The 56,198-nt window shown below is 72.9% G+C and carries 53 protein-coding genes and 1 pseudogene (2 of these 54 only partly in view); 30 read left to right on the forward strand and 24 right to left on the reverse strand.

Annotation, left to right across the window (positions count from 1 at the left end; genetic code table 11):
* Positions 1-804, reverse strand: partial view of an aldo/keto reductase gene (locus ACQEVC_RS29415; protein WP_432883857.1) — the 5' portion only. Its footprint begins 234 nt before the window's first position; only the first 804 of its 1,038 coding nucleotides appear in the window; it begins with the start codon at positions 802-804; its stop codon lies off the left edge, out of view.
* 209 nt (positions 805-1,013) lie between these two features.
* Here ACQEVC_RS29415 and ACQEVC_RS29420 point away from each other — a divergent pair, with 209 nt between their 5' ends.
* Positions 1,014-1,646, forward strand: coding sequence for a TetR/AcrR family transcriptional regulator (locus ACQEVC_RS29420; protein ID WP_432883860.1), 633 nt, complete (start codon positions 1,014-1,016; stop codon positions 1,644-1,646).
* Between the two features lie 112 nt (positions 1,647-1,758).
* On the opposite strand, the gene ACQEVC_RS29425 is transcribed toward ACQEVC_RS29420, so the two are convergent.
* The 7 genes from ACQEVC_RS29425 to soxR form a co-directional block, all read right to left on the reverse strand.
* Entirely contained in the window at positions 1,759-3,237 is a 1,479-nt protein-coding gene (locus ACQEVC_RS29425; protein ID WP_432883863.1) for a carbamoyltransferase C-terminal domain-containing protein, read from the reverse strand.
* A 30-nt stretch (positions 3,238-3,267) separates the two neighbouring features.
* The gene (locus tag ACQEVC_RS29430) at positions 3,268-5,166 is read right to left on the reverse strand and encodes an ATP-binding cassette domain-containing protein (protein WP_432883865.1); all 1,899 of its coding nucleotides are present in this window, start codon (positions 5,164-5,166) and stop codon (positions 3,268-3,270) included.
* Positions 5,163-7,058: an ABC transporter ATP-binding protein gene (locus ACQEVC_RS29435; protein WP_432883868.1), complete on the reverse strand. Its 1,896-nt coding sequence runs from the start codon at positions 7,056-7,058 to the stop codon at positions 5,163-5,165. Before ACQEVC_RS29435 ends, ACQEVC_RS29430 begins: the two co-directional genes overlap by 4 nt.
* A 77-nt stretch (positions 7,059-7,135) precedes the next feature.
* Positions 7,136-7,267 (reverse strand): SapB/AmfS family lanthipeptide, encoded by a 132-nt coding sequence (locus ACQEVC_RS29440; protein ID WP_331208675.1) that lies wholly within the window; start codon positions 7,265-7,267, stop codon positions 7,136-7,138.
* A gap of 16 nt (positions 7,268-7,283) precedes the next feature.
* Positions 7,284-10,115, reverse strand: a complete 2,832-nt coding sequence (lanKC, locus tag ACQEVC_RS29445) for a class III lanthionine synthetase LanKC (protein WP_432883871.1) — start codon at positions 10,113-10,115, stop codon at positions 7,284-7,286.
* A gap of 794 nt (positions 10,116-10,909) precedes the next feature.
* Complete coding sequence (locus tag ACQEVC_RS29450) at positions 10,910-11,116, reverse strand: hypothetical protein (RefSeq protein ID WP_318394000.1); 207 nt, start codon at positions 11,114-11,116, stop codon at positions 10,910-10,912.
* A gap of 249 nt (positions 11,117-11,365) precedes the next feature.
* Complete coding sequence (gene soxR, locus ACQEVC_RS29455; RefSeq protein ID WP_432883874.1) at positions 11,366-11,815, reverse strand: redox-sensitive transcriptional activator SoxR; 450 nt, start codon at positions 11,813-11,815, stop codon at positions 11,366-11,368.
* A 117-nt stretch (positions 11,816-11,932) separates the two neighbouring features.
* Here soxR and ACQEVC_RS29460 point away from each other — a divergent pair.
* From ACQEVC_RS29460 to ACQEVC_RS29470, 3 genes and pseudogenes are all read left to right on the forward strand, one after another.
* A pseudogene (locus tag ACQEVC_RS29460) lies at positions 11,933-12,778 on the forward strand (NmrA family NAD(P)-binding protein); the annotation flags it as partial.
* 12 nt (positions 12,779-12,790) lie between these two features.
* Positions 12,791-13,165: a nuclear transport factor 2 family protein gene (locus tag ACQEVC_RS29465; protein ID WP_432891749.1), complete on the forward strand. Its 375-nt coding sequence runs from the start codon at positions 12,791-12,793 to the stop codon at positions 13,163-13,165.
* A 70-nt stretch (positions 13,166-13,235) separates the two neighbouring features.
* Positions 13,236-13,694, forward strand: coding sequence for a nitroreductase family deazaflavin-dependent oxidoreductase (locus ACQEVC_RS29470; protein ID WP_432883876.1), 459 nt, complete (start codon positions 13,236-13,238; stop codon positions 13,692-13,694).
* A gap of 53 nt (positions 13,695-13,747) precedes the next feature.
* Here ACQEVC_RS29470 and ACQEVC_RS29475 read toward each other — a convergent pair whose 3' ends face one another.
* Positions 13,748-14,851, reverse strand: coding sequence for an amidohydrolase family protein (locus tag ACQEVC_RS29475; protein ID WP_432883879.1), 1,104 nt, complete (start codon positions 14,849-14,851; stop codon positions 13,748-13,750).
* Positions 14,852-14,991: 140 nt separating this feature from the next.
* Here ACQEVC_RS29475 and ACQEVC_RS29480 point away from each other — a divergent pair, with 140 nt between their 5' ends.
* Positions 14,992-15,576: a DUF664 domain-containing protein gene (locus ACQEVC_RS29480; protein WP_432883881.1), complete on the forward strand. Its 585-nt coding sequence runs from the start codon at positions 14,992-14,994 to the stop codon at positions 15,574-15,576.
* 212 nt (positions 15,577-15,788) lie between these two features.
* A complete protein-coding gene (locus ACQEVC_RS29485) occupies positions 15,789-16,979 on the forward strand; it encodes a glycosyltransferase (RefSeq protein ID WP_432883883.1) in 1,191 nt (396 codons plus the stop codon).
* A 200-nt stretch (positions 16,980-17,179) separates the two neighbouring features.
* Here the strand turns inward: ACQEVC_RS29485 and ACQEVC_RS29490 are convergent, their stop codons facing one another.
* The 8 genes from ACQEVC_RS29490 to ACQEVC_RS29525 form a co-directional block, all read right to left on the reverse strand.
* Positions 17,180-18,442: a nucleotide sugar dehydrogenase gene (locus ACQEVC_RS29490; RefSeq protein ID WP_432883885.1), complete on the reverse strand. Its 1,263-nt coding sequence runs from the start codon at positions 18,440-18,442 to the stop codon at positions 17,180-17,182.
* Positions 18,443-18,609: 167 nt separating this feature from the next.
* A complete protein-coding gene (locus tag ACQEVC_RS29495; RefSeq protein WP_432883888.1) occupies positions 18,610-20,025 on the reverse strand; it encodes a serine/threonine-protein kinase in 1,416 nt (471 codons plus the stop codon).
* Between the two features lie 137 nt (positions 20,026-20,162).
* Positions 20,163-21,254 carry an ABC transporter ATP-binding protein gene (locus tag ACQEVC_RS29500; protein ID WP_432883891.1) on the reverse strand — a complete coding sequence of 364 codons (1,092 nt, stop codon included), beginning with the start codon at positions 21,252-21,254 and terminating at the stop codon, positions 20,163-20,165.
* Between the two features lie 12 nt (positions 21,255-21,266).
* Positions 21,267-22,088 carry a carbohydrate ABC transporter permease gene (locus tag ACQEVC_RS29505; RefSeq protein WP_432883893.1) on the reverse strand — a complete coding sequence of 274 codons (822 nt, stop codon included), beginning with the start codon at positions 22,086-22,088 and terminating at the stop codon, positions 21,267-21,269.
* A complete protein-coding gene (locus ACQEVC_RS29510) occupies positions 22,085-23,008 on the reverse strand; it encodes a carbohydrate ABC transporter permease (protein WP_432883896.1) in 924 nt (307 codons plus the stop codon). The genes ACQEVC_RS29505 and ACQEVC_RS29510 overlap by 4 nt, the downstream gene beginning before the upstream one ends.
* Positions 23,005-24,357: an ABC transporter substrate-binding protein gene (locus ACQEVC_RS29515; RefSeq protein WP_432883898.1), complete on the reverse strand. Its 1,353-nt coding sequence runs from the start codon at positions 24,355-24,357 to the stop codon at positions 23,005-23,007. The genes ACQEVC_RS29510 and ACQEVC_RS29515 overlap by 4 nt, the downstream gene beginning before the upstream one ends.
* Before the next feature lie 192 nt (positions 24,358-24,549).
* Positions 24,550-25,443 carry an SRPBCC family protein gene (locus ACQEVC_RS29520; RefSeq protein ID WP_432883900.1) on the reverse strand — a complete coding sequence of 298 codons (894 nt, stop codon included), beginning with the start codon at positions 25,441-25,443 and terminating at the stop codon, positions 24,550-24,552.
* A complete protein-coding gene (locus ACQEVC_RS29525; protein ID WP_432883902.1) occupies positions 25,440-25,862 on the reverse strand; it encodes an ArsR/SmtB family transcription factor in 423 nt (140 codons plus the stop codon). Before ACQEVC_RS29525 ends, ACQEVC_RS29520 begins: the two co-directional genes overlap by 4 nt.
* A 132-nt stretch (positions 25,863-25,994) precedes the next feature.
* Between ACQEVC_RS29525 and egtA the strand changes: the two genes are divergently transcribed.
* The 10 genes from egtA (at position 25,995) to ACQEVC_RS29575 (ending at position 37,356) form a co-directional block, all read left to right on the forward strand.
* A complete protein-coding gene (gene egtA, locus ACQEVC_RS29530; protein WP_432883904.1) occupies positions 25,995-27,224 on the forward strand; it encodes an ergothioneine biosynthesis glutamate--cysteine ligase EgtA in 1,230 nt (409 codons plus the stop codon).
* The gene (gene egtB, locus ACQEVC_RS29535; protein WP_432883906.1) at positions 27,221-28,555 is read left to right on the forward strand and encodes an ergothioneine biosynthesis protein EgtB; all 1,335 of its coding nucleotides are present in this window, start codon (positions 27,221-27,223) and stop codon (positions 28,553-28,555) included. The genes egtA and egtB overlap by 4 nt, the downstream gene beginning before the upstream one ends.
* A gap of 43 nt (positions 28,556-28,598) precedes the next feature.
* Positions 28,599-29,435 carry an ergothioneine biosynthesis protein EgtC gene (egtC, locus tag ACQEVC_RS29540; protein ID WP_432883909.1) on the forward strand — a complete coding sequence of 279 codons (837 nt, stop codon included), beginning with the start codon at positions 28,599-28,601 and terminating at the stop codon, positions 29,433-29,435.
* A gap of 67 nt (positions 29,436-29,502) precedes the next feature.
* The gene (egtD, locus tag ACQEVC_RS29545; RefSeq protein ID WP_432883912.1) at positions 29,503-30,468 is read left to right on the forward strand and encodes an L-histidine N(alpha)-methyltransferase; all 966 of its coding nucleotides are present in this window, start codon (positions 29,503-29,505) and stop codon (positions 30,466-30,468) included.
* 252 nt (positions 30,469-30,720) lie between these two features.
* The gene (locus ACQEVC_RS29550) at positions 30,721-31,308 is read left to right on the forward strand and encodes a TMEM165/GDT1 family protein (protein ID WP_318394017.1); all 588 of its coding nucleotides are present in this window, start codon (positions 30,721-30,723) and stop codon (positions 31,306-31,308) included.
* Positions 31,309-31,406: 98 nt separating this feature from the next.
* On the forward strand, positions 31,407-31,622 hold the full coding sequence (locus tag ACQEVC_RS29555) for a hypothetical protein (RefSeq protein WP_432883914.1): 216 nt from the start codon (positions 31,407-31,409) through the stop codon (positions 31,620-31,622).
* 296 nt (positions 31,623-31,918) lie between these two features.
* Positions 31,919-33,397: a polysaccharide biosynthesis tyrosine autokinase gene (locus ACQEVC_RS29560; RefSeq protein WP_432883917.1), complete on the forward strand. Its 1,479-nt coding sequence runs from the start codon at positions 31,919-31,921 to the stop codon at positions 33,395-33,397.
* A 40-nt stretch (positions 33,398-33,437) separates the two neighbouring features.
* A complete protein-coding gene (locus tag ACQEVC_RS29565) occupies positions 33,438-34,685 on the forward strand; it encodes a glycosyltransferase family 4 protein (RefSeq protein ID WP_432883919.1) in 1,248 nt (415 codons plus the stop codon).
* A 229-nt stretch (positions 34,686-34,914) separates the two neighbouring features.
* Complete coding sequence (locus tag ACQEVC_RS29570; RefSeq protein ID WP_432883921.1) at positions 34,915-36,657, forward strand: DUF4012 domain-containing protein; 1,743 nt, start codon at positions 34,915-34,917, stop codon at positions 36,655-36,657.
* A 69-nt stretch (positions 36,658-36,726) separates the two neighbouring features.
* A complete protein-coding gene (locus ACQEVC_RS29575; protein ID WP_432883923.1) occupies positions 36,727-37,356 on the forward strand; it encodes a hypothetical protein in 630 nt (209 codons plus the stop codon).
* A gap of 143 nt (positions 37,357-37,499) precedes the next feature.
* On the opposite strand, the gene ACQEVC_RS29580 is transcribed toward ACQEVC_RS29575, so the two are convergent.
* A complete protein-coding gene (locus tag ACQEVC_RS29580; RefSeq protein WP_432883925.1) occupies positions 37,500-37,928 on the reverse strand; it encodes a MerR family transcriptional regulator in 429 nt (142 codons plus the stop codon).
* A gap of 28 nt (positions 37,929-37,956) precedes the next feature.
* Between ACQEVC_RS29580 and ACQEVC_RS29585 the strand changes: the two genes are divergently transcribed.
* Positions 37,957-38,511, forward strand: a complete 555-nt coding sequence (locus ACQEVC_RS29585; RefSeq protein ID WP_432883928.1) for a class I SAM-dependent methyltransferase — start codon at positions 37,957-37,959, stop codon at positions 38,509-38,511.
* A gap of 17 nt (positions 38,512-38,528) precedes the next feature.
* Here the strand turns inward: ACQEVC_RS29585 and ACQEVC_RS29590 are convergent, their stop codons facing one another.
* Positions 38,529-38,921 (reverse strand): zinc-binding dehydrogenase, encoded by a 393-nt coding sequence (locus ACQEVC_RS29590; protein ID WP_432883931.1) that lies wholly within the window; start codon positions 38,919-38,921, stop codon positions 38,529-38,531.
* A gap of 176 nt (positions 38,922-39,097) precedes the next feature.
* Between ACQEVC_RS29590 and ACQEVC_RS29595 the strand changes: the two genes are divergently transcribed.
* A complete protein-coding gene (locus ACQEVC_RS29595; RefSeq protein ID WP_432883934.1) occupies positions 39,098-40,081 on the forward strand; it encodes a pirin family protein in 984 nt (327 codons plus the stop codon).
* Between the two features lie 110 nt (positions 40,082-40,191).
* Positions 40,192-40,857, forward strand: coding sequence for a hypothetical protein (locus ACQEVC_RS29600; protein ID WP_432883937.1), 666 nt, complete (start codon positions 40,192-40,194; stop codon positions 40,855-40,857).
* Between the two features lie 249 nt (positions 40,858-41,106).
* Here the strand turns inward: ACQEVC_RS29600 and ACQEVC_RS29605 are convergent, their stop codons facing one another.
* The gene (locus ACQEVC_RS29605) at positions 41,107-41,757 is read right to left on the reverse strand and encodes a DUF1345 domain-containing protein (protein ID WP_432883940.1); all 651 of its coding nucleotides are present in this window, start codon (positions 41,755-41,757) and stop codon (positions 41,107-41,109) included.
* Positions 41,758-41,773: 16 nt separating this feature from the next.
* Positions 41,774-42,046, reverse strand: a complete 273-nt coding sequence (locus ACQEVC_RS29610; RefSeq protein ID WP_318394029.1) for a DUF2795 domain-containing protein — start codon at positions 42,044-42,046, stop codon at positions 41,774-41,776.
* 110 nt (positions 42,047-42,156) lie between these two features.
* Here ACQEVC_RS29610 and ACQEVC_RS29615 point away from each other — a divergent pair, with 110 nt between their 5' ends.
* Positions 42,157-43,062, forward strand: coding sequence for a sulfotransferase domain-containing protein (locus ACQEVC_RS29615; RefSeq protein ID WP_432883942.1), 906 nt, complete (start codon positions 42,157-42,159; stop codon positions 43,060-43,062).
* 24 nt (positions 43,063-43,086) lie between these two features.
* Here ACQEVC_RS29615 and ACQEVC_RS29620 read toward each other — a convergent pair whose 3' ends face one another.
* The gene (locus ACQEVC_RS29620; RefSeq protein WP_432883945.1) at positions 43,087-44,259 is read right to left on the reverse strand and encodes a CaiB/BaiF CoA transferase family protein; all 1,173 of its coding nucleotides are present in this window, start codon (positions 44,257-44,259) and stop codon (positions 43,087-43,089) included.
* An 88-nt stretch (positions 44,260-44,347) separates the two neighbouring features.
* Between ACQEVC_RS29620 and ACQEVC_RS29625 the strand changes: the two genes are divergently transcribed.
* From ACQEVC_RS29625 to ACQEVC_RS29655, 7 genes are all read left to right on the forward strand, one after another.
* Positions 44,348-46,192 carry a glycosyltransferase gene (locus ACQEVC_RS29625; RefSeq protein WP_432883947.1) on the forward strand — a complete coding sequence of 615 codons (1,845 nt, stop codon included), beginning with the start codon at positions 44,348-44,350 and terminating at the stop codon, positions 46,190-46,192.
* A gap of 90 nt (positions 46,193-46,282) precedes the next feature.
* Positions 46,283-46,873: a molybdopterin-dependent oxidoreductase gene (locus ACQEVC_RS29630; RefSeq protein ID WP_432891752.1), complete on the forward strand. Its 591-nt coding sequence runs from the start codon at positions 46,283-46,285 to the stop codon at positions 46,871-46,873.
* Positions 46,873-47,604: a ferredoxin reductase gene (locus ACQEVC_RS29635; RefSeq protein ID WP_432883950.1), complete on the forward strand. Its 732-nt coding sequence runs from the start codon at positions 46,873-46,875 to the stop codon at positions 47,602-47,604. Before ACQEVC_RS29630 ends, ACQEVC_RS29635 begins: the two co-directional genes overlap by 1 nt.
* A 22-nt stretch (positions 47,605-47,626) precedes the next feature.
* Positions 47,627-47,953, forward strand: coding sequence for a DUF6510 family protein (locus ACQEVC_RS29640; RefSeq protein WP_432883952.1), 327 nt, complete (start codon positions 47,627-47,629; stop codon positions 47,951-47,953).
* Positions 47,954-48,224: 271 nt separating this feature from the next.
* A complete protein-coding gene (locus ACQEVC_RS29645) occupies positions 48,225-48,743 on the forward strand; it encodes a TrmH family RNA methyltransferase (protein ID WP_432883954.1) in 519 nt (172 codons plus the stop codon).
* A gap of 127 nt (positions 48,744-48,870) precedes the next feature.
* Positions 48,871-49,047, forward strand: coding sequence for a hypothetical protein (locus ACQEVC_RS29650; RefSeq protein ID WP_432883957.1), 177 nt, complete (start codon positions 48,871-48,873; stop codon positions 49,045-49,047).
* Positions 49,047-51,488 (forward strand): DUF4132 domain-containing protein, encoded by a 2,442-nt coding sequence (locus tag ACQEVC_RS29655; RefSeq protein WP_432883960.1) that lies wholly within the window; start codon positions 49,047-49,049, stop codon positions 51,486-51,488. The genes ACQEVC_RS29650 and ACQEVC_RS29655 overlap by 1 nt, the downstream gene beginning before the upstream one ends.
* 22 nt (positions 51,489-51,510) lie before the next feature.
* Here ACQEVC_RS29655 and ACQEVC_RS29660 read toward each other — a convergent pair whose 3' ends face one another.
* Entirely contained in the window at positions 51,511-52,614 is a 1,104-nt protein-coding gene (locus ACQEVC_RS29660; protein WP_432883963.1) for a hypothetical protein, read from the reverse strand.
* Positions 52,615-54,019: 1,405 nt separating this feature from the next.
* The gene (locus ACQEVC_RS29665; RefSeq protein WP_432883965.1) at positions 54,020-55,192 is read right to left on the reverse strand and encodes a low temperature requirement protein A; all 1,173 of its coding nucleotides are present in this window, start codon (positions 55,190-55,192) and stop codon (positions 54,020-54,022) included.
* Positions 55,193-55,350: 158 nt separating this feature from the next.
* Here ACQEVC_RS29665 and ACQEVC_RS29670 point away from each other — a divergent pair, with 158 nt between their 5' ends.
* The 3 genes in view from ACQEVC_RS29670 to ACQEVC_RS29680 are tightly spaced (at most 44 nt apart) and all read left to right on the forward strand, a layout consistent with a single transcriptional unit that may run on beyond the window.
* Positions 55,351-55,731, forward strand: a complete 381-nt coding sequence (locus ACQEVC_RS29670) for a DUF5372 family protein (RefSeq protein ID WP_432883967.1) — start codon at positions 55,351-55,353, stop codon at positions 55,729-55,731.
* 8 nt (positions 55,732-55,739) lie between these two features.
* Positions 55,740-56,021: a hypothetical protein gene (locus ACQEVC_RS29675; RefSeq protein ID WP_432883969.1), complete on the forward strand. Its 282-nt coding sequence runs from the start codon at positions 55,740-55,742 to the stop codon at positions 56,019-56,021.
* Between the two features lie 44 nt (positions 56,022-56,065).
* Positions 56,066-56,198, forward strand: partial view of a recombinase family protein gene (locus ACQEVC_RS29680; RefSeq protein ID WP_432883972.1) — the 5' end (the start) only. 539 nt of this gene lie beyond the right edge of the window; 133 of the gene's 672 nt are visible here — the first part of the coding sequence; the start codon lies at positions 56,066-56,068; its stop codon lies off the right edge, out of view.

A 56,198-nucleotide genomic window follows, 5' to 3' on the forward strand; every position in this document is an offset into this window, starting at 1 on the left:
GTGCCGGGCGGCCACCGCCCGCAGTACGTCGAGCACCTCGTGCCCGCGCGCCGGGTCGATCAACGGGAACTGAGAGTACTCCGGGTGCGCCTGCCGGGAACCGCCGTCGGTCACCGTGCCGGTCCGGTCGGTCTTGCCGGCCAGGAAACCGCCGGCCAGCGGGCTCCACACCGTCAGCCCCACCCCCTCCGCCTCGGCCATCGGCAAGAGGTCCCGTTCGGCGTCCCGGCCGACCAGGGAGTAGTGGGCCTGGACGGAGACGAGACCGGCCCAACCGTGCCGGGCGGAGATGCCGAGCGCCCGGCTGACCTGCCAGGCGGCCAGGTTGGCGCAGCCGATGTAGCGCACCTTGCCCTGGCGTACGGCGTCGTCGAGGGCGCGCAGCGTCTCCTCGAACGGGGTCAGGTGGTCGAAGTTGTGGAGCTGGTACAGGTCGATGTGGTCGGTCCGCAGCCGCCGCAGGCTGTCCTCCAACGCCCGCATGACGTGCAGCCGCGACTGGCCGTGGTCGTTGGGGCCGGGGCCCATCGGCGCGTGCACCTTGGTGGCGAGTACGACGTCCTGCCGCCGTTGCCCGAGCACCTGGCCGAGCAACTCCTCGGACTCGCCGTCGCTGTAGACGTTGGCGGTGTCGATGAAGTTGATCCCGGCGTCGAGTGCCGTGCCGACGATCCGGTCGACGTCCTCCCGGCCGAGGGCGCCCAACTGGCGGTAGATCGGGTGATTTCCCCCACCGAAGGTCATCGCGCCCAGCGAGATCTCCGAGACCCACACTCCGGTACGCCCTAGCAGGCGGTATTTCACGTGTTGCCCTCCGCGTCGTGGTCGATTCGCGGCCGCGTCCGGCCGCCGAGCCTGATCCGGACAGTGCGTCGGACATAGTGTCCGGCGCAATGTTATCCCACCCTCCCGGGCCGCGGTCCTCGACGCCGTCGACCCGACCCCGAGCAGGTCGTCGACCACGCGACGGCGGTCGGTGCCCCACCCGGACGGGCCGACCTAAGATTTCCGGCATGCCATCGATCACCCGGCGCCGCGCGCCCGACCCCGACCGGCGTGCCTCGGTCGAGGCCCAGGTCCTGGCCGCGACCGAGCGGCTCCTGGTCGAGGGGGCGAGCTTCACCGAGCTGGGCGTGCAGCGGATCGCCGCGACTGCCGGCGTGGCCCGGTCGACCTTCTACACCCACTTCCGGGACAAGTCCGAGCTGCTCACGCGGCTGGCCGGCACGATGCAGACGGCCGGCTTCGACATCGCGAGCGCCTGGCGGCCGGAGGACGGCGTCGACGCCCTGGCGGACGCCTTCCTCCGGATACTCGGGATCCACCGCCGGTACGCCGCCGTGATCAACGCCGTCAACGAGGTCGCCGCCTACGACCCGGCGGTACGGGAGTTCTGGCGCGGCGGCCTGGTGCGGTTCCTCGACAACACCGTCACGATCATCGGCGAGGAACAGCGGGCCGGCCGGGCGCCGGCCGACCTCGACGTGCTCTCCGCCAGCCGGGTGATCGTGGCAGGCGGCGAGACCGCCATCATCGACCACGTCGCCAGTTCCGGCGGCGACGCCAGCGGTGACGCTTCGTTCGCCCGCGAACTCGCGCTGATCTGGTGGCACGGCGTCTATCGACGGCCGGCGACGACGAGCTGAGCCCTGCACCGGTACCACGTCGGCCGCCGCCGCCGATCCGGCCGCCGCACCGGACCCGCGTCTGGCCGGACGACGCCGAGCGGGGACGACGGGTCGACCGGCCGGAGCCGGCTCACAGCACGGGCACGCCCGTCCGGCTGCTGAACCGGCGGGCGTCCGCCACGTCGTTGACCAGCGGTTCACCCTTCAGGTTCAGGCTGGTGTTGAGCAGGATCGGGCAGCCGGTCCGCCGCTCGTACTCGCCGAGCAGGTCGTACAGGCCCGGGTGCTGGTCCCGGGTCACGGTCTGCACCCGGGACGTCCCGTCCACGTGCACGATCCCGGGAAACGCCCGGGGATCCCGACACCGGGCGGTGAACTGCATGTACGGCGACGCGCCGACCGGCATGTCGAAGTACCTCTCGGCGACCTCCTGCCGGACCACCGGGGCGAACGGGCGGAACGGCTCCCGCCCCTTCACCCGGTTGACCCGGTCCCGGCTGTCCGGACCGCGCGGATCGGCCAGCAGCGAGCGGTTGCCCAGCGCCCGGGGACCGAACTCGGCCCGACCCCTGGCCACTCCCACCACCGTCCCGGTGGCCAGCGCCTCGGCCAGGGCCGCGACCGGGTAGTCACCCCCGATCAGGGTTCCCAGGTACGGCCCGGTCCAGTTGAGCTGGTGGCCGAGGACCGCCGCCGCCGCGCCGAGGCTCGACCCGGCGTCCCCGGGGTTCGGCAGCAGGGTCACCCGGTCGAAGCCGCTGCGCCGGGCGAGCAGTTCGTTGGCGACGCAGTTGAGCCCCAGCCCACCCATCACGGTCAGCGTCGCCGCGTCGACCCGGGTCCGCAGCCAGCGCGCCGCCCCGAGCAGGACCTCCTCGGTCACCGCCTGGATGCTCGCCGCCAGATCCGCCGGATCGGCCCGGGGCTGCCAGTCGCCGATGCCCCGGTGCACGTTGCGGCGCAGCCGGAAGGTGGGCGGGGTGAGTTCGATCAGGTCCGCCTTGAGCTGCGCCACGTACCGGGGTCGACCGAGCGCGGCCAGCCCCATCACGATGAACTCCTCCTCGTTCGGCTTGAACCCACAGCGCCGGGTGAAGGCGCTGTAGAGCAGCCCGAGGCTGTGTGGATATCGGCAGCGGGCGAGGACCCGGTAGACGCCGTCGGAGAACTCGCCGAGGGTCAACGTCTCGAACTCGCCGATCGCGTCGGCGGTGAGTACGGCCGTGTGCCGCTCACCGCTGGTGAAGTGCCCGGCGGCGGCGTGCGAGTGGTGGTGCCCCACGTACCGGATCGGCACGCCGCGCAGCTCCGGCAGGTCGAGCCGGGCCAGGTAGCGGCGGGGGAGGTCGTCGACCGCCACCGCGTGCCGGAACTGCCCGGCCCGTAGGTGGCGCAGCTTCTTCCACAGCGGATGCTCGTACCAGGCGACCAGGTCGGGGCGACCCCAGGAGAGCGCCTCGGCGAGCAGCCCGGGAGTGAGGTCAGGATCGTTCTTCCGGCGTGAGTAGCGTTCGGCGTGGCCGGCGAAGAGGATCTCGTCATCCCGTACGACACATGCCGACGCGTCGTGCGACAGCGCGCTGAGGCCGAGGACGTGCATGACTGCCATCGAGACAACTCTATCTATTGGCCCCCTCGGCTAGCTATCGGCCACCCCGGCCGCAACCGGATCGCCCTGCCAGTGCCCGACCAGTTCCCGGTAGGTCGCCGAGCGGGTCAGCAGTTCGTCGTGCCGGCCGCACAGCGGGGGACCGCCGTCGAGGATCAGCACCTGCCGGGCCCGCAGTGCCGAACTGATCCGGTGGGCGACCACCACCAGCGCACCGGGACGGGTGCCGAAGGCGCCTTCGACCGTCGCCTCGGCCACCGGGTCCAGGTGGCAGGTCGCCTCGTCCAGGATCGCCAGCGGCGCGGGGGAGAGGTATGCGCGTACCGCCGCCACGAGTTGCCGTTCGCCGGCGGAGAGCACCGTGGGGTCCACCGTCGCGGTCAGCCCGCCGAGGCGGCGTACCAGCGGCAGCAGGCCCAGCCGGTGCACCGCCGCGTCGACCTGACTGTGCCGCGCGTCGGGTCGGAGGTAGCGCAGGTTGTCCAGCAGGGTGCCGGTGAAGACGTACGCCTCCTGCGGGATCAGTACCCGGTGTCGGGCCAGCGTCGCCGGCCCGGCGCCATCGACCGGTGTCCCGCCGAGCAGCACCGTCCCGGCCTGTGATTGGAGCAGCCCGGCGAGCAGTCCGGCCAGGGTGGACTTGCCGGCCCCGCTCGGTCCCACCACCGCCAGGTAGGCCCCATCGGCGAGGGTGAGGTCGAAGCCGTCGAGGACCGGACGGGCCCGCGGGCCGTAACGGAAGGTCACACCGCGCAGCTCCGCCCAGGCCAACCCGGTCCCGCTGCCCGGCGGTCCGGTGCCGGTGCCTGGCGGTTCGGTGCCGGTGCCTGGCGGTCCGGTGTCCGGCGGCCCCGTGCCGGGCCCGGACCCGACGGCATCCGATGGCAGGGGCGCCACGGCTTCCGCGGGGAAGGCGGCTGCGGCAGCCCCCGTGCGGGGCGGGTCGGCCGCGACGCGCCCGACGGTGGTGGGGCTGGTCGAGGGCGTGGTGGCGTCTAGGATCCGGTCCAGCGTCACCGCGAACCGGAGTCCGCCGCCGGCCACGCCCTGCACCAGCGCGTGCAGCGCTGGCTGGAGACCGGTGGCGACGTACACCAGGGCGCCGAGCACCGCACCGGCGGTGAGCCCGCGCCGGACCAGCCACGGAGCGGCCAGCAGCAGTACCGCCAGCGGCAGCCAGCCGCCGACCGCGAGGCTGAGGCTGCGCAGCGCGGCCATCCGGGCCAGCGCGTGCTCGGCCCCGGCCTGCCGGTCCACCTGCCGGCCCACCCGGTCGGCGACGATCTCCTGCGCGCCGCACGCCACCACGTCCCGGTGGCCGGCGAGGGCGGTGCCGGCCGCCTCACCGAGCCGCTCGTCGGCACGGACGTAGTCGCGCTGCCGGGCGACCATCGCCGGCAGCGCGGCGGCGAACAGCACCAGCCCGGCGACCAGCGGTACCGCGACCACCCCGGCCACCACCGGGGTCAGCGAGAAGAGCCCGAGCAGGGCCGCCCCGGCGGTGAACAGGAAACCCCGGACCACCATCACCAGCCCGGCGAAGGTGTCCCGGACGATCTCCACCTGGTGGGTCAACCGGGCTACCGCGGCGGTCTCCGGGCGGGCTCCGGCCGCGGTCGACCGGTGCAGCGCCCCGGTGACGACCCGTTCCGCCAACTCGTCGCGGAACGGCTCGACGATGTCGCCGAGGCAGGCGTACGCCCGGTTGGTGCCGACCGCCCCGATCACGACCGCGACGGCCAGTACGCCGAGCCAGCCCAGTCCGGTTCCCGGCCGACCGGCCAGGAATCCGTCGTCCACGGCCCGCGCGGTCAGGTACCCGGCGAGCAGGGCCGGCAGCGCCTCGGCGGCCGACCAGCCGGCGAGCCGGCCGAGCGGGCCGGCCCGGCGGCGCAGCGCGGCGGCGGTGAACCGGACGACGCGGCTCATCGAACCGCCTCGACCGGCAGCTCCACCGGCCCGGTGGGCCCCGTCCGGGGCAGTGCCGACGCAGTGAATACGGCCCGGTACGCCGGGTCCCGCCACAGCTCCCGGTGCGGGCCGACGCCCCGGAGCCGGCCGCCCTCCAGCCAGGCGACCAGGTCGGCGGCGGCGGCGGTGGCCACCCGGTGGGTCACGACCAGTCGGGTACGCCGGTCCGGGTGCGCGGCGACCGCCGCCGCGATCCGGTGCTCGGTCGCGGTGTCCAGGCTGGACGTCGCGTCGTCGAGGATCAGCAGCCGCTGGGCGTGCAGGGACCGGGCCAGGCCGAGCCGCTGTGCCTCGCCGCCGGACATCGGGGTCGCGTCGAGCCGGCTGTGGTAGCCGTCCGGCAGCCGCTCGACGAACTCGTCGATCGCGGCGGCCCGGGCCACCGCGACGAACTGCCCGGCGGCCCGTCGCCCGTCGATGGTCGGCTGCCCGGCGGCCCGTCGCCCGTCGATGGTCGGCTGTCCGGTGTCGGGCTGCCGGTCGACGGTTGCCTGTTTGGTGTCGGGCTGCCGGTCGACGGTCGCCCATGTGGTGTGGGGTGGCGCACCGGAGCCGAGCGTGATCGCCTCCGCGATCGTGTCGCCGATCAGCACCGGCCGTTCGAAGCCGTATCCGACCGCGTGTCGCAGGGCGGACCGGCTCAGCCGACGCAGCGGTACCCCGTCCAGCAGCACCTCGCCGGCGTCGGGATCCCGGAGCCGGCCGGCGACCGCGGCGAGGGTCGACTTGCCGGCTCCGGACGGGCCGATGACGGCGATCGTGGCGCCGGGCGGTACCCGCAGGTCGATTCCGTCCAGCACCGGCCGGCCGTCGTTGCCGTACACGGTCACGCCGGAGAGGACCAGCCGGCCGGTGCCGGCGGGCAGCGTCGCCGTCCCGTACGACCGGGGCGGTTCGGCCAGTACGGCGGCGACCCGCTGCGCGCCGGCCCGGGTCCGGACCAGCCGGTTGAGCGTGGCGACGATGCTGCCCAGGCCGGCGCCGAGCGCGGCGTACTGCACCGCCGCGAAGAGCTGGCCCGGGGTGAGCCGACCGCCGGCCACCGACCAGCCGCCGACCGCGACGATCGCCAGTTGCAGCAGCGGGGCCACCGCGGCGGTCCGGCCCGAGGCCCGGGCCAGGGTGGTCCAGGTACGGGTACCGTGCGCGCGCAGTTGCGGCAGCGGGGCGAGTACCCGGTCGATCTCGGCCCGGACGGTGCCGGCGGCGGCGATGGTACGGGCGCCGTGCAGCGCCTCGGTGAGCCACCCGGCGATCCGACCCTGTACCCCGAGATAGCCGGCGGCGGCGGCCGAGGCGTCGGTGACGAAGGCCCGCAGACCGACGGCGAGCAGCAGCAGCCCGGCACCGAACGTGACGGCGAGGCGCCAGTCGAGCAGCAGCAGTGCGACGACGCTGCCCAGCGGGGGCAGCGCGGCGGTCACACCGAGTACCACGGTGCTGCCCGCCTGCCCGGAGTCGGCTGCCTGCCCGACCAGCCGGCCGACCAGGTCGCCCACCGGATAGCGGGCGGCGCGGCGCGGATCGAGGGCGAGCAGGTGCCCGAGCAGCCGGTGCCGGAGCCGTGCGGTGGTGCGGGCGGTGCCGGCTCCGCCGGCCAGATTGCTCAGCGTGTCGGTGGCGACGATCAGCACGACCAGGCCGCAGGCGGCCAGCGGCCACCGCCGGTCCGCCTCGCCGAGCGCGGCGTCCACGGCCAGCCCGAGGGCGGCCGGCAACAGCAGTTCGGCCGCCGCGCCGAGCAGCGCGGCGGCCCCGAGGGTGACGGTCCAGCCGCCGCCGTACGCGATCGCCTGCCGAAGAAGCCGGTTCCCGTCGGCCTGGAACAGCCGGTTCCCGTCGGCGGCCACGCGTACCACCCTCCCGTCGACACGGGGTTGCCCTGGGTGGGGACGTCTGCCCACCCAGGGCCCCGATGCTGACCTGATCAGTTGCAGGTCGTCACGGACAGCGAGCTGTCGCCGCACAGCAGCAGGCTCGCGCGGCTACCGCCGCCGCCACCGCCACCACCACCGGTGCGGTCGGCCAGCTCCATCCCCTGAAGGTCCAGAAGCGCCATGTGTGTTCACCTCCTCCTAGATGTCGGTCCGATGTGCCCCTCGCGGCAGCGAGGGGAGTCTGGTCGCGCCGGTCAGCGGCGCGAGGAAGGGCAGCGTCACCGGCTCGTCGTGCCGGGCCATCCCGGTGGCGAGCAGTACGCCCGCGCTCCCGGTGGCCAGGTCCATCGACAGCCGCAGCAGTTGCTCGCCGGGGAAGGCGAGGTAGTCCCGGTACGGCAGCGCGTGCCAGGCCAGCCGGCCCACCTGACGGTCCAGTTCGGTCCGGTCGTCGGCCCGGTCCGGCCCCGCACCGCTCGGGTGCTCTCCGGCCGGGCGGCTCCGGTCAGCCGTCCGCGCTGCCAGGTAGGCGATGATGCCGGCCCGCCCGGCGAAGAGTCCGGACTGCGCGTAGAACGGGGCCCGGGCGGCCCGCCGGACGGCGTCGGCGGACTCGGCGAGTTCCGGGTCCGGCCGGTGCCGGAGGTACTGGTCGAGCACCAGTCCGACGCCGACGCTGCCGTGTGCCAGGTACGGCATGGTCCGCCAGCCCTCGTTGACCTCCAGCGCCCCGTCCGGGCGTACCACGCACCGGCGCAGGTCGTGCCGGAGCGCGTCGCCGGCCCGGTCCAGCAGTTCGGTGTCGCCGCTGCACTCGTAGAGCCGGAGGAACATCAGGGCCGGGCCGGTACGCCCCCGGGTCAGTCCCGCGTACGGGTGCTGCCCGCCGCTGATCTGCGCTCCGGCGCCGGTGCTGCCGGCGGTGTCGCCTCCGGCCGGCGCACCGGCGCCGTCGGTCGACCGGTCGGCGACCAGTTCGGCGGCGCGCCAGGCGGCCTGCCGTAACGTCGGTTCGCCGGTCCGGCCGGCCATCTCGGCGAGGTTGAGCGCTATGCCGGAGAGCCCACTCACCAGGTCCTCGCCGAGTTCTTCCCAGGGCTCTCCGAGGCAGATGTCGAGTACGTCGAGCGCGTCCTGCCGCCGGCCGAGGTGCTCCAGGGCGTACGCCACCCCGTGCAGTCCGTCGTAGAAGCCGCAGCGGGTGCCGGAGGCCGGGTGCAGCGCCCGCTTCACCAGCCAGTCCTCGTACTCCGGGTACCGGCCGGCGCCGGTGGCGTGCAGCGCGTGCAGGACGCCGGCCGCGCCGTAGCAGAGATTGAGGCCGCCGGTGCGGAACTGGTCGATGTCGCCGGGGAAGAGTCGGTCGTCGCGGTCCGGCGTCGCGCTGGCGAGGATGGCGCCGGCGACCCGGTCACGCAGTCTCGGCCAGGCCGACGGGCCGGCGGCGAAATCGTCGGTCCCGGGCACGGGGTGGCCCGTGCCGGCCCGCGCCGAGCCCTCGGCCCGACCGGCTGGCACCTCGCCGGACCGCGTCGCGGCCCCGCCGACCCGGGTGGCTGTCTCGCCGACCCGGGTGGCCGTCTCGTCGGAACGGCCGCCGGGTCCGCCGGGGCGGGCGGCGCCGCCGGTGATCTCGGCGACGGCCGCGTCCAGGAAGTCGCGCGGCACCGGGAAGTGCGCGGCGACCACGTCGGCGAGGTGCGCGGCCTTGGCCGGGGCCAGCCGGACCATCTGGGTCAGCGGCAGGAACAGCGCAAGCCGGAGGCAGGCCAGGGCGTAGCGGTCCACGGCGAGGCCGGTCCGGTCGCGCGGGGCGGCGAACGCCTGGTTGCGCAGCGCGGGCCGGCTCGCCTCGGTGACCGGGGCGGCGACCTCGAAGTCGATCAGGGTGACCCGGTCGTCCGGCCCGACCATGATGTTGAACAGGTGCAGGTCGCCGTAGACGATGCCGTGCGCCGCGATCGCCTCCACGGTCCGCTGCACCTGCGCGTGGATCCGCAGCGCCCAGTCCGTGTAGTCGGCCAGCTCGGCCGGAGTGGCATCGGCGTCGACCAGCGGGTACCGCTCGACGACCAGCTTGTTCAGCGCCCGGCCCTCGACGAACTCCAGGGCGAGGAAGTGGTGGTCGCCGAGGACGAACTCGTCGTGCACCCGGGCGATCCCCGGCACGTCGGCGAGCCGGCGGAGCATCTCGGCCTCGCGGTGCAGCCTCGTGATCGCGTCCGTGCCGGTGGCGTCCAGCCCGGCGTGCGGGCGCGCCTCCTTCAGCACCACCTGGGTGTCGCCGCGGGTGTCCCGGCCGACGTACAGGCCGCCGCCGTTGGAGAAGTGGATCACACGTTCGATCCGGTACGGCAGGTCTGTGGTGGTGGTCGCGTTGCGGGCGGCGAGGTGCGGGCCGAGGAACTCGGGCAGGGTCACCCAGTCCGGCACGTGGAAGACCGGGTCGCGTCGGTCCGGTACCAGGGTGCCGGTGCCGTCCTCGACGGCGGGTACCACCTGGCCGTCGGCGCCGACGCAGTACCGGGCGGCGAAGCCGCCGTACCGGACGTAGACCGGGCCGGCGCCGTAGCGCAGGTCACTGAGGATGTACGGCCCGGCCTCGCCGTCCAGCCGCTCGGTGAGTTCCTTGCAGGCCAGTTCGAGTTCGGCCTCGTCCCGGGGGTAGATGGTGACGAACTTGCCGCTGGATCCGCGCCGGGCGTACTTCGAGTTGCGCATCAGCAGCATCCGCGGACCGCGGAGGAACTTGAACGACATCCCCCGGGGGACGCAGTAGTCGAAGACGCTGTCCAGGATCCGGTCGGCGTTGTCCAGGCAGGCCGACACGTGGATCTTCCAGCCCTGCTGGGGCAGCTTGCCGTCCTCGGGACCGTAAACCAGCCAGTCGTCGCTCGGCTCGCGCTGCCAGCCGGCCGGCACCGGGCGGTCGGCGGCCGCGAACCCGGCGGCGGTGGTTGCGGAGGTGGTGCTGAGGGAGTCGTAGAACAGCGGATCGACCGCGCAGTAGGCGTCGTATCTTTCGTCCATCGTCGCGGCTCCTCGGGTGGTCCCTGGGCGACCGTGCTTCATCGACGCATCCGAGTCTCCTGGTCGGATCCGAGGTGTTACTAGTGTGTTAAGTCATCCCCAGGGGTGCGTCGTGCACGGGTACCTATGACAAATGTCAGGGCTCGCATGTGAATGAAGATCATCTATATAGCTAAATCCGGATATACGAATCTCCGCTGGTTGGAGCCGTCTGTTCCGATACGTCCGTCCGGACTTCCCCCGTCGGTCGGCCGGCGACCGGCCGATGCGGTGCGCCGCCGGGTCGGCCTCCGCCGACCGCCGACAGCGCCACTGTCCGGGGCGGTCGGCGGAGATCGACTGCCGGGTGGCTCCGCTACGGCGACGGGAGGCTCCTCGGCCCGGCCAATCTGCCCGGCGGCCGGCAACCGCGGAGCCGGCCCGAGATCGTCGACGCGGGAGTCGGGCGCAGGGCGATGCTCGGGTTACCCCGATTCAGGTCAACGCCGGCACCGCGACGGGCGAGGTGACCAGCATGCAGAAGGCAGCGTGGGGAGACCTCACGAGGGGTACGGCGCCGGGCGGATACAGCGGCGCCAGGCCGATACAGCGGCGCCAGGCCGATACAGCGGCGCCGGGCCGACACAGCGGCGCCGGGCCGACCTGCTGGGCCGGCCCGGCGCGATGCTGTCGGTGGGCGTGGAGCGGTGTTCTCGGCTGCCGCTGTGAGTCGGGGAGGTCGTCACCGTGCAGCGGAGCCAGCCGGCGGGACGGCGCGGACGAGGGGTCCGGCTGGCCGTCCCGACCGGCCGAGGTCACTGCGAGGGCTCGGGCACGTCACACTCGATCTCGGGGTTCAGCCCGACGTAGTTGAGCGGTCCGGCGACCACCGTCACGGCGGTGGTGCCCACCTCGGCGCAGTTGTCGTTGCTCCGGTCGAAGTATCCGCGCTGTCCGGCCGCGATCGCGCCGATGATCAGCCATAGCAGTACGATGACGCCGCCTATCGATCCGTAGCGCATGAGAGCCTCCTCGGGGGTGGAATGCGGATCGACCCGGCGCGGTGACCGATGGCCGAACTCCTGCCGGCCCCGGCCCGCCGGGAGTGTTGCCGACCTGATACCCATCGCCCGATCAGGCGCAAACGCCGCCACTCAGGCGGTGGCGGCCATGCCCGGCGAAGCGTCGCCATGCCGCCGGTTCGGGTGCCGCCGGAGGCACGCCTCGGGCGGAGCGCGTTCGGTCCGGCGGGCGGCGGCAGCGACAACCGGTCACTGCAACCGGTGCGGCCCCGAGCCCTGTTCGCCGAGTACGTCCCGCGGGTTGACCAGCCCGCACTGCTCGAAGGAGAGGCAGCCGCAGCCGACGCACTCGGTGAACAGATCGCGCATCCGCTCCAGCCGGGCTATCCGGCCGTTCAGTTCGGCACTCCAGCACTCCGACGCGCGGAGCCAGAACTCCCGGGTCGGTGCGACGTCCTCGGGGAGAAAGCCGAGCACCTCGCCGATCACCGACAGCGGGATGCCGACGCTCTGCGACGCCCGGATGAAGGCGACCTTACGCAAGGTGCTGCGGTGGTAGCGCCGCTGGTTTCCCGAGGTGCGACGGCTGCCGATCAGCCCCTGTCGCTCGTAGAACCGCAGCGCCGACGCCGGTACGCCGCTGCGCTCGGCGAGCTCGCCGATCGTCAGCTCCGCCGCCTGCCAGGGAATCGTCGTCACCCGACCGAGGGTACTTGACTTGAACCTTTGTTTAAGTCCGAGCCTGGGTCGGCGGTCCCACACCGGGACCCGGCCGGCCCGTATCTGGTCGGTCCGGTCGACACGAGGGGAACTGGAATGGGCGACAAGCGAACGATCCTGGTCATCGGCGCGACCGGAAACGTGGGGCGGCACGTGGTCACCGGACTGCTGGCGGCCGGTGCCGGCGTCCGGGCGCTGGTCCGGGATCCGGACCGTGCCGACCTGCCCGAGGGTGCCACCCTGGTCCAGGGTGACCTCGCCGACCCGGTCGCCCTGGCCGGCGCCGCCGCCGGGGTCGACGGGGTGTTCCTGCTCTGGCCGTTCCTTACCGCCGAACTGGCTCCGGCGGTGGTGGATGCCATCGCCGCAGCCGGCGTGCACGTCGTCTACCTCTCCGCGATGAACGTCCGGGACGACCAGGACCCGGCCCGCAACGGATTCTGGGGCGAGGTCGAGCGGCTGATCGAGGCGTCCGGAGCGACCTGGACCTTCCTGCGCGCCGGCGGCTTCGCCACCAACACCCTGGAGTGGGCGGACCAGATCCGCGCCACCGGAACGGTCCGCTGGGTCTACGGCGGAGCCGCCCGGTCGCTGATCCACGAGCGTGACATCGCGGCGGTGGCGGTACGGGCGCTGACCGAGCAGGGGCACGCCGGCCGGAAGTACGTGCTCACCGGGCCGGAGCCGGTGACCCAGGCCGAGCAGGCGCGGCTGATCGGCGAGGCGGTCGGCCGGACGGTGCGCTGGGTGGAGATCCCGGTCGAGCAGGTACGCCAGGACCTCCTCGAGGTCTGGGGCGACGCCGACTTCCTCGACGGGGCGCTGGCGTACTGGGCGGGACTGGTCACCGAACCGGAGCCGGTGACCCGGACCGTGCAGGACGTGACCGGTGTCCCGGCGCGTACCTTCCGAGAGTGGGCAACCGACCATGCGGACGACTTCGGGCCGCTCTCGGTGCGGGGCGTCGCGCAGCGGTACGTCTCGCTGGTCCAGAGGGGACGGTTCGACCTCGTCGCCGCGCTGCTCGCACCGGACATGGCCAGGGTCGCGCCGATCGAGACCGGCGGAGAACCGGTCGAGGTACGCGGCGTGCCGGCCATCATGGCGAACAGCCGGCGGCTCACCGCCGACCTCGACATCCACGGGGTGGAGATCGACGGGCCGTTCCTGGCCGGCGACCGGTTCGCCGTACGGTTCAGCTTCGACGAGACGCACCGGCCGACCGGCGTACGGACCACCAGCCGGAAGATGTCCCTCTACACCGTGACCGACGGGCTGATCAGTCGCGAGGAGGTGCACTACTTCGACCAGCCGAAGCCGGCCGCGTGAGGGGCCGGTCGGATGTGCCGGCGCACGACGTGGTCGATCGGGTGGGACGGCGGATGGTCGGGGGCGACGGATGACCGGGAGACATGAGGAACGGGACGAGGCATCGGAGGAGGTCCGGGACAGCCCCACCGGTTGGGTGTCGGCGCACATCCGGCGCTATCTGGAGACCGACGGGGTGGAGGGACACGACTACCAGGGCTTTCCGACCCTGCTGATAACCACCCGGGGCCGGCGGACCGGCGCCCTGCGCAGGACCGCGCTGATCTACGGACGGGACGGCGACCGGTACGTGGTGGTGGCCTCGAACGGCGCCGCCGCGCGCGACCCGAGCTGGTTTCTCAACCTGCGGGCAGACCCGATGGTGCGGGTGCAGGTGCGGGCCGACCGGTTCGTAGCCCGGGCCCGGGTCGCCGACCCCGGCGAGCGACCCCGGCTCTGGGAGTTGATGGCCGGGATCTTCCCGATGTACCGGACGTACGCCGGGCAGGCACCCCGGCAGATCCCCGTGGTGCTGCTGGAACGCCGCTGAGACGCCGTCCGGTCGGGTTCGGACCGCCGGCCGGGACGTACACCGGTCCTGGACTATCCGGCCGCCGCCCGGACGAGTCGTCCCCGCAGCACGACCGCGCCGGGGCGGTCCAGCCGGTCGAGGTGCTGGCGGGGGTCGTCGGGGTAGACGACGGCGTCGGCCGGAGCGCCCGGAACGAGGCCCGGCAGGCCGAGGTAGTCCCGGGCGGTCCAGGACGCGGCACCGAGCGCGACGTGCGGGCGTACGCCGGCGGCCACCAGCGCCCGCACCTCGTCGGCGACCCGTCCGTGCGGCCGGGAGTCGGTACCGGCCAGCAGCGTGACCCCGGCCTCGGCGGCGGCCGCGACCAGTGGTCCGTGTGCGGCGGCACCGCCCAGCGCCCAGCGCCGGCGCGGGGAGTCTGCGGTGTCGCGCAGCCGCTGGGACGCGCCGTTGATGACCGACAGCGTCGGCGTCAACGCCGTGCCCTGCTCCGCCATCCGGTGCAGCAGGGCCGGATCCAGGTGCATGCCGTGCTCGACCGAGTCGACCCCGGCGGCCACCGCTGCCGCGCCGCCCGCCCCGTGCTGGGTGTGCACGGCGACCCGGCCTCCGACGGCGTGCACCGCGGCCACCACGGCCCGGAGTACGTCCACCGGCAGCGGGGCGTCGCCCGGCAGCCAGTCGGCGATCACCTTCGCCCACCCGGTCCGGGCGGCCTGGGTCGCGGCGACCTCCGGCAGGTCGGCGTGTGTGGTCCGCCGGCCCCAGTCGGCGAAGAACTGGCCGTGCTGGGCGATCCACGGTCCGGCGTGGACCGCGCGGGGCAGGTCCGGGTCGGTGCCGAACCAGGACGGTGGCTCGCCGGCCAGGCCCGGTGCGCGGATCAGGGTCACCCCGTGCTCGGCGTGCCGGCCCAGGTCGACCCGGAGCAGTTCCTCGTCCAGCGGTTGGCCGGGCGCCTCGGCCCCGGGGTGGGTGTGCGCGTCGACCAGGCCGGGCAGTACCCAGCCCTCGGCGACCAGTTCCGCGTTCTGGACCGGATCGGTGGTCCAACGGTCGCCGTCGGCGTACAGGTCGATCCATTCGCCGTCGGGCAGGGCACGCCCACGTATCCGGACTACGCTCACCGCGCTCGTCCGGCGCTGGTCGGGCATTCCGCTGTCACCGGCTGCCACCCTACCCTCCGCGACGACCGCCCACACCGCCCCGCCGTCCACCGGGGCCTGGCGGCCACCCGGACTGTTCACCGTCCACCCGATCGACCGGCGGCCGGCGTGCGGGCCGGCCGCCGGCGCCGACGGTTACGGTAGCGCCCATGACCGACAGCGACTGTCCCTGGGAACCGCCCCTGGCCGGCACCGAGGTCGCGCACCTTCTCGGTGCGCTCGACCGGTTGCGCACCACCTTCCGCTGGAAGGCCGACAACCTGGACGCGGCTGGACTGGGTACCCGGCTCGGCGTCTCCGCGTTGACCCTCGGCGGCCTGCTCAAGCATCTTGCCCTGGTCGAGGACCATGTCTTCACCACGAGGCTGACTGGGGAACCGATCGGCGCACCGTGGGACACCATCGAGGCCGCGGGCGGGGGCGACCGGGTCTTCACCTCCGCCGCCGACGACACGCCCGAACAGCTCTACGGATACTGGGACGGCGCCGTCGAGCGGTCCCGGGCGCGGCTCGGGGCGGTCCTGGCCACCGACGGGCTCGACCAGCTCGTGTACCTGTCCTGGCCGGACGGTCGGCGTGCCAGCCTGCGTCGGCTCGTCTTCGATCTGGTCGAGGAGTACGGCCGGCACACCGGGCACGCCGACCTGCTCCGGGAGGCGGTGGACGGACTCGTCGGCGAGGACCCTCCGGCGGGCTGGCAGCCGAAATCCGGCACGTTCCGGGTGGCTGACTGATCCGCGTCCTTCCGCACCGACGCCGGCCTTCGTCCGGGGCGCCGCCGGTGGGGGCGACCAGCGCCGTCGCCGGCCGCCGGCCATTGTCGACCCTGCTAATTTGCCCGATCATCGGTCTGTCCGTCCAGATCGGCGTATAACGGGACCAAAGGTTGATTTCGGCGCGACCGATCACCGGATCGGCCGTGCCGCGAGGCGTGAAAGGTCTGGTCATGCGACCGCTTCGGGTGCTGCGGATCATCTCCCGAATGGCTGTGGGCGAGGCCGCGCCGCAGGTCGGCGCCTTGATGCGTGGGCTCGACCCGGACCGCTTCGAGCAGCGGCTCTACGCGGGCCCGGTCGAGCCGGGTACCGGCGACTACCGCCGGTTGCGGGCCTCCGACGTACCCGTCCGGGTGCTGCCCGCGCTCCGCAGCCCGGCCCGGCCGGTCGACAACCTCCGGGCGCTGGCCGCGTTGATCACGGAGATCCGCCACTTCCAGCCCGACCTGTTGCACACCCACGACGTGCGGGCCGGGGTGCTGGGCCGGGTCGCGGCGGTCACCTGCCGGGTGCCGATCCGGGTGCACACCTTCCACACTCATCCGGTGCCCGGGTCGTCGCGCACCGCCGGCCAGGTGGCCGCGGGTGCCGAGTGGATGCTGGCCCGGACCAGCCACGCCCTGGTCGCGGTCGGCGCCCGGCTCCGCGACGAACTCCTGGCCGCCTCGATCGGCCGTGCTGACCAGTACACCGTGATGCCACCGGGGGCGAGCCTGTCGCCGCTGCCCGGGCAGGACCACGCGAGGCGTACCCTCGGCCTGCCCGAGACCGGGCCGGTGGTGGCGTACATCGGCACGCTCAGTACGGCCAAACGGCCGGACCGGTTCCTCACGGTGGCCCGGGCGGTCCGGCGTACCCGGGCCGACGTCCGGTTCGTGGTCTGCGGCGAGGGTGCCGAGTTGGCCGAGACGGTCAGGGCGGCCGCCGCCGATCGGATCGAGGTGACCTTCCTGCCCTGGCGGTCGGATCTGGAGACGGTCTACGCCGCCGCCGACCTGGTGATTCAGACCTCGGACCACGAGGGGACGCCGCTGACCCTGATCGAGGCCGGCCACGCCGGCCGACCGGTGGTGGCCACCGACGTCGGCGGCACCGCCGAGGTGATCCGGCACGGCCGGACCGGGCTGCTCTGCGATCGCCGGGACATCGACGGGCTGAGCCGCGCGGTGCTGCGGCTGCTGGCGGACGACGAGTTGCGGCACCGGATGGGCCGCACCGCGCTGGCCGAGACCAGGGAGGCGTTCGGCACGCCCCGGCTGGTGGCGGCGACCAGGGACCTCTACCACCGGCTCGCGATGGCCCGGGGGTGCTGGCCGACCGAGCCTGCCGAGTCCCCCGGCGCCCTGGCCCGCGCCCGCTGACCCACCGCCGTCCGGCGGCCGGGCCGCCGGTGCACGAGGGATCGGGTCACCGGCCTGCCTGTTCCGACGGATCGGGTCACCGGCCTGCCTGCTCCGAGGGACCGGGTCACCGGCCTGCCCGCTCCGACGGGCCGGACTGCCGACCTACCGCTGCCCGACGACGGGGCCGCGCCGACCTCCCGGTGCGCGGACCACCCGGGCTACAGGCGTTCGACCACCGGGCCGCGGCAGCGGTCGCGGCTGTCGAAGACGTACCGGGCGGTTCTGATGATCATGTCGTAGTCGAGTACGTCATGGTCGGTGACCACCACCACGGCGTCGGCGTCCCGGACCTCGTCCTCGGTCAACTCGACCATCGCCAGTTCGGTCGGCACCTGCCGGGGATCGGCGTACGGCTCCACTGCCCTGATCCGGGCCCCGAGCGCGTGCAGCCGGCCGGCCAGGTCGATCGCGGGAGAGTCCCGGAGGTCGCCGGTGTTCTTCTTGTACGCCAGACCGATCATCAGCAGCCGGGCGCCCCGCAGCGGCCGGCCCCGGCTGCTCAGCCCGGCCATCACCCGCTGCGCCACGTACTCCGGCATGGCGTGGTTGATGTCGCTGGCCAGCTCGACGAACCGGAACTGCCGGCCGAGCCGGCGTTTCACCTGCCAGGACAGATAGCAGGGGTCGATCGGCAGGCAGTGGCCGCCGATTCCGGGGCCGGGCCGGAAGGACATGAACCCGAACGGCTTGGTCGCCGCCGCGTCGATGGCCTGCCAGATGTCGATGCCGAGCTGGTGGCTGAAGGTGGCCAGCTCGTTGACGAGCGCGATGTTGACCTGGCGGAACGTGTTCTCGATCAGCTTGGTGAGTTCGGCGACCCGGGTCGAGTCGACCGGTACGGTCTGCTGGACGATCCGGCGGTAGAACGAGTCGACCCGGTCCAGCGCCTCCGGTCCCATTCCGGAGACCACCTTCGGGGTGTTCTCCAGTCTCCAGACCGGGTTGCCCGGATCGATCCGCTCCGGACTGTAGCCGAGATGGAAGTCGTCCGGGCTGCGCAGCCCGCTGCCGGATTCGAGCAGCGGCCGGAGCAGTTCCTCGGTGGTCCCGGGATAGGTCGTCGACTCCAGGATGACGGTGCAGCCGGGCCGGACGTACGGGGCGAGCGCCATGCCGGCCTGCTCCACATAGCTGAGGTCGGGTACGCCGTCCCGCAGCGGGGTCGGCACGCTGATCACGCAGACGTCGAAGTCCCGGGCGTCGGCGTAGTCGCTGGTGGGCAGGTAGCGGCCGGTGGCCAGCGCCGCACCGAGCCGCTGGTCGGAGATGTCCTCGACAAAGGACTCCCCGCTGCCGAGCCGCTTGATCCGGTCGGTGTCGAGGTCGAGTCCGACGACGTCCAGTCCGGACTCCACGGCGGCCACCGCGAGGGGCAGACCGACGTATCCCTGACCGACGACAACCAGCTTTTCGCTGCTCATAGGGGCTCCCACCGTACTCGGACGACGTGGTGCACACCTTAGGGTGATTTATCGTTGATCACCTTGGAAACGGGGATAAAGGGAAGTATTTCCCAGCGTCGTGCTGGCATGCGGCGCTACGCACCGTTGGTAGCGGAGAGGCTACCAACAGTGCGGCACCGTTCGGCTCAGTCGTTGCCCGGCTCGACCGGCCCGCCGCTGCCCGGCGGGTCCTCGGGACCGGTCGGCGGGTCGCTCGGCGGCGGATTGGTCGGCGGCGGCTCGGTCGGGTCGTCGGTCGGGTCGCTGTCCGGGGTCGGGCTCGGCGTCGGCGAGGCGGTGGGACGCGGCCGGGGACTGTCCCGGGGCCGGGGAGAGTTCGCGTCCTGCCCGCTCGGCACCGTCGCCGACGGCTGTTCCGGAATGTGAGCCTCGACCGTCGCGGTGCTGCTGGGCGTCGGGGACGGCGGTGCCTTCGTCGCCGGGGCGTCGTCGGACATCCGGAAGGCGATCACGGCGGTGACCACCGCCGCGCCCAGCCCGATCACGGCGGCGATCCCGGCCAGGGTGAGGACGCGGATTCCGGGCTCCCGGCCCCGGCCCTCCGCGCCGACCACCGGATTGTCGGTCAGGGTGCTCGGTCCGCCCGCCGCGCCCGCCTTGCCCGTGCCACCTGCCGAGCCCGCCCGGACGCCGAGACCGGTGACCGCGGTCGGCTCCGCCGGGGCGATGCCGCCACCGTCGACCCCGCCGACCGCGTCCGCCGCCAGCACCTCCGGGTGGTTCGCGGCAGCCCGGGCCGCCGTCGCCAGCGCCGCCGCGTCCGGGTACCGGTCGGCCGGCTCCTTGGCCAGGGCCCGGCCGATCAGTTCGGCCACCGGCGCGGGTACGTCGACGGGGAGCGGATCCGGATCCTCGTGCAGATGCTTCACCGCGACCTGCAACGGGTTCTCCCCGGTGAACGGCGGCTGCCCGGCCACGCACTGGTACGCCACCGCGCCGAGCGCGTAGATGTCGGTGGCGGCCGAGACGGGCTTGCCGGAGGCCTGCTCCGGCGCCATGTAGAGCGCCGTCCCGGGCACCGCGTTCGAGCTGGTGATGCTGGTGATGTTCACCGAGCGGGCGACCCCGAAGTCGAGCAGCCGGACGGCGCCGTCGGCCTGCACCAGCAGGTTGCTCGGCTTCACGTCGCGGTGCACGATCCCGCCCTGGTGGGCGGCGTGCAGTGCCTGGGCGACCTGGGCCACCACGTGCAGCGCGTCGACGACGCTCAGCCGTCCGGTGTCCCGGATCCGGGCCGACAGCGGCTCGCCGTCGACGTACTCCATGACCAGGTAGTCGGTCCGGCCGGAGGGCAGCTCGTCCTCGCCGTAGTCGAAGACCTGCACGATGCCCGGGTGGTGCAGGGTGGCCAGCATCCGGGCCTCGGCGCGGAACCGGGCGATGAAATCGGGGTCGGACAGCAGCGAGGGGAGCAGCACCTTGACCGCGACCCGGCGCCCGAGCACCACGTCGGTACCGCGCCACACGTCGCCCATCCCACCGGTGGCGACACGCTCGTCAAGGCGGTAACGCCCGCTCAGCAGGACTCCCGATTCCAGCACGTGCACACCGTACCCAGCCGTGTGGCCCGGTACGCAATCGCGGCGGCGACTGTGCTGCGTCGGCTGGTGACGCTGTCGATCACCGTACCCGGAGGCCACCGCGACCGGTCCGGCACCCCGCCGGACCGGCCGCCGGATCAGCCGGAGACGGCGATCGCGGTCGAGTCGGCGGGGTGGTAGCAGCGCACCCGGTCCGGGTCGACGGCGAGCCAGACCGGGCTGCCGGGGCCGATCCGGAACGTCGGCGGCGCCTGCACCTTGAGCTGCCGGCCGGCCAGGTCGACGGTGAGCAGGATGGCCGCGCCGGTCGGCTCGACCACCTCCACCCGGGCCGCCAGCCGGCCCGGCCCGTCGGCGTCGAAGACCTCGATGTTCTCGGCCCGGACGCCGACCGTGACCTCGTCGCCCGGATAGTCGCCCAGCGCCGTGGGGGCGGCCGTGTACTGGTCGCCGATCCGCAGCCGGGGCCGGCCGTCGGCCCGGTCGACCCGGGCCGGGAGGAAGTTCATCGGCGGGGCGCCGAGGAAACCGCCGACGAACTCGTCAGCCGGGCTGTCGTAGACCTCCAGCGGCGGGCCGACCTGCGCGACCCGCCCCTCGCGCAGCACCGCGATCCGGTCGCCCAGGGAGAGCGCCTCGGCCTGGTCGTGCGTGACGTAGACCGTGGTGGTGCCGAGCTTGCCGACGATCCGCTTCAGCTCGGTGCGGAACTCCATCCGGAGCAGTGCGTCCAGGTTGGACAGTGGCTCGTCCATCAGCAGCACGTCGGCGTCGGTCACGATCGCCCGGGCCACCGCGACCCGCTGCCGCTGCCCGCCGGAGAGCTGCGCCGGGTAGCGGTCCAGGTATTCGGTCAGGTGCAGCAACTCGGCCGCCTCGCCCACCCGGCGGTCGATCTCCGCCTTCGGCGTCTTGCGCATGGCCAGCCCGAACGCGATGTTCTGGCGTACCCGCATGTGCGGCCAGATGGCGTACGACTGGAAGACCATCGACAGGCCGCGCTGCCGGGCCGGCAGGTCGGTCACGTCCCGGCCGCCGATGTGCACGCTGCCGGAGTCCGGGGACTCCAGCCCGGCGATCATCCGCAGCAGGGTGGTCTTGCCGCAGCCGCTCGGCCCGACGAGGACCAGGAACTCGCCCTCGCGTACCTCCAGGCTGATGTCGTCGGTGGCGGGGGAGCGGGTGCCCGGATAGGTCTTCACCAGGTTCCGCAACACGATCTCGGCCAACGCTCGTCCCTTTCAGCGGATCGTGGTTCCCCACATGTTCAACAGGTAGCGGCGCATGAACGCGATGAAGAGCAGGGCGGGTACGACCAGCGCGAAGCCCCCGGCGAACCGGAACGCCAGTGGCGAGTCGGCCAGCGTGGAGAGCACCTGGGCCGGCAGGGTACGTCGGTTGAGGGTGAGCACGGCCGCGCCGAGCACCTCGTTCCAGGAGGTGACGAAGGTGAAGATGGCGGCGGCGGCGATCCCGGGCAGCGCCTGCGGCAGTACCACCCGGGCGAACGCCCTCGGCGCACTGGCCCCGAAGACCATCGCCGCCTCCTCGTGCTCGACCGGTACCGCCACGAAGATCGCCGACGTGATCAGTACGGTGGTCGGCAGCGCCAGCGCGGTGTGCAGCAGCGCGACCGCGTACGTGGTGTCGTAGAGCCCGGTGGCCAGGAAGACCCGGGCCAGCGGTACCGAGAGCACCACGATCGGCAGCGCCCGGGTGAGCAGCAGGAAGAGCTGGTACGGCTCCCGACCCCGGAAGGCGTACCGGGCCACGGCGTAGCCGGCCGGCACCCCGAGGGCCAGCGAGAGGGCGAGGCTGAGCAGGCCCACCTCGACGGAGTTCTGGAACCCGCCGACCACCCCGGTGCTGTCCAGGAAGACCCGCATCGTCTCGGTCGAGACGTCGGTGGGGAGCAGGGTGAGCGGGAACCGGTTCAGCGACTCCCGGCTCGAGAACGCGGCCAACGCGATCAGATAGATCGGCAGCCCCATGAAGAGGGTGACCGCGACACAGGCGACGTGGATCGCGAGCGTGCGGCGCCGGGCCGCCGTCAGCCGGTTCACCGGCCACCGCCGGTGGCCGCCGGGTCACGCAGCACCCGCAGGTAGACCACTGCGGTGCCGAGGGACATCAGCAGGATCACCAGGGCGATCGCCGCCGAGACCCGCTCGTTCTGCAACGTCACGTACCACTGGTAGGTCTCGCCGACCAGCAGCGGGAAGCTGCGGCCGGTGAGTGCCTGGGCGACCGCGAAGGTCTGCAACCCGAGGATGGTACGCAGGATCAGCGCCACCTGGAGGCTCGGGCGCAACTGCGGCAGGATGACGTGGCGCAGCCGCTGCCAGTAGGTCGCGCCGAAGACCGCCGCCGCCTCGTCGTAGTCGCGCGGGATGTTCTGTAGTCCGGCCACCACGATCACGAGTACCAGTGAGGTGGCCCGCCACAGCTCGGCCAGCAGCACCGCGAGGAACATGGTGGTGTCGTTGTCGTAGGAGAGCCAGGCGTAGCCGTCGCCGAGCCCGAGGTGGTCCAGGACCGAGTTGAGGTAGCCCCGGTCGGCGAAGATCGACAGCCAGACCAGCCCGGCGGCCAGGTCGCTGATCGCCAGCGGTACGCACCAGACGTAGAAGTAGAACGAGGAGAGCCTCGGCCGCTCCCGCAGCAGCAGCGCCATGGTCAGCGCGAACGCGAACTGCAACGGGATCAGTACGACGATCAGCAGTGCGGTGTTCCGGGTCGCCGTCCAGAAGTAGGGGTCGTCGAGCATCCGGCGCAGGTGGGCCAGGGTCGGCCCGTCGGTGCCGGTGAACGCCTGCCCGACGCCGACCACGATCGGCCAGAGGAAGAGCGCGGCGAGGAAGACCACCGAGGGCGCGACCAGCAGCGCCGCCGTCGGCACCCGGCGCCGGGGTCGCCGACGGCTCGGCCGGGCCGGTGCCGCCGGGGATCCCTCGGTGGGCGCCGGGTCCGGCGCGGTGGTCACTGCACCCGGCACGTCTGTCCCGCCGCGACCGGGTCGGGGCGCCAGCACGGCACCTTCACCTCGTCGAGGATGGTGTTGAGCTGCTGCGCCTGCCGGTCGAGGACCTGCTGCACCGGCCTGCGGTCCAGGCAGATCTCCTTGAAGCAGTTCTTGAAGATCTGCGACACCTCGCCGTCCTTGCCGCCCAACCCCACCGGGGGCAGGGCCAGCACGGCGACCTCGGCGTCCTGCTGCCGGCGCACCGCCTCGGCCTCCAGCGCCACGGCCGGCGGCAGGTCGGTCGGGAGCGCGGCCTCCACCACCGGGAAGAAGGCGTTGCGGCGCAGTACCTCGAGCTGCACCTCCGGGCTGGTGAGCGCCTCGATCACCTGGCGTGCCCGGTCCGGCTCCGGTGCGCCCTTCGGAATCGCCAGCCCGGCGACGACCAGCATGTAGCCGAGCCCCTTCGGACCGCGCGGCGCGGGCGCCATGATCCAGTCGTCCGGCTTGTCGGCCGGGGCGTTGACCAGCCGGGCGACGTGGTCCCAGGCGATCAGCACCTCGCCGCGCTGCAACGGCTCCTGCATGTTGTCGTAGTTGGTCGACGCCGGCGCGGCCTGCGCCCACAGCTCCACCATGTACTGCCAGGCCTGCACCGCCTCCGGGCCCCGGAACGTGGTCATCTGGCCGCCGGTGAAGCTCGGCAGCAGGTAGCCCTGGAAGAACCGGTGGTAGAGACCCTTCGGGCCGCAGGGCAGGCCGAAGACCGGCTTGTTGCCGTTGGCCCGCCGGGCGTTGCCGACCCAGGTCAGCAACTGGTCGTACGTCAGGTTCTGCACGTCGGCACCGCTGGGCAGCCACTGCAACGCCCGCTTGTTGACGGCGAGCACGTACGACGCCTGCATCCAGGGCAGATAGGTGGTGGCGCCACCGGCCAGCTTGCCGAGCTGGGCGAGGTCGGTCGGGAACTTCCGGTCGGCCAGCTTGCCGGCCAGGTCGTCGAGGTTCTCGAACTTGTCGGCGTGCGGGGCGAAGTCGCCGTGCAGCCCGCCGGCGAGGCTGACCTCGACCCGCCCGGCACCGACCTGCGAGGTGATGGTCGAGGAGAAGACGTTCGGCTCGACGGTGTTGTACGCGACCGCGCCGCCTTTGACCCGGTCCCGGAGGATCTGCTCGAACCGCTGCCGTTCCTCGACCGGGGTGAACTGGGTGGAGAGGAAGGTGATCGACCCTTCCTCGTCCGAGCCGGTGGTCGACGCGCCGCCGCAGGCGCTCAGTAGTGGAGCGGCCCCGGCGGCGAGGCCGAGCCCGAGTAGCCGGCGCCGGTCGAGCCGGAGGTCTGTGCCGGGCGTGCCTGCGCGTCGTGCCATCGTGCCTCCCCGTGACGGTGGTGGCCGGCCCGGTTCCGACTGCTGAGCGGGCACCGATGCCGGCTGGAGCGGAGTGCCACAAGTGCACATATTCGCAAGCTTGGTGTCAAGCCGGGAACGCCGTTACGTTCCGTCCCGTTATCCAACCGGCGCCGTGCCGAGTCCGGTTCCGGCGGGCATCACCCGGTCGGGTCAGCCGGCGAGCCGGTCCGCCTCCTCGGCGAGCTGGCGGGCGAGCGGCTCGATCCGGGAGCGCCAGGCGGCCAGCGCGGTCGCGTGGCCGCCCGGCGCGTCGGCCGGGCCGGTCTGCTCCAGCACCAGCCGGGCACCGTGCCCGGTGCCCTGGGCCAGTTCCCAGCGGATCCGGCCGGCCGGTGCTCCGGCGGCTTCCCAGGCGTACTCCAGCAGGGTCGGGGGGTGCAGTGCGGTGACCGGGCCGGCCGGGAACTCGTCGGTGGTGAAGCCCGGCGGCGGTGGCGCGCCGAGCGTGGCCGGTCGGTCGGGGGCGGACCGGGTCAGTGCCGCCCAGACCGCCTCGGCGGGCCGGGTCAGCTGCCGCTCGAAGCGCACCCGCCAGCCGTCCCCGGTGGTGTCGGCGACCCCCTCGGCCAGCCCGAACCGCTCGACGTACGACTCGTGCAGCCGTCCCGACGGGCGCGCCGACTGGTCGACGGGTCGGCCGTCCAGCACCAGTTCGAGCGCGTCGAGGCAGATCTGCCAGCCGGAGGCGAAGCTCGCCGCGCCGGCCCGGTCGTCGAAGACGTGGCTGAACACCAGCAGGCAGCCCGGACCGTCCGGGTGCAGTTCGATCCGGAAGTGCTCGTCCTCCCAGGTGAAGGCGAACAGCCGGGGCGGCTCGTACGCGTCGACCCGGCCGACCGACTCCGCCGACGCGTCGGGACCGGACCCGAAGCTGAAGGTCATCCGCCCGCCGGGGCGCGGGTCCAGCCGTATCTCGGCGGGAAACCACTCGCGGAGCTGCTCGGGCTCGGTGACGGCGGGCCAGACCTTCTCCGGCGGATGGGCCAGCCGGCGCTCGATGCGCAGCACCTGGCGTCCGTGCGCGGTGTCCAGGCTCTCGTTCACGACAACTCCTCGGATCTCGGATCGGTCCGCCGCTGCTCGGCGGGGCCGGAACGCGCCGGTGGCGGCGGCTCGACGGCCGGCGGGCGCTCGGGGCCGGTGGAATTGTCGGACCCGGATGGCATGGTGTTCAGATGTCGTTCAAGAGCATCGATCCGGCTGGACCACATCCATCGGTAGGGTGCGAGCCAGGCGTCGAGTTCGGCGAGCGGTTCGGGGCAGAGCTCATACCAGCGACGTTGCGCCTCCGGTCGGACCCGGACCAGCCCGGCGTCGCGCAGCACCCGCAGGTGTTTCGAGGTGCCCGGCTGGGTCAGCCCCAACTGCTCGGTGAGTTCGCCGACCGAGCGCGGGCGCTCCCGGAGCAGGTCCAGGATGTGTCGCCGGACCGGCTCGGCGAGGACTTCGAACGGCGTGGCCATGACCTCGAACATACCAACTCAGTAATATGCCGAGCAAGTTATGCATGGGCGGCGCTCGACAGTGTTCCGGAGCGTGTGCTCCGGAAAACCGGGTAAGGGGAGTCGGTTCCCAGGAGGGGAGGACCTGCACTGATGCCATCCGACCTGGACAGCGGCACGATCCTGCGGGCGATGGAGGACGCCGAGGGATATGTCGCCAAGATCTGCTTCAAGACCGGGCCACCCACGCTCAGCGGCGTGGAACTGGAATGGACCGTGCACGACGCGGCCGTTCCGAGCCGACCGGTGGATCCGGCCCGGCTTCGCGCCGCACTCGGCCCGTACGCCCCGACCACCCTCGATCCCGACAGTCCCGGCCAGCCGTTGCCCCGTTCCGGCACGGTCAGCGTGGAGCCCGGCGGCCAGGTGGAACTCTCCACCGCCCCGCGTCACCTCCTCGGCGAGCTGCACGAGAGCGCCACCTCGGACCTCGCCCACCTCACCGATCTGCTCGGCGCCGCAGGACTCGTCCGTGGCGACACCGGCATCGATCCGTACCGGCCACCGACGCCGGTGGTCGACACCCCCCGCTACCGCGCGATGCGCTGCGCCTTCGACCGGCTCGGCGCGGCCGGCCGGACCATGATGTACAGCACCGCCGGGCTCCAGGTCTGCCTGGACGCCGGCACCGTCGACCGGTTCGCCGACCGGTGGGCCGCCGCACACGCCTTCGGGCCACCCCTGCTCGCGCTCTTCGCCACCGCCCGCCGGCACGCCGGCCGGGACACCGACTGGGCCTCCGCCCGGATGGCCGCCTGGCAGTTCATCGACCCGGCCCGGACCCGTCCGGCCTGGTCGCCGACCTCGGGCTCGGCCGACCCGGCCGATGCCTGGGTCCGGTACGCGCTCGCCGCCCCGCTGCTCTGCGTACGCCGGGACGACGGGGACTGGACTGTCCCGCCCGGGATCACCTTCCGGGACTGGCTGGCCGGTGCGCTGCCCCGGCCGCCGACCACCGACGACCTGGACTATCACCTCAGCACCCTGTTTCCGCCGGTACGCCCCCGGGGGTACCTGGAAATCCGCTACCTCGACGCGCAACCCGGCGGTGAGTGGATCGCGCCCGTCGGCGTGCTCGCGGCGCTGCTCGACGACGACCGCACCCGGGACGCCGCCCGGGCGGCCTGCGAACCGGTCGCCGGCCGGTGGGCCGAGGCGGCCCGGCGCGGGCTGCGGGACCCGCTGCTGGCCGGAGCGGCCGACACCCTGCTCGACCTCGCGCTGCGGTCGCTGGACCGCACCGGACTGTCGCCGGCGACCTGCGAGGAGATCACCCGGATCGTGGCGCGGCGGTTCGCCGCCGCGCGGAAGGGATCGACATGACCGACGTCCGACCCGACAACCGGCCGACCGAATCGCTGCGCGACCGGATCGCCACCGAACTGACCCGGGCCCGGGAGCGCAGCGTCCGGCTCACCGGGGCGGTCGACGACGACGACCTGGTCCGGCAGCACTCACCGATCATGTCCCCGCTGGTCTGGGACCTCGCCCACGTCGGCAACCAGGAGGAACTGTGGCTGGTCCGCGATGTCGGCGGCCGCGATCCGGTGCGGCAGGACATCGACGACCTCTACGACGCCTTCAAGCACCCCCGCAAGGACCGGCCGGCCCTGCCGCTGCTCGGCCCGGCCGAGGCCCGACGCTACGTGGCGACCGTCCGGGACAAGGTCTTCGACCTGCTCGACGGCGTCCGGTTCGACGGCAGCCGGCTGGTCGCCGACGGGTTCGCGTTCGGCATGATCGCCCAGCACGAGCAGCAGCACGACGAGACCATGCTCGCCACCCACCAGCTCCGGACCGGCCCGCCGGTGCTCTCCGCACCCGCGCCGCCGGCCGCGGTCGTACCGGTCGCCGGTGAGGTGCTGGTCCCGGCCGGCCGGTTCACGATGGGCACCTCCACCGACCCGTGGGCGCTGGACAACGAGCGCCCCGGCCACCCGGTGGAACTGCCGGCGTACGTCATCGACGCGGCGCCGGTGACCAACGCGGAATACCTCGCCTTCGTCGCCGACGGCGGTTACACCGACCCGCGCTGGTGGAGCGAGGCGGGCTGGCGGCACCGGTCGTCGGCCGGACTGACCGCTCCGATGCACTGGCGACGGAACGGCACCGACTGGGGCTACACCCGGTTCGGCCGGTTCGCCCCGCTGGTCCCGGACGAGCCGGTGGTGCACGTCGGCTTCCACGAGGCCACGGCGTACGCCGCCTGGGCCGGCAAGCGGCTGCCGACCGAGGCCGAGTGGGAGAAGGCGGCCCGCTGGGACCCGGACAGCGGCCGGTCGCGCCGGTATCCGTGGGGGGACGACGACCCGACGCCCGAGCGCGCCAACCTCGGGCAGCGGCACCTTGCGCCGGCACCGGTCGGGGCGTACCCGGCGGGTGCCTCGCCGCTCGGCGTCCACCAGCTCATCGGGGACGTCTGGGAGTGGACCTCCAGTCCGTTCATCGGCTATCCCGGGTTCGCCGCCTTCCCCTACCGGGAGTACTCCGAGGTCTTCTTCGGCTCCACCTACCGGGTGCTCCGGGGCGGCTCGTTCGGCACCGACCCGGTGGCCTGTCGGGGCACGTTCCGCAACTGGGACCTGCCGATCCGCCGGCAGATCTTCAGCGGCTTCCGGTGCGCCCGGGACGCCCGGCCGGACGAGGCGGCGTGACCGGTCCCGACCCGTCGCCCGGCCGGCGGAGCGGGGCCCGCTGATGTGCCGTCACCTTGCCTATCTCGGCCCCGCACTACCGCTGGCCGCGCTGCTGTTCGACCCGCCGCACTCGCTGACGCGGCAGTCGTGGGCGCCCCTGGACATGCGCGGCGGCGGCACGGTCAATGCCGACGGCTTCGGCGTCGGGTGGTACCCGCTGGACGGCCCGCCGGTGCGCTACCGGCGGGCCACCCCGATCTGGGCCGACGACACCCTGCCGGTGCTGGCCGCGGCGACCACGGCCGGCGGGGTACTGGCGGCGGTGCGCTCGGCCACCGTCGGCATGCCGGTGGTCGAGACCGCCGCCGCCCCGTTCGCCGAGGGACCATGGCTGTTCAGCCTGAACGGCGCGGTACACGGCTGGCCGGACTCGATCGCGGCGCTGGCCGGCCGGCTGCCGACCCGGGACCTGATGACCCTGGACGCCCCGACCGACGCAGCCCTGGTCTGGGCCCTGGTGCGCCACCGGCTGCGCGCCGGGGCCGCGCCGGCCGAGGCGGTCGCGGAGACCGTCCGGGAGGTGGCCGCCGCGGCTCCCGGCTCCCGGCTGAACCTGATGCTCACCGACGGGAAGCTGGTGGTGGCGAACGCCGGTGGGCACGCGTTGTCGGTCCGGGCCACCGGTGGGTCGGTGCTGGTCAGCTCCGAGCCGCTCGCCGAGGAACCGGGCTGGCGGCCGGTCCCCGACAACCATCTCGTCGTGGCCGCCGCCGGCCAGCTCGACGTCGCGCCGATCTGGCCGACCCGGCCGGCGGCGACCCGACCGAGCGACACACCGCCGACCGCGCCACGGGGACGCGCGCGACCGGAGCGCGAGCAGCAGCAGAGTCCGGGGTGAGCGAGGCCGGTGCGAGTAACCGGACCCGCCGCACGGTGCGGCGGTGTCGACCGAGGGGAGTGTGCGGGTGACCGCTGATCCGTTGGAGATATACCTGGAGGAACGAGACCTGGAGCGGGCGTTGCGGTCCGACGTCCGGACCGGGCTCACCGGCACGCCCCGGTGGCTGCCGCCGAAGTGGTTCTACGACGCCCGGGGCAGCGAGCTGTTCGAGGAGATCACCCGGCTGCCCGAGTACTATCCGACCCGGGCCGAGCGGGCCGTCCTGGCGGCCCGGGCCGCGGAGATCGCCCGGCTCACCGAGGCGAAGACGCTGATCGAGCTGGGCTCGGGTTCGTCGGAGAAGACCCACCTGCTGCTCGACGCGCTGACCGCGCGGGGCAACCTCGGCACCTTCGTGCCGCTGGACGTCTCGGTCAGCGCGCTGGAACAGTCGACCGCCGAGATCGCCGCCGCCTATCCGGGGCTGCGGGTACGCGGCATCGTCGGCGACTTCACCCGGCATCTGGACCGGCTGCCCACCGGCGGCCGGCGGCTGGTGGCCTTCCTCGGCGGTACCATCGGCAACCTGCTGCCGGTGGAGCGGGCCGGATTCCTGGCCGCGCTGCGCTCGGCCCTGGAGCGGGGTGACTGGCTGCTGCTCGGCACCGACCTGGTCAAGGACCCCGGCGTGCTGGTGCCGGCGTACGACGACGCGGCCGGGGTCACCGCCGAGTTCAACCGCAACGTGTTGCGGGTGCTCAACCGCGAGCTGGGCGCGGATTTCGAGGTGGACGCGTTCGCACACGTCGCGCTCTGGGACCCGGACGAGCGCTGGATCGAGATGCGGCTGCGCGCCCGGCGGCCGATGCGGGTCCGGGTGCTCGACCTCGACCTTGCCTTCGCCGAGGGGGAGGAGCTGCGGACCGAGATCTCGGCGAAGTTCCGCCCGCAGGACGTCGACGCGGAACTGGCCGCTGGCGGCTTCACCGTACAGGCCCGGTGGACCGACGACGACGGCCTCTTCGCGGTGACCCTCGCCCAGGCCACCTGACCGGTGTCGGGGCGGGGCCGGTGACCTCGGGGCGGCCGAGGGCGCCTCGTCGCTGTCGGGCGTGCTCGGGTAGGGTCGTCGGCAGCGAAGGGGAGTAGCTCCCAACGTCGTGGTCGACATACTGGTGCGCGCGTGTCGCGCACCCGGCCACGCGGCCTCACCCCGGTGGGGCGGGCGAGACCTTCGACTCAGGCAGCAATGCCGGGTCGAGGTCGCCCACGCCCCCGCCCGGCATCGACCGGGAAGGGTGACATGCAGGACTTCGACACCGCCTTGGCGATCAGTTTCGGCGTCATCTTCGTAGCCGAGCTGGGCGACAAGTCGCAGTTGATGGCGTTGACCTTCGCCACCCGGTTCAAGGCACTACCGGTGATCATCGGCATCACCGTGGCGACCTCGGTCGTGCACCTGGCCTCGGTCGCGCTCGGTGTCGGCCTCGGCGCCGCCCTGCCCACCGGCTGGATCGCGCTGGTCGCCGGGCTCGCCTTCCTCGGCTTCGGCATCTGGACACTGCGCGGCGACTCGCTCACCGAGGAGGAGCGGCGCAAGGCGGAACGGACCCGCCGCTCCGCGATCATCGCGGTCTCGGTCGCCTTCTTCCTGGCCGAACTCGGCGACAAGACCATGCTGGCGACGATCACCCTGGCCACCCAGCACGGCTGGTTCGGTACCTGGCTCGGCTCCACCATCGGCATGGTGGCGGCCGACGCCCTGGCCATCGGCGTCGGCCGGATCCTCGGCCGCCGCCTGCCGGAAAAGACGATCCGGTACGGCGCCAGCGCACTGTTCGGGATCTGCGGGGTCTGGTTGCTGGTGGACGCCGTGCACCAACTGACCTGACGACCGCTGCCGGGTGTGGGACGGCCGGGATGCGGGTAGCCGTTTCGATGGCCGGCGGTCGGTACGGCCGACCCATGGCCCGAACGGAGGATCACTGCATGACCAGGCACGATGAGCCGAACGAGTACGGGTTCGCCGGCGACGTGGCGCTGCCCGAGCCGGAACGGCCGCACAAGCGGGACGTGGTCGCGGAGGAGGCCGAGGAGGCCGCCGTCCCCGGCTCGGACCTCTCGCGTGAGTTCCGGGAGGCACTCGCCGACTCGGACCAGGTGGGCGAGGCGGACGAGGGTGCGGAGCCGCCCCCGTCGCGTTGAGTCCCGGGCATCATCGACGGCGCCGGCCGACTGGCCGGCGCCGTTCTGTCTTCTCCGCTCCGCCGCCGTTCCCGTCCGCCCTGCTCGGGCGCACTGTGCTGGCCACGTCGCCCGGCCGAACGCGTCGCTGGTACTTATCGGCCTTATTGGGCCGAGTGCGACTACTGAGGGCGCTCAATCATCTACATTCGGTAGGAACTGCCGAGCGACAAGTGCGAACTTTTCATACTGTCGCCTTTTTTATGATCACTAGAGGTCTTGGCGCCGGTTGGTGCCGGGACGGAAGGCCGGGGCTGATGGATCTGCACACTTACCTGCGCGCGCTGCGCCAACGCTGGTGGGTGGTACTCGCGACCGTGATGGTCGCGCTGGGCCTCGCCGGGGTCGTCACGGTACGGGCGACCCCGCAGTACGCCTCCTCGGTAACCTTTTTCGTCACCTCCTCCGGGCACGGCATGACCGACGCGTACCAGGGCAGCCTCTTCCTCCAGCAGCGAGTCAAGTCGTACGTCGACCTGCTCAGCAGCGACCGGTTGGCGCAGACCGTCGCGGCGGAGGAACGCGTCGGGCTCACCGCTGACGAGGTGCGCTCCCGGGTCAGCGCGCGGGTCGAGGCGGACACCGTCCTGCTCTCCGCGACCGTCACCGACACCGACCAGGCCAGGGCACTGCGGCTCACCGAGGCGCTGGCGGCGCACTTCGTGAAACTCGTGCACAGCATCGAGACCCCGCCCGGGGCGAAGGAACCGCCCATCAAGATCGAGGTGGTCGGCGGCCCCAGGGTGAACGCCGAGCCCGTGTCGCCCCGCCCGGTCCGCAACCTCGTCCTGGCCGGAGTGTTCGGGCTGGTGCTCGGCGCCGCGCTCTCCGTGTTGCGCGGACTGACCGACACCACCTTCCGGGACGGCGAGACGCTCCAGGAGGCGACCTCGGCACCGCTGCTCGGCAGCATCCCGTACGACGGGCAGGCCCGGTCGAGCCCGCTGATCGTCGGTGGCGCCGCCCAGACGGCTCGGGCCGAGGCGATGCGGAAGCTGCGGACCAACCTGCGGTTCGTGGACGCCCAGGAGCCGGCCCGGGTCATCGCGGTGACCAGTGCGGTGCAGGCCGAGGGAAAGTCCACGCTCGCCTGCAACCTGGCGATCACGCTCGCCGAGGCGGGCTGGCAGGTGCTGCTGGTCGACGCGGACCTGCGCCGGCCCCGGGTCGCCGGCTATCTCGGGCTCGGCTCGGGCGCGGGCCTGACCGACGTGCTGATCGGCGAGGTCGCGGTCGAGGACGTGCTGCAACCGTGGGGCGACAAGTCAATGCTGGTCCTGCCGGGCGGTTCGGTACCGCCGAACCCGAGCGAGTTGCTCGGCTCGAAGGCCATGGCCGACCTGCTGCTGTCGCTGCGCGAGCTGACCGACATCGTCATCATCGACACCCCGCCGCTGCTGGCCTTCACCGACGGCGTGGTGGTGGCGGTGCAGGCCGACGGCGCGCTGCTGGTGGCCCGGCAGGGCAAGACCCCGAGCGCGCAGACCGCCGCCGCCGCGCAGGCGCTGCACTCGGTCTCCGCCCGGGTACTCGGCTGCGTGCTGAACATGTCGAAAGAGAACAAGATCGACGTCGAGCAGTACCGGGCGTACCGGAAGGGTGGGCCGGTGGAGACGGTCCTCGCCACGCGCGGCGAGGAGCCGCCCGTCGCCGACCCGGTACGCGTCCCCCCGAACGGCGTCGTGGCCGCCGCGCCCGCGGACAACACGGAGGAGCTCGACCGGGTACCGCGATGACGCGGGCTCGCCCGGTCGCGGGGTGATCGGGGGATGAAAAATGAAGATCGGCGTCATCTCGTACTGGTTTCCGCCTGAGCCCGCCTTCATACCGGGCTGCCTGGCCGAGGAGCTGACCGCACGCGGTCACGAGGTGCGGGTGCTCACCGGGTTCCCGAACCATCCGACCGGCCACGTCTATCCGGGGTACCGGCAGCGGTGGCGGCACCAGACCGACGACGGCGGGGTCACCATCCGCCGGGTGCCGGCGTACGCCAGCCACGACGGTACGGCGGCCCGGCGGGCGGCGCGGCAGCTCACGTACGCGATGAGCAGCGCGCTGGCCGCGCCCGGCTTCCTGGCCGGGGTGGACGCGCTCTACGTCCACTTCCCGCCGGCCGGCGCGTACGCGGCGGCGGCTCTGCTCCGGCTGCTGCGTCGGGTGCCGGCGGTGGTGCACGTCCAGGACATCTGGCCGGAGGGGGTGACCCCGCCGCCCGGCGAGTCGGGCCGGGACGCCTCCGGCGGGTTCACCCACGGGCTGCTCAGCCGGACGATGCGCGCGATCTACCGGTCGGCGGCCGGGATCGCGGTGATCTCGCCGTCGATGCGGGACGTGGTGATCGAGCGGGGCGCCGAACCGGAGCGGGTGCGGGTGGTGCTCAACTGGACCGACGAGCGGCTGTTCCGGCCGATGGGCACCACTCCGGCGGCCCGGCGGGCGATCGGGCACCGCGGGCTGACCACCGTGATGCACGCCGGCACGATGGGGCCGTTCCAGCGCGTCGACACGGCGGTCCGGGCCGCCGCCGCGATCAACGGCAAGGTCGACCTCGATCTCGTCCTGGTCGGCTCCGGGCCGGAGGAGCGGCAGTCCCGGCAGCTCGCCGAGGACCTCGGCGCGACCAACGTCCGGTTCCTCGGCTGGCGTCCACCGGCCGAGATGGCCGACCTGTACGCCGCCGCCGAATACCAGCTCGTGCTGTTGCGCGATCTTCCGGCGCTGCGCGGGGCGGTGCCGGCGAAGTTGCAGGCGGCGCTCTCCGCCGGGGCGCCGGTGGTCGCCTCCGCCGGCGGGGACACCGCCGACCTGGTGGAGCGGGCCCGCGCGGGACTCTCCTGTCCGCCCGAGGACTGGCAGGCGCTGGCGGACCGGTTCGCCCTGGCTGCGGTGATTCCGAGTACCGCTCGCGCGGAGATGGCGCAGCGGGCCCGGGACAGTTATCTGTCCCGGATGTCGCTGCGCACCGGCGTCGATCAGATGGAGCAGATGCTGGCCGAGGCGGCGGCCAGCCGACGGCGGCGCTGACCTGGCTCTTCGCCCGTCATCGCCGTGCCGCTATGACCGGTTTATGAACTTTTCTCACTGTAGGTACACAAAAGTATCATAATGGCACCTGAAATACCAACAGTGAACTGTTCACCGTGCTATAGAGATATAGGCGCTAACGGCGTTGTGTCTACTTCATCCGACTTAGTCGAAAGCGGTGGTGGCGGTGGGGGACGTGTCCCCGAGGCGGCGGACGGCGAGCCGTCGAGTGGTTCGGTGGAAACTCCGCCGGATCCTGCTCACCGCGCTCGTCATCGGCTGCCTGCTGGCCGTCGGCGGCGGCTGGCTCGGACTGCGCGGCTGGCAGGCCGGTGGACATCTGGAGAACGCCGCCAGCCTGGCCCGGGAGTTGAGCCAGCAGGTGCTGGACGGCCAGACCGGGCAGGCGCGCCGGACCCTGGAGGCGCTGCAACAGCAGACCGCGGCCGCCCGGTCGCGTACCGGTGACATCGGCTGGCGTGCCGGCGGCGCCGCCCCGTACGCCGGCCGGAGCATGTCGGCGGTCCGGGAGCTGGCGGTCGGCGTCGACGAACTCGCCCGGCGGGCCTTCCCGGCCCTGGTCGAACTGAACCCCCAGACGTTGCTGCCCAGCTCCGGACGGCTCGACCTGGCCGCCATGCGCGGCGCGATGCCCGCGGTCGCCGAGGCGGACAGCGCGGTACGCGAGGTCCGGGACCGGATCCTCGCGGTGCCGACCTCCGGGCTCGTGCCCACGGTCCAGGACGCGGTGTCGCAGTTGCGTGCCGAGCTGGACCGACTGGTCGAGGCGATCTCCGCCGTCCGGCGCAGCGGTGCCCTGCTGCCCGCCCTGCTCGGCGGCAACGGAACCCGGACCTACCTGGCGGTCTTCCAGAACCTCGCCGAACCCCGGGCGACCGGCGGGATCTTCGGCGCCTACGCCGTCATCCGGGCCAGCAAGGGCGAGGTGAAGTTGGTCAAGCAGGGCCCGGTCACCGACCTGAGCAACCACGGCCAGCCGCCGCTGTCACTGAGCCGCGAGCTGCGCGCCCTCTACACCGACCTGCCCGGGATCTATCCGGCGGACGTGAACCTCACCCCGCACTTTCCGACCGCGGCCACCCTGATCCGCCAGATGTACCGGCGGGCCGGTGGCGGCACCGTCGACGGCGTACTCGCCACCGACCCGGTCGCGCTCTCCTACCTGCTCAAGGCGATCGGACCGGTGTCGGTGCCGGGGCATCCGACCCTCACCGCCTCCACGGCGGTGCGAACCCTGCTGTCGGACGCGTACCGCCGGATCGACGAGCCGGCCCAGCAGGACAAGTACTTCGCCGCCTCGGCCCGGGCGGTCTTCGATGCCCTGCTGAAGCGGTCGGTGAACCCCCGCGCGGTGGTGCAGGCGGTCAACACGGCCGTCGCCGAGCGCCGGATCCTGTTCTGGAGCGCGCACCAGAGCGAGCAGCGGGAACTCGTCGACACCCGGCTCGCCGGAGTGCTGCCGGAGCGGGAGACGGTGCACAACGTCGGCGTCTTCCTCAACGACGGCAGCGGCGCGAAGCTCGGCTACTACCTGGACCGCTCGGCCGAGCTGACCGTCGGCGACTGCCGCGCGGACGGTAGCCGGGAACTCCACCTCCGGCTCACCCTGCGTTCCTCCGCACCCTCCTCCGGGCTCAGCGAGTCGGTGCGCGGCCTCGCGATGTCCGGCGACCCGTACACCGCCCGCGTTCTGGTCTCGGTATTCAGCCCGGTACGCGGCTCGCCGCTGGGCGCCCGGCTGGACGGCAAGCCGAAGCCGATGGGTGGCGGAGTGGAGCGGGGCCGCCGGGTCGGGGTACTGGCCGTCGACATCGGACCCGGACGTACCCGCGTACTGGAGGTGGGTCTGCTGACCCCGCCGAAGTCCAGTGGCGCGGTCGAGTTGTGGCTCACCCCGGGCCCGACCCCATGGACCACCCGTGTCAGTTCCGCACCCGCGTGTGGCCAGTAGGCCGGCACGTCAGAACAAGTCATGCGATCCGTTGTGAACGTCATGCGATCAATAGAGAGAGGATCCATCATGCGGCTATCCCGCATCATCGGCTCGGCGGTGGCGACGCTCGCCACGGTGGGCGCGTTCGCCATCGCGGGGTCGCCCGCACAGGCCCAGCCACTACCACAACCACCGTACCCACCACAGGCGCCGGCGCTGACCGTCAGCGACCCGACCGTGGAGGTGAACCAGACCTTCACGGTCTTCGGCAGCGGGTTCGGCGGTAACGAACTCGTCCGGCTCGACTTCGCGCGTACGCCGCTGGCGCTCGGCGCCGGTACGGCGGCGCAGGACACCGGCGGGGTCGGCGCGATGCTGCCGATCGCGCAGCAGGCGCAGACGGTGCACCGGAACCCGACCACGCTCACCGTCCGGGCGAACGTGACCGGGGAGTTCTCGGTCCGGGTCCGGTTCACCCGGACCGGCACCGTGACCATCACCGCCACCGGGCTCACCACCGGTCGGGTGGCGAGCACCACGGTCACCATCGTGCAGGGGCAGCCACCGCTGCCGGTCACCGGTAGCGAGACCGGGCCGCAGATCGCGCTCGGCACCATGCTGCTGATCGCCGGCGTGCTGCTGGTGCTGGTGGCGGTCGCGTGGCGGACCGCGAGCCGCCGTCGGGGCCGTTCCCGAGAGCTGACCTCGGTCGGCTGACCGTCGGGCGGGCGGCGAGAGCCGATCCGCACCTCGCAGGATTGCCTGCCGGACGAGACACCTCGTCCGGCAGGCGCCTTCGTTTCCCGGCCGGACCTCCCGGGTCGGCGGCAGTGCTCGCCGTCGGCCCGGCGGTCGCGCGATCAGGAGTCGAGCCGGCAGCCGGGGCCCTGCACCAGCCGTTGGAAGTCGGGGCACTCCAGGAAGTCCTGCACCGGGCAGTCGAGGGCGTGGTCGAGCAGGTCCCGGGAGGCGGTCGCGACGGCGATCCGGCGGTCCAGCTCGTCGCGGTGCCGCTGGAGCACGGCCCGGCGGGCCGCCGCGTCGTCCGCGCCGAGCATCATCCGGAGCTGGTCGAGGCCGATGCCCACCTCGCGGCCGCGCATGATGATCGCCACCCGGGTGAGCTGGGCCCTGGTGTAGCGGCGTCGACCGTTGACCCGGCGGTCCGGCTTGATCAGGCCGACCGACTCCCAGTGCCGTAGTACGTGGGTGGCCAGCCCGAACTGGGCGGCCAGCTCACCGATGGTCAGCTCGGCTGCCTCTTCGGCCGGGGCGGGGCTTGACTTCATGTTGACATTAACATGCAGAGTGACCCCTATGGTCAAGCGAGAGAGCGCCCGCCAGGCCTGGGACCGGCGTGCGGCGGGCTACGACCGGGCGGGTGACCGGATGGAGCGGCTGACGATCGGGGACAGCCGGGAATGGATCTGCGCGCGGGCCCGGGGCCGGACCCTGGAGGTCGCGGTCGGCACCGGGCGCAACCTTTCCCGGTACGGCCCGGACGTCGACCTGGTCGGCCTCGACCTGAGCCCGAACATGCTGGCCGTGGCCCGCTCCCGGTCCGAGGTGCTGGGCCGGCGCGTCGAGCTGCGGGAGGGCGAGGCGGAGCACCTGCCCTTTCCCGACGCGTCCTTCGACACCGTGGTCTGCACCCTCGCGGTCTGTGCGGTCGGCGACCGGAACGCCGCACTCACCGAGATGCGCCGGGTACTCCGCCCCGGCGGCCGGCTGCTGCTGCTCGACCACGTCGAGCGGCGGTGGCTGCGGGGCCGCCCCGCCGATCTCGCCCTGCGGCTCGGGTTCGTGGTCGAGGCCCGGGGCCGGCTCCGGCTCGGCCTGATCGAACGGCTGGCCGCGTGGAAGCCGGCCTGACCGGCATGTTCGGCCGGTCAGCCGACCTCCAACAGCGTCTTGCCCAGCGTACGGCGGGACTGGATGGCCGCGTGCGCGTCGGCCGCCAGGTCCAGTGGAAACCGCTGCCCGATCACCGGGCGCAGCCGGCCCGCCGCCGCCTCGGCCAGCGCGCGGCGGGTCAGCTCCCGCAACTGCTCCGGTGATCGGGTCAGCGACCGGACGACGGTCGCCCCCCGTTCCTTCGCGACCTCGTCCGGAACCTGCGTCCAGCTACCGCTGGCCAGCCCGAAACTGACCAGCCGGCCGCCCCGGTCGAGCAGGTCGAACGCCGACCGGCCCATCGCACCACCCACCCCGTCGAAGGCGACGTCGAGCCCGCCGGCACCTCCGCCGGACCAGTCAACAACCTCGACCACGGTCGAGGTCAACCGGCGTACCGCACCGCCGGCCGGGATCCGGCCGATCCATATCCGCCAGTCCGGTATCCGGGCAGCGGCCGACCGGCCGGGTTTTCGGGCAGCGGCCGACCGGCCGGGTTTTCGGGCAGCGGCCGACCGGCCGGGTAGTCGGGTCTGGCGGCCTGGCCGCCGCGTAGGCTCGACGGGTGAGCATCACCGAGCCGATGCCGGGGGAGACTCTGCCGCCGGGCACCGGGACGGGCGCGGACACCGAGCCGACCAATGTGCTGCTGCCCGGTCACGACGTGCCGCTGGGCCGTTACACCACCGTGCGCCGGCTGTTGCCGCAGCGCCAGCTCCGCACCATCGGCGCCTGGTGCTTCGTCGACCACTTCGGTCCGGACGACGTGGCCAACCGGCCGGGCATGGGGATCGGGCCGCATCCGCACACCGGGCTGCAGACGGTGACCTGGCTGGTGCACGGCGAGATCCGGCATCTGGACAGCCTCGGCAACGACCAGCTCATCCGGCCCGGTCAGCTCAACGTGATGACCTCGGGCCACGGCATCGCGCATGCGGAGTACTCGCCACCGGAGCATCCGCCGACCCTGCACGGCCTGCAACTGTGGGTGGCGCTGCCTGACGGGGCCCGGTCCGGCCCGCCCGGCTTCGCCCACCACGCCGAGCTTCCGGTACTGACCGGGCCGGACTACTCGGTGACCGTACTCGTCGGCGAGCTGGCCGGGGTCCGGTCGCCGGCGGTGGTGCACTCGCCGCTGCTCGGGGCGCAGCTCTGGCTGCCCGACGGTGGCCCGGCCCGGTTGCCGCTGACCACCGGCTTCGAGCACGGCCTGCTGGTGATGACCGGGGCCGCCGAGATCGGCGGGGTCACGCTCACCCCCGGTTCGCTGCTCTACCTCGGAGCCGGCCGTCCCGAGCTGGCCGTACGGGCGACCGGCCCGACCCGGCTGATGCTGCTCGGCGGCGAGCCGTTCGACTCCGCGCTGGTGATGTGGTGGAACTTCGTCGGGCGCTCGCACGAGGAGATCGCCGAGGCCCGCGCGGACTGGGCGGCCGGCAGCCTCCGGTTCGGCCGGGTGCAGGGCGACGACTCGGATCCGCTGCCGGCTCCGCCGATGCCGACAACCCGGCTGAAGAGCCGCGACCGGCACGGCCGGACCGTCGGCTGACGGGGATGCCGGCCGGACCGTCGGCTGACGGGGATGCCGGCCCGTCGCGGCGGTGGCGGGAAAACGGCCCCGGCCAGCTTTGGCCCGACCCGTCGTGGGTAGTCGCCGGCATGGCGACGACTGCGACGACGAGCGTCGAGGACCGCAAGCGGCTCGTCCGCCGGCTGGTGGCACGCAGCCGGGGCTTCGCCGAGGAGTACGGCCTCCAGGTCACCAACAACCCGGCGAGCCTGTTCCAGGTGCTCTGCCTGGCGATCCTGCTGCGCCGCACCGGCGAGGTCCGGCGCGCGGTCGATCCGGCCCGGGCGCTGCGGGACGCGGGCTGGGAGAGCCCGGCCCGGATGGCGCGGTCCCGCACCGAGGCGCGGGCGGCGGTGCTGCGCGAGCACGGTCGGGGTGCCGACGCCGACCGGTTGGCCGGCACCCTGGGCGAGCTGGCCGAGGCGCTCGTCGCGCGCTACCACGGCGACCTGCGCCGGCTGCGGGCCGCGGCGAAACACGCGCCGGCCCGGGAGCGGGCGTTGCTCGCCGAGTTGCCGGGAGTGGACGCCGAGGTGGTGCAGCTGTTCCTGCGCGAGGTCCAGGCGCTGTGGGCGGAGACGGCGCCGGTCGCCGACCGGCGGGCTCTCGCCGCCGCCCGCCGGCTCGGACTCGGGCGCTCGGCGGCCGACCTGGCCACCCTGGCCGGCGGCGGGGAATCGGAGAAACTGGCCTGGTTGGTGGGTACCCTGGCCAGGATTGATCTCGAGGACAGATACCACGAAATCGCCCGTTGAGCAGCGAAACAGCGTGCTTTCACACACAGTTTCCCGGATTTCTGGCCGAACGGTCCATCCCGGATCGTAAGATGGGTGCGCGGCGTCAGCCAGCCCGGTTCGGGCCTGCCGCCGCGATCCGGTGAGCGGGTCCGGTTCGGACGTGTGACCTCACCGGGGCACTGGCGGACGTGGCGCCCGGGATCCGCGTGTGAGCGCGGATGTGACGGGCGCCCCGTCCGGTGCCTTCCCTCCTTTCGGGACGAACGGTCATTTGGCGAGCCCGGCGAGCAGGTTGATGGTCGCGGCGATGATGACCGCGCCGAACAGGTACGACAGCAGGGCGTGCCCGAGCACCGTGACCCGCATGGTCTTCGTGGTCAGGTCGGTGTCGGCGACCTGGAAGGTCATTCCGATGGTGAACGAGAGGTACGCGAAGTCCGTGTACTTTGGCGGATCCTCCTCGTGGAAGTCCACCCCGCCGTCGTCGCCGGTGTAGTAGAGCCGGGCGTAGCGGGCGGTGAAGACGAAGTGCACGACCGTCCAGGAGAGCAGCACGCTGACGATGCCGAGTCCGATGTGCAGTTCCCGGTCGAGGCCGCGGGCCTCGTGGTCGGTGGCGAGCAGGATGCCGATCGCCAACAGGCTGGCCAGCCCCGCTCCGACCAGCACCGCGTCGCGTACCGGGCGGCTCGGGTCCTCCCGGACGGCCAGCTCGGCGGTCTGCTGCGAGTCCCGGAACCACAGCACCCGCCACGCCCACACCAGATAGGCCGCCGCCGCCGCGTCCCAGCCGATCAGCGGCCCGAGCAGCGGCGACAGCAGGAGGGTGGCCGGTATGCCGACGCAGACCCCGACCAGCATGATGACGGCCATCTGGATCGAGGCCTTCGGCGGGTCGTACCAGGGTCTGCGCCGCATCCGCGGAACGGGGGAGTCAGATCTGGCGCTGGTGCCGGGCGACCCGCTGGTGGGTACGGTCGCGGGTCTTGGCGGCCATCTCCGCCGGGCTGGCGTCCGGGGCCAGGTCGGTCTTGGCGGACCGGGCCACCTCCTCGGTGTTCTGGTAGTCCACCGGGGGCATCCCGCGCAGCGCCTGGAGTACCTCGCGTGGCGCCCCCGCGCGCTCGGCCTCCCGGACGATGTCCTCCTTGGGCGCCGGAAAGTCCATCGACTCCAGGTACCGCAGTACGTCCGCGTTAGTCACCATGGGATCCCGCTCCTCGCCCGTTGTCTGGTTCACCGGCCGGCCGGATACCCGTTGTACGCACCCTCACGCCTGCCCGGGCGGATGGATCACCGGCCGGTATCCTCGGCCGAATGCCCGAAGCTTCCGTCCGGTACCGGTCCGGCGACGAGGACAGCGCCCGGTGGACCGGCTTCCCGTTCCGCCCGGGTGACATCGTGATCAGCACCCGCTCCAAGAGCGGCACCACCTGGATGCAGATGATCTGCGCGCTGTTGGTCTTCCAACGGCCGGAGCTGCCGGCGCCGCTGGCCGAGCTGTCACCCTGGCTCGACTGGCTCGGCGAGCCCCGGGACGACGTCGTCGCCGCGCTCCAGGCCCAGCCGCACCGCCGGTTCGTCAAGACACACACCCCGCTGGACGGGATTCCCCTGGACGAGCGTGCCACCTACGTCGTGGTCGCCCGGGATCCGCTGGACATGGCGGTGTCGCTCTACCACCAGAGCGGAAACCTGGACCGGGAGCGGGTCGCGCGGCTCACCGGGCAGCCGGCGCCGACCGGCCCACCCCGGGTACGTCCACCGGTGCGGGAGTGGCTGCTGTCCTGGATCGACCGGGACGTCGCACCGGCCGAGGAACTCGACTCCCTGCCGGGAGTGCTGTGGCACCTCCGCGACGCCTGGGCCCGGCGGCACCTGCCCAACGTGCTGCTGGTGCACTACGCCGACCTCTCCGCGGACCTCGCCGGGCAGATGCGCGAGATCGCGCGGCGGCTCGGGATCGAGGTGCCGGAGCGGCGCTGGCCGGCGCTGGTCGAGGCGGCCACCTTCACCCGGATGCGGGACCGGGCGCCGGAGCTGGTGCCGGACCGGTCCGGGGTGCTGAAGAGCCAGGCGGCGTTCTTCCGGCGGGGCGGCAACGGGGCGGGACGGGAACTGCTGCGTCCCGACGAGGTGGCGCACTACCGCCGCCGGCTGGCCACGCTGGGCCCGGCGGACCTGCTCGACTGGCTGCACCGGGAGGACGGCGACCGTCGGTAGTTCCCGGACCGCCGGCCGGCTGGCTCAGGCGACGGTGCCGTCGGTCCGGAGTCGGCTGATCCGGTCGGCGTCGAGGCCGAGTTCGGCCAGCAGTTCGTCGGTGTGCTCGCCGGGCTGCGGCGGCGGCCGGCGGATGGACCCCGGCGTACGGCTGAACCGGGGCGCCGGGGCCGGCTGCTCGGCTCCGGCGTGCACGACGAAGACGTCCCGGGCGGCCAGGTGCGGGTGCCGGGGCGCCTCCCGCCAGTCGAGGACCGGTACCACGCAGGCGTCGGTGTGTTCCAGCAGGGCGGCCCACTCGTCCCGGGTACGGGTGCGGAACAGCCGGGCCCAGGCGTCGTGCAGCGCCGGCCAGTTCGCCGGATCGGTGCGGTCCAGCGCCTCGTCCGGCGGCAGCGGGAAGCCGGTCAGCCGGACCAGTTCGGCGTAGAACTGCGGCTCTACCGCGCCCACCGCCAGGTGCCGGCCGTCGGCACACTCGTAGGTGTCGTAGAACGGGGCGCCACCGTCGAAGATGTTCACTCCCCGGTCGTCGCCCCACTGGCCCATCCCGCGCATTGAGTGGATCATCGTGGCCAGCAGTGACACTCCGTCCACCATGGCCGCGTCCACCACCTGCCCGGTGCCGCCGCCCCGGATGTCGAAGAGCGCGCAGACCACGCCGAGGGCCAGCAGCATTCCGCCGCCGCCGAAGTCGCCGACCAGGTTCATCGGCGGCACCGGCCGCTCGCCGGCCCGGCCGATCCCGTGCAGTACGCCGGTCAGCGCCAGGTAGTCGATGTCGTGCCCGGCGTACCGGGCATTCGGGCCGTCCTGGCCCCAGCCGGTCATCCGGCCGTAGACCAGCCGGGGGTTCACCGCCAGGCAGTCGTCCGGGCCCAGCCCGAGCCGCTCGGTGACGCCCGGCCGGAAGCCCTCGATCAGCACGTCGGCCGCGCTGACCAGGTCGAGCACCACCTGCCGGCCGGCCGGCGTCTTGAGGTCGACGGCGAGCGACCGGCGGCCCCGGTTGAGCAGGTCGGGATGGGGAGTGCCGAACCGTTCCGGCCGGACCTCGCCGACCCGGTCCACCCGGACCACGTCGGCGCCCAGGTCGGCGAGGACCATCGCGGCGAACGGGCCGGGGCCGATGCCGGCCAGCTCGACGATCCGGACGCCGGTGAGCGGGCCGGTCCCGGTCGGTCGGGGTGCGATCATCCGTGCACGATAGGACACGCCGGCGTGGTCGCCGTGTCGACCCGGGTGGTTGCCGGCGATCGGCCGCGACAGGACGTATCGTCACCAGGTGGAGTGGCTCGATCACTGGCGGTTGGTGGGTGCGCCACGACCCAACCGGGCGGAACGGCTCGGCCGGCTGGTCGGCCTGCGTGTGCTGCGGATCCCGGGCGTACCCCGGGTGCTGGTCGTCGCCGGTTCGACCGACCGGCTCCGGGACCTGCTGGTCGAGCCCGTCTCGCTGCGCCCGACCCGCCGGGCGGTCGTCGTGGTGGCGTACTGGCGGGCGCCCCGGCGCGGCTGGTCGAGCGGCATCGGGCCGCTGGACCACCTGCGCCGGCACCGGGTGGCGCTGCCCGGCCGGGGCCGGGGTACCGCCGTCGTCAGCGTCCGGCTGTCCCGGCCGGCGCAACTGCGCGAGGTGCTGCGGGCGGCGTTGGGTGCGCTGGCACCGGGGCGGCCGTTGCCGGCACCGGCCGGGCCGAGTCTGACCAGCCACGGGACGCTGCCGGCGTACCTGCCGGCGGGTGGGACGGTGCTGCTCGGCGAGCTGGTCGGCAGCCCCGACATCCGGGCGTACGACGTGCTGCTGCGGGCGCCGGGCGGCACCGGGGTGGGGTCGGGCGCTCCGCCGTACGCGGTCGGCTGGTCGGCTACCCGGCACGGGGCCGAGGCGCCGGACGCCCCACCGGCCGTACTGGTCGACGCGCTCCGGATCAACCCGCGCGGCCGCCGGCCCGACTGCTACCGGCCGGACGCTCCCCGGGTACGCCTCGACTTCACCCCCGCCCGCCGGCCCGGCCCGGGGGCGTACCCGCTGGACGGGCCCGGGGTGACCGCGCCGGTGCTCGCCACGCTGCGCCAGACCGGCGTGGTCGACTGCCCGGAGGTCCCCGACACCGACCCGGTGGCGGTGGCGGCGCTGCTGGTGCAGATCGCGATGACCGGCGCGGTGCTCTCCGTGCCGGTGCTGCCGGAGCGTGTCGCCGAGCTGATCGCGCCGGAGTTGCGGGTCCTGCTGACCGCCCCGGTGCCGCAGACCGGGACGCTGGCGCTGGAGGCGCGCAGCGTGGTGCAGCGGCGGGCGGCGCTGCGCGGGCACGCCGCCGCGTTCGCCGTGCCTCGGCTCGCCTCGGCGGTGTTCCCGCAGCTCGGTCCGGTGCCGTCGGTGAGCGCGATCCTGGCGACCCGGCGCCCCGAACGGCTGCCGGAGGCGGTCCGGATGCTGGCCGCGCAGACGTACCCGGAGCTGGAGATCGTGCTCTGCCTGCACGGCGTCGAGCTGCCGGAACCGGTCCGGGTCACGCTGGCCGGCTGCGGCCGGCCGTACGAGATCGTCCGGGTGCCGGCCGCCGCCAGTTTCGGGGCCGCGCTCGGTGCCGCGACCCGGCGGGCCCGGGGCAGCCTGGTCAGCAAGTTCGACGACGACGACAGCTACGCCGCCGAACACCTCTGGGACCTGGTGCTGGCCCGGCACTACTCCGGTGCGACGCTGGTGGGCAAGGGCTCCGAGTTCGTGCACCTGGAGAACCGGGGTGTGACGCTGCGCCGGCCGTCCGGCACCGCCGAGTCCGACTGCCAGGTGGTGGCCGGCGGCACGATCCTGATCGCCCGGGGCGACCTGGAGGCGGTCGGTGGCTGGCGGCCGGTACCCCGCTCCGTCGACTTAGGACTGCTGGACCGGGTACGCCGGGACGGCGGCGGGATCTACCGGACCCACCCGCTCGGCTATGTCTACCACCGGCGGGCCACCGGGCACACCTGGGACCCGGGCGAGGACTACTTCCTCGACAGCGCGTCGGCGTACTGGCCCGGGCTGCCCGCCGAGGTGCTGGGCGAGGTCGACGAGCCGCCGGGGCGGCCGGCACCGGACCAGCGGACCGGCTCGGCGGCCGCCCGACCGGACCGGTCCTGACGGCTGCCCCGCGTGCCGGTGCCCGGCCGGAAAAACCCCGGTTGTAACCTGCGGTGCACCGGGAGGTGGTAGGACTAGCGGGTGGGCATCGTGTCACCAGGCTTCCAGGGCCGGCGTCGGCAGGCCGAGCCGAACCTGCCACCGGGGCAGTACCTGACGGAGGACTTTCCCGTGCTCTCCGCCGGCCCCACCCCCCGGGTGCCGTTGACGGACTGGGAGTTCGTGATCACCACCGAGACCGGTACCGAGTTCCGGTGGAGCTGGGACGAGATGTGGGCACTGCCCAACGAGACGCCGACGGTGGACATCCACTGCGTGACGCACTGGTCGAAGCTCGGCACCAACTGGCAGGGCGTCTCCCTGGACACCCTGCTCGACGGCGTCGACACCGCCGCCGACTACGCGCTGGTGCAGTCGTACGGCGGCTACACCACCAACCTGCCGCTGGACGACCTGCGTGACGGGCAGGCCTGGGTGGTGCACCGGTACGACGGTGCCGACCTGCCCGCCGAGCACGGTGGCCCGGCCCGGCTGCTGGTGCCGCACCTGTATTTCTGGAAGTCCGCGAAGTGGGTGCGCGGCATCCGCCTCGGCCTGACCGACGAGCCCGGTTTCTGGGAGACCGCCGGCTATCACGATTACGGTGACCCATGGCGCGAACAGCGGTACCAGGGAGACTGATGAAGCGGACCGGCTGGTGGGTCGCCCGGCTGGTCGACCGCCGGCCCGAGACCGCCACCTCCGGCACGCTGGTGCTGGAGGTACCGGACTGGCCGGGGCACCTGCCCGGGCAGCATGTCGACCTGCGGCTGACCGCCGAGGACGGCTACCAGGCGGCCCGCAGCTACTCGGTCTCCGCGCCGGCCGACGGCAACCGGATCGAGGTCACCGTCCAGCGGGTGCCGGACGGCGAGGTCTCGCCGTACCTGCTCGACGGCCTCTCGGTCGGCGACCAGATCGAGGTCCGCGGCCCGGTCGGCGGCTATTTCGTCTGGCGGGTGACCGACCCCTCGCCGGTGCTGCTGGTCGGCGGTGGCTCGGGCATCGCGCCGCTGATGGCGATGATCCGGGCCCGTCGGGACGCCGACAGCCGGACACCGTTCCGGCTGATCTACTCGGTCCGCTCCGAGCGGGACGTCTACTTCGCCGACGAGCTGCGTCGGCGCACCCGGGACGACCGTGGCCTCGACGTCGCCTACGTCTACACCCGGGAGGTGCCGGAAGGGTTCTCCGCCCAGGCGCACCGGGTCGCCGTCGCCGACGTCAACACCCACGGCTGGCCGGCACAGCTCGAACCGGTCAACTTCGTCTGCGGGCCGACCGGCTTCGTCGAGGCGGTTTCCGACATCCTGGTCGCGCTCGGGCACGAGCCCCGGCGGATCAAGACCGAACGGTTCGGTCCGACCGGCTGAACCCGCCGACCCTGGAGGCGAGATGACCGAGCAGCTCCGACCCGACCCGGGGCGGACGGACTACCTGGACGGCAACGTGCTGGCCGGGCCGATGCGGGACGTGTTCGCGGTGGACCTGACCACGGCGACCGGCCGGTGCGCCTCCTGCGGGCGGACCGGCCCGATGGCCACGCTGCGGGTCTACTCGAACGCACCCGGGGTGGTGGCCCGCTGTCCGGCCTGCGAGGAGGTGATGCTCCGGCTGGTGCGTACCCCGACCAGCGCCTGGCTGGACCTGCGCGGCACGACCTTCCTACAGATCCCGATGCCGGCCGAGCCGGCCACGACGCCCGGCCCGACCGCGATGTAACCGTCGGGGGGCGCCGACCGCGATGTAACCCGTCGGCGGGCCGCCGACCGCGATGTGCCCGCTGCGACGTGGCGGCCGAGCCCGACTGCGGGAGTACGTCACCGTCTATGGTGGACTTCTGGGGCTCGGGTACTTCGTGTTCGGCCGGTGCCCGGTGGACGGTCTGTCTGCCGCTACACTGGTCCCAACGGTTTCCCGTCGATGGCCCGTGTGCGCCGAGAAGCACACCTATCATGATCGACATTTCCTGCGGCGGAGTCGCCGTCCGCCGATGAGCCCGGCGATCCGGGTCCGTCCCCGCCGTGAACTGACCGCCGCCCGCCGTCGCCGGGCGCACCGCTGCTGGGGCCATCTCGTCGCGGCACCGCTGTGGCCGATGCACAACGCCAACCTCGGCACGCTGCTGCGTACCTGTGACGCGGTCGGCGCCTGCCTGGCCGTACCGCCCTGGCGGTGGGTCGACGAGGCGCTGGCGCGCGGAAACACGCTGCGCCGGCCGAGCTGCGTACACCGGGTCGGCAATCCGGTGCGTTGGCTGGCGGCGGAGCGTGCGGCAGGCGCCCGGGTGCTCGGCGTCGAGTTGACCGACGAGGCGGTCCGGCTCGCCGACCTGCCGACCGCCCGGCGCCGCACCATCGTCGTCCTCGGGCACGAGTCGACCGGCATCCCGCCGGAGGCGCTGGACAGCCTCGACGCCGCAGTGGAGATCCCCATGCTCGGCACCGGCCTCAGCCTGAACGTAGCGGTCGCCGGTTCCCTGGTCCTCTACAAACTCGCCGGCCTGATCTGATCCCGGCAGGCAGACGGAGATCTGGACGACTTGTTGTTGTCGGGACCACAAGAAGTCGTCGAGATCTGTCCGCTCCGCTTCGGTGGGTGGGTGGCGGTGTCGGACGTCCGCCCTAGACTCCGGCGCCATGGTGCGGGACATCGTGGGCGAGACGAGCACGGGGCAGCGACGGTGGGCGGCGAGCCGGGCGGCGGAGGGCCTTGACGGCGGCCTCGTCCTCCCGCCGGGGGCGGAGTTCAAGCAGGGCGGCGACGGAACGGCGCAGCAGCGCTTTCCGCGCCTCGCGCCGCTGGCCGGTGCCTGATGTCCAGCGTGGAGCAGACGACGGTGATGTCGGTGCCGCTGTCGCCGTACGCGGCCGCGCTGCTGCGCCGGATGACCGACCCGGATCAGGAGCCGGCCGCCGAGCGGCAGCCGGTGGACCTGTCCCGGGTCGGTGACCGGGAGTTCGGGGTACTGCTGGTGGCCGCCCGCGGCCTGTCGCGTCCCGAGAACGCCGGCCAGCATCCCGGCTGGGCGGTGCGGTGGGCGGTGGAGCAGGCGCTCCGGGAGCGGCAGCCGAGGTTCACCCCGGAGTCGTGCGCGGCACTGCTGGCGGTGCAGGCCGAGCGGGTCGGGACCGAGCCGTACAGCGCCAGTCCGACGCTGGCCACCGGCGCCCTGCTCCGCTGCGACGGCCCGTGGCCGGAGTCGGCGAGGCGCTCGGCCGGCGTCATCGCCCGGGGCGTGCTCGGGTACGGCCGGGTCACCGAGCCCTACGCGGTCGCCGCGCTCGCCGGGCTGGCCGGCGGGCTCACCCGGCCGGTGCTGTCCAAACTCTTCGCCTGGTCGCTGCACTCGTTCGCCCGCGACGAGTTCGACCTGCTGGTGAAGCTCGGGGTGACCGCCCAACTCCTGGTCGCCGAGGTCTGCCCCGACCGGTCCTACGTCACCCCGCCGCAGCTTCCCGACGCCTGGCAGCGGCTCGCCGCCATCGGGGAATACGTCTCCTTCGCCCGCCGGGCGCTCGAGGCCGCGTACGCCCGGGTCGCCGCGATCCGGGCCGGCGAACTGCCGTACGCGGCGGACAGGGCCTTCGGCAGGGACGAGGTCGAGGTGCTGGGCCGGGCTGCCCGGATCGCGCTGCTCCGCGACGAGCCGTGGCTGCCGGAGTTGCTCCGCCCGCTGCTGCTCGGCGTGGCGGTCGCGCCGACCGGCGCCAACACCCTGCCGTCGCAGGCGCTGCTCTACGAGCTGGCCCGGGCCGTCGGTGATTTCCCCACGCCGGCCGCGCTGGCCGCGCTGGTCGCCGCCCGGGGAGTGGTCCGGCACAAGGGCGTGCCGAAGCAGCTCGACCGGATGCTGAAGCGGATCGAGCGCGGGCTCGCGGAGCGGCCCGACGCGGTGCTCCGGCTGCCCGACCTCGGCTTCGACGCCGACGGCGGGTGCGTCGTGCCGGTCGGTGACCACCACGCCGTGCTGACCGCCTCGGAGGGCGTGCTGCTGCGCTGGCGACGCGCCGACGGCACGCTCTCGGCGACCGTGCCGGCGCCGGTCCGGCGGGACCACCCGGACCGGCTCAAGGAGTTGCGTGCTCGGGTCAAGCAGGCCAAGGACCAGCTCACGGCGCTGGCCCGGACCCTGGAGGCGGGTTTTCCGGCGGCCTCGGCGCAGCCGTACCGGCAGTGGCGGGAGGGACTGGCGAGCAACGGGCTCGGCTGGCAGGTGGCCCGTCGACTGATCTGGGAGTTCCCGGACGCGTCCGGGCGGTGGCGGGCCGGGCTGCCGGACGCCGGCTGGCGGGCGGGGGAGCCGGACGAGGCCGGTGAGCTGTTCCGGGACGTCGCGGGCGGACCGCTGCCCCCGCCCGGCCCGGAGGCGCCGATCCGGTTGTGGCATCCGGTCCGGGCCGGTGTCGACGAGGTCCGGGCCTGGCGGGACCTGCTCACCGAGCGACGGTTGCGGCAGCCGCTCCGGCAGGCGTTCCGCGAGGTGTACCTGCTGACCCCGGCCGAAGAGCAGACCGGCGACCACTCGCTGCGGTTCGCCGCGCACGTCGTGCACTACCGGCAGCTCTACGCGCTGCTCAAGGGGCGGGGTTGGACGACCAGCATGCTCGGGCCGTGGGACGGCGGGGACAGCGCGGAGGCGTGGCGAGTGCTGGCCGGCGGGGCGTGGCGGGTCGGGCTGCACCACGACTACCTCGGCGAGGAGGGGGTGGAGTGCGCCGGCACCGGCCGGGTGTGGTTCGAGCGGATGCGCGAGGGTGCCTGGCGGCCGAGCGTACTGACCGAGGTGCCGGTGGAGCTGTTCAGCGAGGCGATGCGCGACGTGGACCTCTTCGTCGCGGTCGCCTCGATCGCCGCCGATCCGTTCTGGACGGACGGCCGGACGCAGTACGTCGACTACTGGCGGGCCGAGAACAGCCGGGAACTGACCAGCACCGCCCGCGTCCGCCGCGAGGCGCTGGCCCGGATCCTGCCCCGGACGAAGATCGCCGACCGGTGTGAGCTGACCGACCGCTATCTCGTCGTCCGGGGCGACCGGCGGACATACAAGATCCACCTGGGCAGCGCGAACATCCTGATGGAGCCGGACGACTCCTACCTCTGCATCGTGCCGGCCCGCCGGAAGGCGCCCGGCGACATCTTCCTGCCGTTCGAGGAGGACCGGCTCGGGCTGATCCTCAGCAAGGCGTTCCTGCTCGCCGACGACACCCGGATCACCGACCGGTCGATCCTGGCGCAGTTGCGCCCACGGCGGTGATCCGGGCATCGTGCGAAACGGCCTACACCCGAGAGGTGAAGGTGGAGAGGAACTCGTGCGGTGCGGGGCTGCCGGTGTTGTCGAAGCAGATGGTGTCGACCTCGGCGGCCGGGGCGGCGCTCAGCTTCCAGGGTTGCGTCAGGTGGCAGTAGTTGGAGCCGGAGCCGTACGCGGTGACCTGGGCGTGCGTCTCCTCCTCGGTCAGGAACGGGTACGTGACCAGGTAGCGGCCGGCCGGGGCGAGCGGGGCGGACGAGTTGAACCCGAACCCGCCGGCCGGATAGTTCCAGTTGGTCTGGCCGGCGCCCGCCGAGAAGAAGTAGCCGGTGTACTTCGGCGGCCCGAACGAGCCGTACACGGCCCGCTCGCGGTGGTACGACAGGGTGAACTCGCTGTCCACCGGCGCCCCGCCCTGGTCGAAGCAGGTGACGTACCCGACGATGTCGAGCCCGCTGGCGCCCCAGCGTGCGACCTTGCAGCGGCGCGGTCCGGCGTTCGGCTGCACCGCCGTCACCTGGAGATTGCCGGCGAGCGTGCCCGCCACCCCGACCCCGCCGAGCCGGACCTGGTAGACCCCGACCCCGCCCGGCACGACGCTCACCCCGCCACCTGCCGAGTTGTACGCCTGCACGATGGCCGCCGGTCCCCACTGGAGCCAGGCGTGACTGCCCTCGACCGTCGGCACCAGACCGGAGCTGTATGTCCAGAGCACCGTGAACCGGGTGTCGTCCCGCTCCCCGCCCGGCTTGTGGCACTGCACGTCGATGATCTCGTCCGCCCCCGACTGTCCCCAGCGGACGATCTCGCAGTAATGTCCGGTCCGGTTCACCGGCGTGACGTGCACGTTTCCGCGTGAACCGGTGCCGACCTGCGGAAACTTGACGAGGTAGCGGCCCGGCGCCTGCCGCATCCCCTCGGCGAACAGGCCGGGGAAGGCCGTCTTCCAGCTACCCCACTGCCGGGCCGGGTCGAGCACCGTCCAGGCGGCCGGCAGGCTCGGGTTGTCGACGTACGCGAAGCCGAACCGGTCGGCGGCGGCAGCCTGGCTCGGCGCGGGTGGGCCGAGGACGGTGGCCGCCAGCGCGGCGACCAGGGCAGTGGCGAGGATGCGGGGACGGAGTCGCATCGGGCCTCCAATCGGGGTGGTTCGATGTGTGCCCCGGAGTCTGCGGTTCCGGCCGCCCCGGCCGCTGTCGGCTCCCCGGCAGTCTTGGCACGGCAGCGCCAAAACCCATCTGCGGGCGATCCCGGAATATGCAGTGGTATCCGGAACGTGGCTGGACGGCGCTGATGCGTACCGGTTGCCGCCGGCATCTCCGCATCGGCGCCCTCCGGGGGCGGTGTCGCGTCGCGCCGGTCGCTCCTCGCCATCACGCCCTCCTGCTGTTCGGTCCTCCGGTTGTTGGATGGGGGTCACTCCGCTACGGGGGAAGTGGAGTGACCCCTCGGTTCCGCCCTGGCGGTCTGGCCGGTCCTGAGCGGTCCCGCTATCACGTTCTGTTGTGGCACGCTTACCGGCGACAGTGGACGGGCTGCATTCCGGAACCAGGAGGCGGACCTCGAATCAGCGTGGAATCAGCGGAACGACCTTGGAAGGGCGTGGAAAGGGTCGGGCATTTCGCCTTCGGAGTTCCTGCTCCGCGAACTGCGACGGCGCCGCACGTTCGCCAACGTGGCCCAGGACGCATTAGCCTCCACAGCGTGACCACGAACCCCGCACGCTCGTAGACACGTGGCTCCACTCGAGGCTCAAGAGCAGCTACCGGGCTCCCGGATTCGGCGAGCCGTTGCGCAACCTCAATCTCGGTGTGCGCGACCTGATCCGCCGCAGGTGACCCCCGGGCCACGACGTCACATGGCAGCAGACGCAGAGTCAGCTTGTTCGAGTCCTGAAGAACGACAGCGTCGTCAACCGTCAGGTCAACTGATGCCGCGATCGACATGGCCGCGGCCACCGCACGCGGAAACTCCGACGCCTGCATCGTCGCCGGCTCTCTCCCTCGCGCGCTGCCGTACTTTCCCAGGGGGACCCTATACGGGTTGTCGGTAGAGGGCCGCGATGGCGTGACGGGCGGGGCGCAACTGAGCAGCCAACGACCCGCATCGGCGGTCAAGCGACGTGCCCGAATACGTTTCGGGCTGGCGATCTCCTGACGTCGGGTCGGGTCCGAGGTGGTGTTGGGTTGGGGTATCTGCCGGGCGGACTGTCGAGCTGCCCCGCGTGTGCGCCCACTGTCCCGGGGTGTGGGTCACTCGTCGCCGGAATCGCCAGCTTCCGGGCCCCCGACTTCCGGCCGGCCCGTCGACCCAGAACCGCATCGCCATGCGCCGTCTCGGCAACCCAGCTCTGGCGTGCCCCGTCTGTGCACCCAGCTCGACAGTCCGCGCACCAACTACTCGCCGGTCGGCCGTTCGGTCGCTCGTCCTGGTCAGCCGGGCCGTCCGCCCAGCGGTACCGGTGCTACGTCACACAGCCTGGAACGGTGATTCGCACTCAAAGCGTCGCCGACGGGTGCCCGGCCAGGACGGGGTCACTCGCCCGTGACCGGGCCCCGGTCCATCTCTTCGAGTCGGATGCCGCCGGAGCGGGTCGCGTTCCGGTGCCGGAACATCTCCTCCATGACGGCGAGCCCGGCCACGAGCAGGAGCAGGAGCCCGAGTGCGGCCAGCGCCGGCAGCAATGCCACCAGCGGCAACAGGCTGAAGCAGGCGGCGGCCACGCCGAGCCGCCGCCAGGCGACCTTCCGGTGGATGCGCCAGTGGGTGTAGGTGAAGGTGCCCAGGAAGAGGGCGCAGCCGCCGACGAGCCTGGTCATCTCGGCGCCGGTCAGCAACTCGACCGGCGCCATCACCACGTCTGCCAGACCGTCGGCGATCACGATGATCGCAAGGCTGAACAGCAGGTGGCCGTAGACCAGGATCGCCCGCCGCAACGCCGCCTGCTCCCGGTCCTCCGCCCGCTCCAGCGCCCACCGGAATGTGTGCACGCCGTAGCCGAAGTACGTCCACCAGAGCGCGGCGACCAGGGCGTACCCGGTGGCCATCGTCAGCACCCGGACGGCCGTCAGCGGTTCTTCGACGGACGCCGCGCCGATCTGGATCACGGACTCGCCGAGCACCAGAATGATCAACAGTCCGTAGCGGTGCGCGTAGTGCCGTGGCTGCACGCGGATCGTCCGGACGGTCCTGTCGGCAAGCCAGGGGCTCAACACGTCGAGGACGGCGGCGACCGCCCAGAGCGCGATCCGGACCGTGCCCTGCGACAGGGCGCCGGCCAGCAGCAGCGGACCGGTCAGCACGACCACCCCGTGCGGGCTGAAGACGAAAGCCCGCCAACGGGGCAGGGTACGCAGCGTGACGAGGCCCAACAGGATCCGGGAGGCGAGGGCGGTGCTGGCGAAGAGCAGACCCCGTTCGCCGTACGCGTCGGGAATGGTCATCGCCAGCAGCACGCTGCCGAAACCGAGCGTGAGGATCACGAGCCGGCCGGACGCCATGCTGACGTTCCGCTGGTCGGTGTAGAGGCCGGCGCCGCCCCAAATCCAGTAGACCGTGACGAAGAGGATCAGGGCCTTGCCGACGCCCGCCCAACTTTGGTCGCGGTGCAACACGTGGGAGAACTGGGTCAGCGCGAACACGAAGGCCAGATCGAAGAAGAGCTCCTCCCAGGTCACCACCTTGTCGTTCGACTGCTGGGGCGGCACCGCCACACCATACCGAGGCGGTGGCCAGCGGAAAGCCACTTCGGCTGCGCGATCTTCGGCCCAGGACGAATGCCGGCCGAGCCGCTGGTCGCCGGTACCGCCCCGGCGCGGAACCCGTGCCCTATACGGCTCGTCAGTCAAGGTGGTCTTCGGACTCATTGCTGATCACTCACCCTTTCCATCCATTGAAAGGTCAGCGCCTGGTCGTGCTGTTTTCGCAGCGCAAGCGCACCGGGCTGTACTTCGTGTGCGAGGTCGAGGGGAGGCGACGGGTCACCGTGGCTCAGGAGTGGACCGATCGCGGCGTGCCCGCCTCGGTCGACCGTCTCGCAGTGGATGGCCTGATGGCCGCGCGGACGCTCGCCGATGCGATCGACCCGCTCGCGGCGGATCCGTCGAGTGCGGACGGCGCTGGAGATGAGACGGGTGACCGACCGGGAACGGGAGCAGATGTCGGGTTGGGACCGTCAACAGGCGGTGATGGCGGTGGCGAACATGGTCGAATCACTGCTGCGCGGCGGCGGGCAGGCCGGCGGTGAACCCGACGGTGAAGATCAGCAGCTCGCATCTGTCGAGGCTGGCGATCGTGTATGTGCGGCAGTCGACGGTGGCGCAGGTGCGGTTCAACACCGAGTCGACCCAGCGGCAGTACGGTCTGGTCGGTACCGCCGCCGAGTTCGGCTGGCTGGCCGAGCAGATCGTCGTGGTCGACGCCGACCTGGGCGTGTCGGGCCGGTTCGGCGCCGAACGCGACGGCTACCGGCAGATCGTGGCCCGGATGTGCATGGGCGAGGTCGGCGCGGTGTTCGGCCTGGAGGTCTCCCGGTAACTGACCTGTTCGCCGAGTTCGGCCGCACCGGGTCGGCGTTGGGGGTGGTCCGCGCGTTCGCCGAGACCGGCCGGTTGTTCCCGCAGCGGGCGTGGGGCGGCGCCTGGGCCGGGCAGCTCAAGTGGGGCAAGCTGACGCACGCCCGGGTGCTGCAGGCGTTGAAGAATCCCACGTATG

This window comes from Plantactinospora sp. CA-294935, from assembly GCF_050936445.1.
In the GTDB taxonomy this organism is placed as follows: Bacteria; Actinomycetota; Actinomycetes; order Mycobacteriales; family Micromonosporaceae; genus Plantactinospora.

What these genes read in the sequence shown, in the direction of transcription:
- ACQEVC_RS29420 (WP_432883860.1), top strand. Translation starts at nt 1,014, where the DNA reads ATGCCATCGATCACCCGGCGCCGCGCGCCCGACCCCGACCGGCGTGCC.
- ACQEVC_RS29425 (WP_432883863.1), bottom strand. Translation starts at nt 3,237, where the DNA reads ATGGCAGTCATGCACGTCCTCGGCCTCAGCGCGCTGTCGCACGACGCG.
- ACQEVC_RS29430 (WP_432883865.1), bottom strand. Translation starts at nt 5,166, where the DNA reads ATGAGCCGCGTCGTCCGGTTCACCGCCGCCGCGCTGCGCCGCCGGGCC.
- ACQEVC_RS29440 (WP_331208675.1), bottom strand. Translation starts at nt 7,267, where the DNA reads ATGGCGCTTCTGGACCTTCAGGGGATGGAGCTGGCCGACCGCACCGGT.
- lanKC (WP_432883871.1), bottom strand. Translation starts at nt 10,115, where the DNA reads ATGGACGAAAGATACGACGCCTACTGCGCGGTCGATCCGCTGTTCTAC.
- ACQEVC_RS29450 (WP_318394000.1), bottom strand. Translation starts at nt 11,116, where the DNA reads ATGCGCTACGGATCGATAGGCGGCGTCATCGTACTGCTATGGCTGATC.
- ACQEVC_RS29470 (WP_432883876.1), top strand. Translation starts at nt 13,236, where the DNA reads ATGACCGGGAGACATGAGGAACGGGACGAGGCATCGGAGGAGGTCCGG.
- ACQEVC_RS29480 (WP_432883881.1), top strand. Translation starts at nt 14,992, where the DNA reads ATGACCGACAGCGACTGTCCCTGGGAACCGCCCCTGGCCGGCACCGAG.
- ACQEVC_RS29485 (WP_432883883.1), top strand. Translation starts at nt 15,789, where the DNA reads ATGCGACCGCTTCGGGTGCTGCGGATCATCTCCCGAATGGCTGTGGGC.
- ACQEVC_RS29490 (WP_432883885.1), bottom strand. Translation starts at nt 18,442, where the DNA reads ATGAGCAGCGAAAAGCTGGTTGTCGTCGGTCAGGGATACGTCGGTCTG.
- ACQEVC_RS29515 (WP_432883898.1), bottom strand. Translation starts at nt 24,357, where the DNA reads ATGGCACGACGCGCAGGCACGCCCGGCACAGACCTCCGGCTCGACCGG.
- ACQEVC_RS29525 (WP_432883902.1), bottom strand. Translation starts at nt 25,862, where the DNA reads ATGGCCACGCCGTTCGAAGTCCTCGCCGAGCCGGTCCGGCGACACATC.
- egtA (WP_432883904.1), top strand. Translation starts at nt 25,995, where the DNA reads ATGCCATCCGACCTGGACAGCGGCACGATCCTGCGGGCGATGGAGGAC.
- egtB (WP_432883906.1), top strand. Translation starts at nt 27,221, where the DNA reads ATGACCGACGTCCGACCCGACAACCGGCCGACCGAATCGCTGCGCGAC.
- egtC (WP_432883909.1), top strand. Translation starts at nt 28,599, where the DNA reads ATGTGCCGTCACCTTGCCTATCTCGGCCCCGCACTACCGCTGGCCGCG.
- ACQEVC_RS29550 (WP_318394017.1), top strand. Translation starts at nt 30,721, where the DNA reads ATGCAGGACTTCGACACCGCCTTGGCGATCAGTTTCGGCGTCATCTTC.
- ACQEVC_RS29555 (WP_432883914.1), top strand. Translation starts at nt 31,407, where the DNA reads ATGACCAGGCACGATGAGCCGAACGAGTACGGGTTCGCCGGCGACGTG.
- ACQEVC_RS29560 (WP_432883917.1), top strand. Translation starts at nt 31,919, where the DNA reads ATGGATCTGCACACTTACCTGCGCGCGCTGCGCCAACGCTGGTGGGTG.
- ACQEVC_RS29565 (WP_432883919.1), top strand. Translation starts at nt 33,438, where the DNA reads ATGAAGATCGGCGTCATCTCGTACTGGTTTCCGCCTGAGCCCGCCTTC.
- ACQEVC_RS29575 (WP_432883923.1), top strand. Translation starts at nt 36,727, where the DNA reads ATGCGGCTATCCCGCATCATCGGCTCGGCGGTGGCGACGCTCGCCACG.
- ACQEVC_RS29580 (WP_432883925.1), bottom strand. Translation starts at nt 37,928, where the DNA reads ATGAAGTCAAGCCCCGCCCCGGCCGAAGAGGCAGCCGAGCTGACCATC.
- ACQEVC_RS29585 (WP_432883928.1), top strand. Translation starts at nt 37,957, where the DNA reads ATGGTCAAGCGAGAGAGCGCCCGCCAGGCCTGGGACCGGCGTGCGGCG.
- ACQEVC_RS29600 (WP_432883937.1), top strand. Translation starts at nt 40,192, where the DNA reads ATGGCGACGACTGCGACGACGAGCGTCGAGGACCGCAAGCGGCTCGTC.
- ACQEVC_RS29605 (WP_432883940.1), bottom strand. Translation starts at nt 41,757, where the DNA reads ATGCGGCGCAGACCCTGGTACGACCCGCCGAAGGCCTCGATCCAGATG.
- ACQEVC_RS29610 (WP_318394029.1), bottom strand. Translation starts at nt 42,046, where the DNA reads ATGGTGACTAACGCGGACGTACTGCGGTACCTGGAGTCGATGGACTTT.
- ACQEVC_RS29615 (WP_432883942.1), top strand. Translation starts at nt 42,157, where the DNA reads ATGCCCGAAGCTTCCGTCCGGTACCGGTCCGGCGACGAGGACAGCGCC.
- ACQEVC_RS29620 (WP_432883945.1), bottom strand. Translation starts at nt 44,259, where the DNA reads ATGATCGCACCCCGACCGACCGGGACCGGCCCGCTCACCGGCGTCCGG.
- ACQEVC_RS29635 (WP_432883950.1), top strand. Translation starts at nt 46,873, where the DNA reads ATGAAGCGGACCGGCTGGTGGGTCGCCCGGCTGGTCGACCGCCGGCCC.
- ACQEVC_RS29640 (WP_432883952.1), top strand. Translation starts at nt 47,627, where the DNA reads ATGACCGAGCAGCTCCGACCCGACCCGGGGCGGACGGACTACCTGGAC.
- ACQEVC_RS29645 (WP_432883954.1), top strand. Translation starts at nt 48,225, where the DNA reads ATGAGCCCGGCGATCCGGGTCCGTCCCCGCCGTGAACTGACCGCCGCC.
- ACQEVC_RS29650 (WP_432883957.1), top strand. Translation starts at nt 48,871, where the DNA reads ATGGTGCGGGACATCGTGGGCGAGACGAGCACGGGGCAGCGACGGTGG.
- ACQEVC_RS29655 (WP_432883960.1), top strand. Translation starts at nt 49,047, where the DNA reads ATGTCCAGCGTGGAGCAGACGACGGTGATGTCGGTGCCGCTGTCGCCG.
- ACQEVC_RS29660 (WP_432883963.1), bottom strand. Translation starts at nt 52,614, where the DNA reads ATGCGACTCCGTCCCCGCATCCTCGCCACTGCCCTGGTCGCCGCGCTG.